Source organism: Cupriavidus sp. 05T313 (assembly GCF_056396665.1).
The window spans coordinates 1-48,277 of the sequence record NZ_JBFTLX010000022.1; the positions used below are offsets into that span (position 1 = coordinate 1).

37 protein-coding genes and 5 pseudogenes are annotated in these 48,277 nt (G+C 61.5%); 18 read left to right on the forward strand and 24 right to left on the reverse strand.

The window, feature by feature from the left end; all coding sequences use genetic code 11:
- Positions 1-245, reverse strand: a 245-nt coding sequence (locus AC1DKD_RS07860) for a hypothetical protein (protein WP_477143166.1), incomplete at its 3' end; no start/stop codon positions are given.
- Here AC1DKD_RS07860 and AC1DKD_RS07865 point away from each other — a divergent pair.
- Positions 244-1,692 carry an ISNCY family transposase gene (locus tag AC1DKD_RS07865; protein ID WP_441635318.1) on the forward strand — a complete coding sequence of 483 codons (1,449 nt, stop codon included), beginning with the start codon at positions 244-246 and terminating at the stop codon, positions 1,690-1,692. The genes AC1DKD_RS07860 and AC1DKD_RS07865 overlap by 2 nt on opposite strands.
- A gap of 521 nt (positions 1,693-2,213) precedes the next feature.
- Here the strand turns inward: AC1DKD_RS07865 and AC1DKD_RS07870 are convergent.
- Positions 2,214-2,816 (reverse strand): annotated as a pseudogene (locus tag AC1DKD_RS07870) (phospholipase D-like domain-containing protein); the annotation flags it as partial.
- 38 nt (positions 2,817-2,854) lie between these two features.
- On the opposite strand from AC1DKD_RS07870, the gene AC1DKD_RS07875 reads away from it, so the two are divergent.
- On the forward strand, positions 2,855-3,580 hold the full coding sequence (locus AC1DKD_RS07875) for an IS6 family transposase (RefSeq protein WP_441632626.1): 726 nt from the start codon (positions 2,855-2,857) through the stop codon (positions 3,578-3,580).
- A 98-nt stretch (positions 3,581-3,678) separates the two neighbouring features.
- On the opposite strand, the gene AC1DKD_RS07880 is transcribed toward AC1DKD_RS07875, so the two are convergent.
- Positions 3,679-5,355 carry a SagB/ThcOx family dehydrogenase gene (locus tag AC1DKD_RS07880; protein ID WP_441632628.1) on the reverse strand — a complete coding sequence of 559 codons (1,677 nt, stop codon included), beginning with the start codon at positions 5,353-5,355 and terminating at the stop codon, positions 3,679-3,681.
- Positions 5,356-9,141: 3,786 nt separating this feature from the next.
- On the opposite strand from AC1DKD_RS07880, the gene AC1DKD_RS07885 reads away from it, so the two are divergent.
- The 3 genes from AC1DKD_RS07885 (at position 9,142) to AC1DKD_RS07895 (ending at position 12,618) form a co-directional block, all read left to right on the forward strand.
- A complete protein-coding gene (locus AC1DKD_RS07885) occupies positions 9,142-10,500 on the forward strand; it encodes a dicarboxylate/amino acid:cation symporter (RefSeq protein ID WP_477143167.1) in 1,359 nt (452 codons plus the stop codon).
- Positions 10,501-10,602: 102 nt separating this feature from the next.
- Positions 10,603-11,037, forward strand: a complete 435-nt coding sequence (locus tag AC1DKD_RS07890; RefSeq protein WP_441632632.1) for a hypothetical protein — start codon at positions 10,603-10,605, stop codon at positions 11,035-11,037.
- 1,137 nt (positions 11,038-12,174) lie between these two features.
- The gene (locus AC1DKD_RS07895) at positions 12,175-12,618 is read left to right on the forward strand and encodes a GNAT family N-acetyltransferase (RefSeq protein WP_441632634.1); all 444 of its coding nucleotides are present in this window, start codon (positions 12,175-12,177) and stop codon (positions 12,616-12,618) included.
- Between the two features lie 174 nt (positions 12,619-12,792).
- On the opposite strand, the gene AC1DKD_RS07900 is transcribed toward AC1DKD_RS07895, so the two are convergent.
- From AC1DKD_RS07900 to AC1DKD_RS07925, 6 genes are all read right to left on the reverse strand, one after another.
- Positions 12,793-13,017, reverse strand: a complete 225-nt coding sequence (locus AC1DKD_RS07900; RefSeq protein ID WP_441632636.1) for an H-NS histone family protein — start codon at positions 13,015-13,017, stop codon at positions 12,793-12,795.
- Between the two features lie 256 nt (positions 13,018-13,273).
- Positions 13,274-13,573: a hypothetical protein gene (locus AC1DKD_RS07905; RefSeq protein ID WP_441632638.1), complete on the reverse strand. Its 300-nt coding sequence runs from the start codon at positions 13,571-13,573 to the stop codon at positions 13,274-13,276.
- 105 nt (positions 13,574-13,678) lie between these two features.
- Positions 13,679-14,362 (reverse strand): hypothetical protein, encoded by a 684-nt coding sequence (locus tag AC1DKD_RS07910; RefSeq protein ID WP_441632640.1) that lies wholly within the window; start codon positions 14,360-14,362, stop codon positions 13,679-13,681.
- 564 nt (positions 14,363-14,926) lie between these two features.
- Entirely contained in the window at positions 14,927-15,178 is a 252-nt protein-coding gene (locus AC1DKD_RS07915) for a DUF1016 N-terminal domain-containing protein (protein WP_477143168.1), read from the reverse strand.
- Between the two features lie 232 nt (positions 15,179-15,410).
- On the reverse strand, positions 15,411-15,971 hold the full coding sequence (locus AC1DKD_RS07920) for a DNA-binding protein (RefSeq protein ID WP_441632643.1): 561 nt from the start codon (positions 15,969-15,971) through the stop codon (positions 15,411-15,413).
- A 564-nt stretch (positions 15,972-16,535) separates the two neighbouring features.
- Positions 16,536-16,868, reverse strand: a complete 333-nt coding sequence (locus AC1DKD_RS07925) for a hypothetical protein (protein WP_441632645.1) — start codon at positions 16,866-16,868, stop codon at positions 16,536-16,538.
- A gap of 2,249 nt (positions 16,869-19,117) precedes the next feature.
- Here AC1DKD_RS07925 and pgaA point away from each other — a divergent pair.
- From pgaA to AC1DKD_RS07960, 7 genes are all read left to right on the forward strand, one after another.
- Positions 19,118-21,163 carry a poly-beta-1,6 N-acetyl-D-glucosamine export porin PgaA gene (gene pgaA / locus AC1DKD_RS07930; RefSeq protein WP_441632647.1) on the forward strand — a complete coding sequence of 682 codons (2,046 nt, stop codon included), beginning with the start codon at positions 19,118-19,120 and terminating at the stop codon, positions 21,161-21,163.
- Positions 21,164-21,169: 6 nt separating this feature from the next.
- The gene (gene pgaB, locus AC1DKD_RS07935) at positions 21,170-23,215 is read left to right on the forward strand and encodes a poly-beta-1,6-N-acetyl-D-glucosamine N-deacetylase PgaB (RefSeq protein ID WP_441632649.1); all 2,046 of its coding nucleotides are present in this window, start codon (positions 21,170-21,172) and stop codon (positions 23,213-23,215) included.
- A 35-nt stretch (positions 23,216-23,250) separates the two neighbouring features.
- Positions 23,251-24,564, forward strand: a complete 1,314-nt coding sequence (pgaC, locus tag AC1DKD_RS07940) for a poly-beta-1,6-N-acetyl-D-glucosamine synthase (RefSeq protein ID WP_441632651.1) — start codon at positions 23,251-23,253, stop codon at positions 24,562-24,564.
- Positions 24,565-24,577: 13 nt separating this feature from the next.
- Complete coding sequence (locus AC1DKD_RS07945; RefSeq protein ID WP_441632653.1) at positions 24,578-25,018, forward strand: hypothetical protein; 441 nt, start codon at positions 24,578-24,580, stop codon at positions 25,016-25,018.
- Positions 25,019-25,110: 92 nt separating this feature from the next.
- Positions 25,111-26,940 carry a glutamine--fructose-6-phosphate transaminase (isomerizing) gene (gene glmS, locus AC1DKD_RS07950; RefSeq protein WP_441632655.1) on the forward strand — a complete coding sequence of 610 codons (1,830 nt, stop codon included), beginning with the start codon at positions 25,111-25,113 and terminating at the stop codon, positions 26,938-26,940.
- 2 nt (positions 26,941-26,942) lie between these two features.
- Positions 26,943-28,187 (forward strand): hypothetical protein, encoded by a 1,245-nt coding sequence (locus tag AC1DKD_RS07955; protein WP_477143169.1) that lies wholly within the window; start codon positions 26,943-26,945, stop codon positions 28,185-28,187.
- A 526-nt stretch (positions 28,188-28,713) separates the two neighbouring features.
- Positions 28,714-29,430, forward strand: a complete 717-nt coding sequence (locus tag AC1DKD_RS07960) for a hypothetical protein (RefSeq protein ID WP_441632659.1) — start codon at positions 28,714-28,716, stop codon at positions 29,428-29,430.
- A gap of 173 nt (positions 29,431-29,603) precedes the next feature.
- Here AC1DKD_RS07960 and AC1DKD_RS07965 read toward each other — a convergent pair whose 3' ends face one another.
- On the reverse strand, positions 29,604-29,819 hold the full coding sequence (locus AC1DKD_RS07965; RefSeq protein WP_441632661.1) for a hypothetical protein: 216 nt from the start codon (positions 29,817-29,819) through the stop codon (positions 29,604-29,606).
- On the opposite strand from AC1DKD_RS07965, the gene AC1DKD_RS07970 reads away from it, so the two are divergent.
- Positions 29,818-30,141, forward strand: coding sequence for a plasmid pRiA4b ORF-3 family protein (locus tag AC1DKD_RS07970; protein ID WP_441632663.1), 324 nt, complete (start codon positions 29,818-29,820; stop codon positions 30,139-30,141). The two genes, AC1DKD_RS07965 and AC1DKD_RS07970, sit on opposite strands and share 2 nt — an antisense overlap.
- Positions 30,142-30,166: 25 nt before the next feature.
- On the opposite strand, the gene AC1DKD_RS07975 is transcribed toward AC1DKD_RS07970, so the two are convergent.
- The 5 genes from AC1DKD_RS07975 to AC1DKD_RS07995 all read right to left on the reverse strand — a co-directional run bounded on the left by AC1DKD_RS07975 (position 30,167) and on the right by AC1DKD_RS07995 (position 35,424).
- The gene (locus AC1DKD_RS07975; RefSeq protein WP_441632693.1) at positions 30,167-31,123 is read right to left on the reverse strand and encodes a Bug family tripartite tricarboxylate transporter substrate binding protein; all 957 of its coding nucleotides are present in this window, start codon (positions 31,121-31,123) and stop codon (positions 30,167-30,169) included.
- Between the two features lie 71 nt (positions 31,124-31,194).
- The gene (locus AC1DKD_RS07980; RefSeq protein WP_441632665.1) at positions 31,195-32,385 is read right to left on the reverse strand and encodes an acyl-CoA dehydrogenase family protein; all 1,191 of its coding nucleotides are present in this window, start codon (positions 32,383-32,385) and stop codon (positions 31,195-31,197) included.
- Positions 32,385-33,590, reverse strand: a complete 1,206-nt coding sequence (locus AC1DKD_RS07985; protein ID WP_441632667.1) for a CaiB/BaiF CoA transferase family protein — start codon at positions 33,588-33,590, stop codon at positions 32,385-32,387. The genes AC1DKD_RS07980 and AC1DKD_RS07985 overlap by 1 nt, the downstream gene beginning before the upstream one ends.
- Complete coding sequence (locus tag AC1DKD_RS07990; RefSeq protein WP_441632669.1) at positions 33,587-34,426, reverse strand: phosphate/phosphite/phosphonate ABC transporter substrate-binding protein; 840 nt, start codon at positions 34,424-34,426, stop codon at positions 33,587-33,589. Before AC1DKD_RS07990 ends, AC1DKD_RS07985 begins: the two co-directional genes overlap by 4 nt.
- The gene (locus AC1DKD_RS07995) at positions 34,423-35,424 is read right to left on the reverse strand and encodes an ornithine cyclodeaminase family protein (RefSeq protein WP_441632671.1); all 1,002 of its coding nucleotides are present in this window, start codon (positions 35,422-35,424) and stop codon (positions 34,423-34,425) included. The genes AC1DKD_RS07990 and AC1DKD_RS07995 overlap by 4 nt, the downstream gene beginning before the upstream one ends.
- 264 nt (positions 35,425-35,688) lie before the next feature.
- On the opposite strand from AC1DKD_RS07995, the gene AC1DKD_RS08000 reads away from it, so the two are divergent.
- Complete coding sequence (locus AC1DKD_RS08000; protein WP_477111975.1) at positions 35,689-36,576, forward strand: LysR family transcriptional regulator; 888 nt, start codon at positions 35,689-35,691, stop codon at positions 36,574-36,576.
- Positions 36,577-36,987: 411 nt separating this feature from the next.
- Here AC1DKD_RS08000 and AC1DKD_RS08005 read toward each other — a convergent pair whose 3' ends face one another.
- Positions 36,988-37,623, reverse strand: coding sequence for a hypothetical protein (locus AC1DKD_RS08005; RefSeq protein WP_441632675.1), 636 nt, complete (start codon positions 37,621-37,623; stop codon positions 36,988-36,990).
- Positions 37,624-38,667: 1,044 nt separating this feature from the next.
- Between AC1DKD_RS08005 and AC1DKD_RS08010 the strand changes: the two genes are divergently transcribed.
- Both AC1DKD_RS08010 and AC1DKD_RS08015 read left to right on the forward strand, forming a co-directional pair.
- A complete protein-coding gene (locus tag AC1DKD_RS08010; protein WP_441632677.1) occupies positions 38,668-38,925 on the forward strand; it encodes an SOS response-associated peptidase family protein in 258 nt (85 codons plus the stop codon).
- 704 nt (positions 38,926-39,629) lie between these two features.
- Positions 39,630-39,875: a hypothetical protein gene (locus AC1DKD_RS08015; protein WP_441632679.1), complete on the forward strand. Its 246-nt coding sequence runs from the start codon at positions 39,630-39,632 to the stop codon at positions 39,873-39,875.
- A gap of 1,112 nt (positions 39,876-40,987) precedes the next feature.
- Here the strand turns inward: AC1DKD_RS08015 and AC1DKD_RS08020 are convergent.
- A pseudogene (locus tag AC1DKD_RS08020) lies at positions 40,988-41,676 on the reverse strand (RNA-guided endonuclease InsQ/TnpB family protein); the annotation flags it as partial.
- A 681-nt stretch (positions 41,677-42,357) separates the two neighbouring features.
- Here AC1DKD_RS08020 and AC1DKD_RS08025 point away from each other — a divergent pair.
- On the forward strand, positions 42,358-42,831 hold the full coding sequence (locus AC1DKD_RS08025) for a hypothetical protein (protein ID WP_441632681.1): 474 nt from the start codon (positions 42,358-42,360) through the stop codon (positions 42,829-42,831).
- Between the two features lie 317 nt (positions 42,832-43,148).
- Here AC1DKD_RS08025 and AC1DKD_RS08030 read toward each other — a convergent pair whose 3' ends face one another.
- The 5 genes and pseudogenes from AC1DKD_RS08030 to AC1DKD_RS08050 all read right to left on the reverse strand — a co-directional run bounded on the left by AC1DKD_RS08030 (position 43,149) and on the right by AC1DKD_RS08050 (position 46,702).
- A complete protein-coding gene (locus tag AC1DKD_RS08030; protein WP_441632683.1) occupies positions 43,149-43,502 on the reverse strand; it encodes a helix-turn-helix domain-containing protein in 354 nt (117 codons plus the stop codon).
- Between the two features lie 538 nt (positions 43,503-44,040).
- Positions 44,041-44,835 carry a type IV pili methyl-accepting chemotaxis transducer N-terminal domain-containing protein gene (locus AC1DKD_RS08035; RefSeq protein WP_441632685.1) on the reverse strand — a complete coding sequence of 265 codons (795 nt, stop codon included), beginning with the start codon at positions 44,833-44,835 and terminating at the stop codon, positions 44,041-44,043.
- 13 nt (positions 44,836-44,848) lie between these two features.
- On the reverse strand, positions 44,849-45,529 hold the full coding sequence (locus AC1DKD_RS08040; protein ID WP_477111974.1) for a methyl-accepting chemotaxis protein: 681 nt from the start codon (positions 45,527-45,529) through the stop codon (positions 44,849-44,851).
- Positions 45,530-45,867: 338 nt separating this feature from the next.
- A pseudogene (locus AC1DKD_RS08045) lies at positions 45,868-45,981 on the reverse strand (IS110 family transposase); the annotation flags it as partial.
- Between the two features lie 472 nt (positions 45,982-46,453).
- Complete coding sequence (locus AC1DKD_RS08050) at positions 46,454-46,702, reverse strand: hypothetical protein (RefSeq protein WP_441632689.1); 249 nt, start codon at positions 46,700-46,702, stop codon at positions 46,454-46,456.
- 40 nt (positions 46,703-46,742) lie between these two features.
- Here AC1DKD_RS08050 and AC1DKD_RS08055 point away from each other — a divergent pair.
- Positions 46,743-47,060 (forward strand): annotated as a pseudogene (locus AC1DKD_RS08055) (sterol desaturase family protein); the annotation flags it as partial.
- Here the strand turns inward: AC1DKD_RS08055 and AC1DKD_RS08060 are convergent.
- Positions 47,057-47,877: pseudogene (locus tag AC1DKD_RS08060) on the reverse strand (ISKra4-like element ISBte1 family transposase); the annotation flags it as partial. The pseudogenes AC1DKD_RS08055 and AC1DKD_RS08060 sit on opposite strands and share 4 nt — an antisense overlap.
- Before the next feature lie 36 nt (positions 47,878-47,913).
- On the reverse strand, positions 47,914-48,277 hold a 364-nt coding region (locus AC1DKD_RS08065; protein WP_441632691.1), incomplete at its 5' end, for an IS1096 element passenger TnpR family protein.

A 48,277-nucleotide genomic window follows, 5' to 3' on the forward strand; every position in this document is an offset into this window, starting at 1 on the left:
GGGTGCCACGGGCACGCAACACGTGCTAGCCAAAAAAGTGGGGCCCTGTGGAAAATCCGTCCGTCTTCCGGCTGAAATACAACAAAACCTGAAAACCAAAACCAACGCAACACTAGGCCATAGGTGCCAAGAATGTTACCAAACGATGTCAGGGCTAAGTTGTAATGTCCGTTTATAGCCAAGTTCAAATGTCCGAGTTTGCCAAGCGTAACCTGAGCGGTTTCCAGTCTACTGGAGGCTGCCATGGCACCGGACACCATCCCCCTGACCATGCGGCAAATCGATCGATTGAAGATCATTCAGGCGCTGGCGGACGGCTTTCTCAAGACCGGTATCGCGGCAGCGAGGCTGGGACTCACGGCACGCCAGACGCTGCGTCTGCTGCGGCACTATCAGACCGTCGGTGCGCCTGGTTTGCTAAATAGCCATCAAGGGTTGCCGGGCAACAATCAATTGCCGCCCGGGCTCGAATCGCGCGTCCGCAGGCTGATCCGCGACACCTATGCCGACTTCGGCCCGACCCTGGCCTGCGAGAAGCTGCGCGAGCGCCATGGCATCACGCTGGCCAAGGAGACCGTGCGCCGGATCATGATCGACGCTGGCTTCTGGGTGCCGAGGAAGCTGCGCCCGCCCAAGGTCCACCAGCCGCGCAGGCGCCGCGCCTGTCTGGGCGAGCTGGTGCAGATCGATGGCAGCGACCATGCGTGGTTCGAGGAGCGGGCGCCGGCCTGCACGCTGCTGGTCTATGTCGACGATGCCACCAGCCGGCTGATGCAGCTGCTGTTCGTGCCGACCGAATCGACGCAGGCGTACTTCGAGGCAACGCGGGCCTATGTCGAGCACCATGGCAAGCCGATGGCGTTCTACAGCGACAAGGCGAGCATCTTCCGGGTCAATCGCCAGGAAGCAGCCGAAGGGCGCGGCTACACGCAGTTTGGGCGGGCCCTGTACGAGCTGAACATCGACATCCTGTGCGCCAACACCAGCCCCGCCAAAGGCCGTGTGGAGCGGATGAACGGCACGCTGCAGGACCGGCTGGTCAAGGAGCTGCGGCTGCGCGGCATTAGCACCATGCCAATCGCCAATGCCTTTGCGCCGGCCTTTATCGCCGACTTCAATGCCCGCTTTGGCAAGCCGCCGCGCAGCGACTTCGATGCCCACCGGCCGCTGCGCGTTGACGAGGATTTGACGCGGATCTTCACCTGGCGCGAATGGCGCAAGGTGTCGCAGAGCCTGACGCTGCAGTACGACAAGGTGATGTACCTGCTGGAGGATCGGCCCGAGCTCAGACGGCTAATCCACCGCTATCTCGAGGTGGCGGAATATCCGGACGGGCGGATCGAACTGTGGGCCGATGGCATCGCTCTGCCCTACACCACCTATGACCGGCTGGCCGAGATCGACCAGGGCGCGATCGTGGAGCACAAGCGGCTGGGGCATGTGCTGGCCATTGCGGCCAAGGTCCAGGCGTTGCGTGACAGCCGGCAAACCGCAGGGCCTTCGCGCACGCTGTCGGGCGAGCCCCCGCGGCCACACCAGCCTGCGCTSCACACCAAGCGCCAGCGGCTGATCAATCGGCTGGATCTGGAGCGCGCCATCGCCGGCACCACCGCCCCACCCTGTGCTGGCTTCTCCCCTTCCGGCCAGCTTGACCGCGTTACGGCTAAACCACAAAAAGCACGACCGCACTGACATTTCAAATTAGCCAGCCGACTGACATCTAAAAACAGCCTAGACAACGAGGCACATTGATAGGCGTGCCCCGATTCGTCCAAGAAGTYCWCCATGGGTAATGCGTTGACGGCCATTGACCCGGAGGCTTCCTAAATCGAATGTCCTGCTGTAGGAAACCGGAATTCGCTGGACTAGCCGTGCGCCGCAGGGGTTCAATGCGCCCACGTAGGACCGTTGACGGCCAGTTCCGGCCGTCGGCCCGGTGGTCCATTCGGACGCTCGAGCGTCGCTTCAACACTAAACAACGGCCACTCGCGCGTCGGCGGCGCTTGTCGGTTCATCGGCCGTTGCGCACGGTCATGTTGCTTGCCCGATGATCGTGAAGGACCGCCAGAGTCAGCCAACTGCGGCCGTTGTCCGGCCCCATCCAATAGACATTCGAAACGTCCGCAGACAACGGATCTTCGCGCGCCGGGTACTCCAGATCGAGGACAAGGCCGGAATGATGCTTGGCGCGTGACGTCAATCCGGCTTCGCTGTCATAGTTGTGATTTCATGATCGACGCGAGGCGATCAGAGAGCTTTTCACGCCAGGGTCGACTCGACCAGGCAGCGAACGACGTCGGCTTGGACAGGGCAAGGTCTTCTTCGAATGTCCTTGTTTGCTCGGCGGCAAATTCACGATCCAGGATATTCAGCGTGGCCTCGTCGTTGAGATGGAACGAGCGATTGTCGAAATTCGTCGATCCGACCGAGACAAGCAAGCCATCGACGATCATCACTTTGCAGTGATACATCGTGGGACGGTACTCGACAATGATGGCGCCGGCCTCCAAAGGTTGGCCCCAGCGGGAGCGAGAAGCCGACCGCGCGGTCTCGGAGTCCATGTGTTCACCCGGCACGATAATGCGAACCCTGACCCGGCGTTTCAGCGCGGCAAGCAGTGCTTTCAGTGTCAGGTCGTCAGGCACAAAATAGGCGGATGATAGATCGATGGATCGGCTGGCGGCGGTGATAGCAAGCAGGTACATCAACGCCATGCTTTCACTGCCCCCGGTGGGCGAACTGCTGAAGATCTGCGCTCGCCCCTGGCCAACACGCGGCAGCACGGGGAAATAGGGTTCCGTCGCAGTAACGGTGCCGAAGTAGAATTTGCGGTCGCGAAACCCGAAGCCAGAAGATGAGCCATCACACGAAGCGCCCACGAAAGAGCCTGCCGGCAGGGATTGCCAAGGTGCTCAAGCGCCTGCACTACCCGCTGGACGTGATTCTGCTATGCGTGCGCTGGTACGTGGCGTACTCACTAAGTCTGCGGGATCTGGAGGAAATGATGGCCGAACGCGGTATCTCGGTGGACCATTCCACCGTGCATCGCTGGGTGATCAAGCTGCTACCGGTGTTCGAGCAGGCATTTCGCAGGCATCAGCGTCCGGTGGGCACCAGTTGGCGCATGGACGAAACCTACCTCCTGGTAAAGGGGCAATGGAAGTATCTCTACCGGGCTGTGGACAAGGCCGGCAAGACCATTGATTTCCTGTTGTGTGCACGCCGTGACACGGCCGCTGCCCGGCGCTTCTTCGAGAAGGCCATCGCCCAGAACGGGGCTCCGCAGACTGTCACGGTGGGCAAGAGCCGCGCCAATCTGGCAGCCCTGCAGGCCATCAACGCTAAAAGGGAAACTCCCATCAAGATCCGGCAAAACAAATACCTGAACAACCTCGTCGAGCAGGACCACCGGTCCATCAAACGCCGGGTCAGGCCGATGCTGGGATTCCAGAATTTTCGCTTCGCCCGCATTATCCTGGGTGGCATCGAGACCATGCGCATGATCTGCAAAAGGCAGATGGTCGCCCCAAAGGGGAGTAGTCCGTCCGCTGCTGAGCAATTTTACTCGCTGGCCGCATAAGCGCAGCACCCCGGCTACTCCTCGCTGGTACCACCTCCTTATCGCGACAAAACCCGGGGAAGTCAACAATGGCTGGACTATCCTGACATCGGCGCTTGCTACCGAGCGGATGATGATGGGTAGCTTCGTGGCCAATGCCCGCGCGGAATTCGAGCGCCTGGTTCGCTGCGTTCGCGGCGCGGCTGAACCTCATACGGTGCAAATGTAGACAAGCGCTGATCGACCATGGCGCCACCGACGGTAAAGTGATACAGGCTTTGCCAAGCGTGATCTTTGATTCCCAGCATGGCGTGCATTTCATCGTCGAAAAAACAGCCAATTCCCGTAGCGCGCTCTCCGGAGGCTTCTGCTTCAAGATAGAGCGCCTGGCCGAGAATTCCGCATTCCCAGAAAAGATGGCGATAACGCCATGGTTGCTTCAGGGCGATTTCGAAATTTGCGATCATTCCCAGCGCAAAGCAGGAATCAGCGGCGATGTCCTGGTGACAACAGATCAACTTTGCCACTGCGCGTAAATCGTAAGGTAGCAGAAAATAGAGCGGCAGATGGTCCGGTCCAGTCTTTTGCCACAGCCATTCCGGGCGCATAGCCTGCTTGAGGCTAGGCAGCGCCCCGGAATGTCTCACTAGCACATACAGGCCCGGCTCCAGATCGTCCACGCGGTGCACCAACAGCGCCGGATGCACCGCGACTGGAGACATCAGCGTATTCCACGGTGGCGTGTCGCTACGTACCAACAGACATGCCAGCATGGCGAAAAAAGCCGCGGCGGTGATGCGCGTCGTACCATCGAAACTCACAGCGCTGCGGCGCTGCCGAGCGATTCGGGCAAAGCTCAGATCAAGGGCGGGCGTCGCGGACCACCGGTGCGGCTCCGGATTTGGCGAGCTCGGTTCGCGAGTACGAGACTTGTGCGTGGCGCGATGGATCGAATCGATGTCGGGCCAACTCTCATGTCCCGCGCTTAGTTGATTCGCGTATCCGTACCAGTGCGCCTTATCCAAAGCAGCCTGCAGGCACCTAGGGTCCGGCTGTGCTTCAGGATTGCCGATCCAAAGCAGGGCATCTGGCACCTCTGGTTCGGCCGGTCCAAAATCCTCGCGGCGGTTCAATCCAAGCAATGCGGCCAACGCGTCATCCGCAGCCGCCTCCACCAGCCGCGTCTGCCAGCCGAGAGCTGCCGCGGCGTAACTCACTGCCGCGATAGCATGGCCGCAGTCATGCTGGCAGTAGCGCCATGCGCGCATTCCGTATTTCCACGCCTCGCGCCAGTGGATCGAGCTGATGCCGACCAGGATACCGCCGCCTGCAAACGCCTCGGTCCATCGAGGATCATCCAATTCAGCGCGATGTTCAAGTACATGGTTGCGGCTCAGGTAATGGTAGACCCCGCCAGCCAAGCCGGGCAGAGCCGGACACAGAAGATAGCCCTCGGTCGGATGCAGATTCCCGCTCGAAGGATTGCAGCGCAGTGACCACCGCTGAGCACCGTAGGATTTGCACGCTGACAGGCCGAGTGAAAGTTCAAACAGGATTGCCAGGGTACGAAGACTGAATCTTTGCGCGGGAGGCAGAGTGCCGCAGCGCAGCTCGTTGTAGCGTGCGGCCAAGGTGTCCGCGACCAATGGAAGAGCAATCCGCGGTGTGCCTTGAAACACCCGGAACGGGTCTGGCTGGGTTGCCCAGTCGAGCCCTTCGGGACCGGGAGCGTAGCTGTCGACACGGTGCTTGCTGCGTTCGTGATATTCAAGCAACACCTGCGTTAATCGGCTCATATGCCTTCAGCTCAGGAATGCTGATTTCGTATTATGGATCCTTTTCGGCCACCTGACGTCGCGGCGATAAGTGAACGCATCGAAGTACAGGGAGGGCCATTTTCTCGCCAGTGGGCGCAACTGGCAAGGGAGTTGGTCGGGCGCCCACCAGTTGAGTAACCCTTGTTGGGAATCTAGTCGCAAGAGCGTATTCTTAAGAAGTGACATGACAGCAGACCATAAGCAACGACAAGGCACTCATGAAGTACGCCCCCGTACCTCCGGCCCCGACAAAGCGCTCGACAACATCGAGAAAGCGCCAGAGTGAACAACCAGATGAAGGTCGCAAGACTGCGCAACCCGGTCAATTCGATCCGCAAAACAAGCAGATTGCAGATTTGAGCTAGTTCGCGTCGAAGCAGCAGTCCAATGCTGCATCAACATCACTTTTGGTGCTATCGCGCCTACAAACGGATTTCTGACGCTGCCATCGCGGATTTCCTGTCCGGCTGTACCAACCAACGTTGACACCATGGGTCTCAATCCTCCGAGCGCAGTTGTGCCCGGATAACCGAGGTGCTGCTATGCGTACCCTTCTCTATTTTCGTTTCGCAGATGCTGCTTCGGCCAGAAATGGCTGGACTCAGGTGCTTGCCCTATCAAGGGCGCCAACTTACGTAACGGGTCCGTGGTTCATGGGCAGAGGCCTCAAGCCTATCGAGGGCTTTCCGGCTGCCGATAGCAGCCATACCACATTCCGACCCGAAGTTTCGATGGCTGGATATGTTATCTGCGCGGTACTGGGTATAGCTCTCGCCGGATACTACGGCGACCATTCTGACCCGCTGAGTAGTCTCACCACCTATGGCCTTGGCTTTATGATCGGGGGCCTCGATTAGCCCGACATGCGGCCTTATTGTCGCAAGGCGAGCTTCTCATGATTGTGGGCTGCAAATCATCCGAGAAGGATAAGGTTATGACCTTGCTATATGGCAGAGGCGGAGTCGGCATAGAGGAGCACGGCGATTTTCTGCCGCATCTCCGCTGGATATAAAAATGGAATCTATTCCATTGCCACCGGACTAGGCTTACGTCTCGTCCGCGACTGCCGGTTCCTGAAAAGACGGCTTCCGCTGCTGGTAATGGCTTGCGAGGCGTGCCCAGACGCACCCGCAACGACGGTGGCGGATTCTTAGGAATCTCTGCCTTGAGCAACGGTCCGACAACGCGCCGGCAGAATCGGACTGCCCCAGTTGCCTGTCGCTATTGACGTCAGCCAACTCTCATATATCCGACCTATTATGATAGTTCGCCCCTGTGCATTCCAATGYAAGAGCGATTGAGTCACTAACCGGAGTCACATATGACCGTCAGGTTCAAATGTTGGTCCGAAGACGGCGAGGAAGTCATCAACGTACCAAAATCTCAGCTAATCTCGGAGTTCGCACCCCACACGACATTGCCCACAGTCCAGAAACAGGCAAAAGACGTCGAAGAAAAGGCCGTCAAATGGACGATGCCGGACGACCCAGATAGGTTTGGCGATTACGCGTAGCACTTACGCCGAGGTGCCCAGAGCAAACAGCCCGCGCAGCGAACTGCGCGGGCCCCGCAGTCTCCGGGCGACGCGTCCGCATTGACTACATCCCAGAAAATCCCTCATCCGACGTTCGCGGAATCGCCCTGCGCATTGCCGCCACTCAGCCAGCCAGCCAGCAAATAATGGTTCCCTGCCAAAGATCCGTGAAAGCCCTTTTGAGAGCCTTCCCGCAGCAGCCACAGCGGCAGGACTCCACAATGTTCAATTGCGCGACCTGGCCGTGGCCTAGCGACCTCGAGCAGCGGCCCCAGCTTGCCAATAGGATCACGTCAACCTTGCGGCAGGATACCTGCGAACGCCTCATTGGAAGCGCGAAGACATCTGCTGGGATAGCCGGCGAGGTCTATCGCATTTTGATGGCGGGGAGCGTGCTGCCGCAGTGAAACTCCGAGCTTTCGCCGCGGCGCCGAACGGTTCCACCGTATTCAGTCTGCTTGTGCCTCAATCTTTCATGGCGTGTGTCCCTAAAGGGAAGTATCGCGTGCGGGCGGCCACCTTAGTGCTTCGCCATGAGGGAGCGCGTTAACTATACTCACCTAAAGAACTTGCGGACGATGAAGATAGTAGCAAGTCCCCCTGTGGCGCCACTAAGGCGGCAATGACGTTCTTCAGTACGAAAAAACAGGCGTCACCGAACCCGCAGGCCCAAAGACAGTAAATCAGAGCGCTCATCCGCAACAGCGGCAAGCCAATCCATGACTGCAAAAGAAACCTTTCAGTCCCTTCGGTCGCACATCCTGTCCCTTGAAGAGGAATTCACTAAGTGCCGTATCGTTGCCGTAGCCATCGCCAACGAGAACAACTGCTTCGCTCTGCGTCGCGTTGTCCTTGACAAGCACGGCACCATTTGGCTCGTCGGTTCGCCTACTTCGAGCAGTCACACGATCTCTGCTGCATGGAGTCATACCACCTACCAATTTTGCGTCCAGCCATCCACCGATGAAGTCCAGAAGGTCCAGTTTCTTGATCAGTCTGGCGCTCCCAAAAGTATCCTATAGGCATAAGGATTCGCGGGTTACGGTCTGGCCCCTGGCTGTATAAGGATGTGGTATCCGGTCCCGAAATGGGAAAGGCTGGGGAGCCGGGTCGGGCGGGATTTCCATTAGCATCCCGAACACCTCGCTGCGAGATTCGCTGCCTGGCACGAACTCACCGACGTGGCCAAAAATCCGTCAACTGCTTTGTGAGCGGCGGTCCCGCGTGCCACTGCATTGGCTCGCTATCGGCAAGTTAACAGTGCCTTGTCGACTGTCCATTTTTGGTTATGTTGAAAAAGCCATAAGTGCTAGTTACACCGCTTCCCAAGGTCGTGGAAAGAACCGCGGAAGTCCGTTCTCCAACCGTTCTCGGCGCTTTACTCAACCGCCTGCGCAGCGTCGACACATGGCTAGACGATTCCGGCATCGCCACCGGGCGCATCGGCCGACAGCGGCTTCGTGGCCTGGGCATGCTGGCCGCGCTGACGTACAGATCCAGATGTCAGGCAGAGCGTCAGTGCCGCTGCCATCGGTACGCAGCTGTCACCGACACCTGGGAAGTCCGTCCGCTTCGGCATGGTGGGACCACGCGTTTCGTGACCCTGCGCCAGCGTATTCCATTTGAGACCTGTGCAGGCCGGATTGCAATGTCCTTCCTTTGACGACAACGCGGCACGCTCCTTTGACTTTCGAAACCCCCTATCCAATACTGGAACGGCGGTTTTCCCAACATTGTTGCTGGGGACAGGACGGCTGACGCCGTTTCCTCTCGAGGCGGCGCCACTTCATTCGTCCTCGCCATGCGAATCGATGGGGGAATTCGATCGACTGACTGAAGCTATATCAGGGGCGGCCTTTTGCGCGACAGTACCCGGTTTGCGCACTTGACGGATCCCATGAACGCGGGATGGACCATCACCAGGAGACAGCCATGGCGACGCACGCCCATCTCCACGCGGTGCGGCACGGCGATGGATAGGCCAGTCAGTACTGGCCATGACACGCAATCGCGGCGCGCATGCGAAACCTGCGGCCCGATCCGGGCGACCTGCCCGCGCGCCGCCAGTGTCGCCCCAGCCGCGTTCGAGGCGGCGAAGCAGGCCAGGCAGAAGGGGGCTGCGCATGYGGCCCCGGCTTTCCAGTGCGCTCAAGCTGACCCGCAGGCCATCAAGCGTACGCGGCAAGCATCTAGACGCTGATAGTGATCGCGAAGCAATGACGGAGACACTCATGGATAAGAACAATCACCCGAAGCCGTTCTACAGATCGCTCTACTTCCAGGTCATCACCGCGATCGTCGTCGGCGTCCTCCTGGGCCACTTCTATCCGCACACCGGCGAGGCGATGAAGCCACTGGGCGATGGCTTTATTAAGCTGATCAAGATGATCATCGCCCCGATCATCTTCTGCACGGTCGTGGTGGGCATCGCTGGCATGGAGGACATGAAGAAGGTCGGCAAGACCGGCGGGCTGGCGCTGCTGTACTTCGAAGTCGTGAGCGGCATTGCGCTGGTGGTGGGCTTGATCATCATCAACATCGTCAAGCCCGGCGCCGGCATGAATGTCGACGTAACCACCCTCGACACGAAGGGCATCGCCGCCTACACCGGGCCCGGAAAGATGCAGGGTACGGTGGATTTCCTGCTGAACGTGATCCCGAGTACCGTGGTGGATGCCTTCGCCAAGGGCGAGATTCTCCAGGTGCTGCTGTTTGCGGTGATGTTCGGCTTCGCGCTGCACAAGTTCGGCGGCCGCGGCACGCTGGTGTTCGATTTCATCGAGAAGTTCTCGCATGTGCTGTTTACCATCGTCGGCTACATCATGAAGGTCGCTCCCATCGGCGCGTTCGGCGCCATGGCGTTCACCATTGGGAAGTACGGCGTGGGTTCGCTGCTGCAGCTTGGCCAGCTGATGGCGACGTTTTATGCGACTTGCCTGCTGTTCATCTTTATCGTGCTTGGTACCATCGCACGCCTGCACGGCTTCTCGATCTGGAAGTTCATCAAGTACATCAAAGAGGAACTGCTGATCGTGCTGGGCACGTCGTCCTCCGAATCCGTGCTGCCGCGGATGATGGCCAAGCTGGAGAACCTCGGCGCCCGCAAGTCTGTCGTCGGCCTGGTAATCCCCACGGGATACTCGTTCAACCYGGATGGGACGTCCATCTACCTGACCATGGCGGCGGTATTCATCGCTCAGGCGACCAACACGGACATGACCCTGACGCAGCAGATCACGCTGCTGGCCGTGCTGCTGCTCACTTCGAAGGGCGCCGCCGGCGTCACCGGCAGTGGCTTTATCGTGCTCGCGGCCACGCTGTCGGCGGTGGGGCATGTGCCGGTCGCCGGTTTGGCCCTGATCCTCGGCATCGACCGCTTCATGTCCGAGGCCCGCGCGCTGACCAACCTGATCGGCAACGGCGTGGCCACGGTGGTGGTCGCGAAATGGACCGGCGACCTCGATGTCGAACGGATGCGTCGCAGGCTGGACAACGAATCGGACACCGAAGCCGACGAACCCGAGGTGGTGCTCGATCAGGTTGCGGCCCACATGCCGGTTGCTGTCCCCCGCACCGATATGCCTCGCTGACCTTCACGTTGCCGATGCACGCGCGCCCGAGCAAGCCTCCATGCCAATCAGACAATGTGGTAACTAATTCGATTACCCCTCGCCGCGCTGACTCGAAAGAGCTTGGCTTTGATGATCGGATCCAGGTCCAGATGGGCTTGCCGTTCCAAGGTATCACCCAACGTCGGGATCAATGTCTTCAGGCGCTTGCCGCAGACCCTGTCGGCCGCTTCCCACAACACCGTCAACACCTGGCGTACTGCCTCGTCGTACAGCCGATTGCATTCGCGTGTCGCCTTCGTCGCCGCGGAGGCCCCCCTGCTGCCGCAGCAGCTGGATGGCGTGCTTGCGGTGATTCCCAGTCAGGGCCGCGAACTCATCGAGAATCGTGATCTGTTCACCGAACGCCGCGCTGCGATACCCCACTCGCAGCGCTTCGAGCAACTCCTTGCGTATCGTCATGCTGATTTGCCTCGTCACGTTGCGCTGCTCCCGCCGGACAATCCGACTGGTAGCAAACTACGTGAGGCAACAGGTCAGCACGGGTTGCAGTTCTGATGAGTCAATGCGCCGGCCAAGATGTTTGTCGGTAAACCGGACATCCTGCTTGACGCTATCCATGCGCGGCCCGTTCGATGCGGACCGGCGCGCCGCACTGCTGTCCTGCCGAGCGCTGCCCGGCTTACCGGACGCAGCACTCGGAAGTGGTGGTCGAGACTTACAGCGTGCAAGAAAGCTGACAGGCGCCGGCTGCGTGTCGGCGCCGATGGCAACGCTGGTGGCGCTCAGGCACCGTCGAGGAAAGGATTGGCGCGTTCCGAGCGCATCGGGAGCCAGGCTCATGCTGGCGGGGTCCATTGACGGGTTGGGGCTGCGGGCCAGCGTGGGGTCGACTGGAGCGGGAGCCATGCCCGGTTGAGCCGACTGTCCGGCACCTTGCGCATCGGGATCGCGTACAGCTGACAGCGCCCCCTGGGCCGACGGCGCTGCCGCCGGCATTGCTTGCATAGGCTGGGCGGATGGCACCGCCTGGCTGGATTGCATCGGCTGAGTCGCTGGCATCGGCTGGGTCGGCTGAATGGGCTGGGCCTGCTGCGCGAACAGCGGGTRGGACGCGATCATCGCACCAGCCATCAACAGGGATTCGCCAGATGCTGCTTCATTCGTGTACCTCCTAAAACGCCTACCGGCATGGGGACGGCCACTGTAGCGCCGAGGCATCTGACATTCTGTTCGATTTTGCTTGCACCGAGGCCGGCTAACTGCGCGCGCGAAAGTATCCCGCGCCGCACTTTGTGGCTTTGTTAGTTCAGCGCCACCCTCAAGGGGTGCTACGACGCCACCCAGCGCCGTCAAACCCGATGACTCTGCCGGCTCACTCCGGAAAGCAGTGCAAGGACCTTGTATGCAGCCTGGATTCGGGACGCTCGGAAGGCGCGCGTGAATCTCAGCGGTCGGCTCCCCATTCCCCTGCACTGCGGAGTGCCTTCCTTGTTCTTGGGCCGCTGGCTGCGGTCTCACAATCGCTTACAAGCCGAATGCGTGTTCGGTGATAGGCTCACCACCATGACAGCCGACGGTTGCGCATGACCATCGCGCTGCTAAGTGAAGAAGACAAACATATGCCTTCTGAATAACTAGAGCGTGCAACAGGCTTCTCTTAGCCTAACGAAGCGCAAGTTGGAGTCACTTCCTATGTTGACCGACGTTCAACTACGTTCGGCCTCTCACTCAGATTGGCAGCAAGTCGTTACATTGCTTGAGAGTTGCAGGCTACCTGCCGCGGATGTTGTCGAAATTATCGAAGCCTTCCACATTGCGGTGTGTGATGGCCACATCGTTGGCTGCGCAGCGGCAGAGCACCATGGAGAGTCCATCCTCATCCGCTCGGTAGCAGTTGAGCCCGAATACCGCGACAGAGGCATTGCCAGCCGATTGGTTGAGGCGCTCTTGATGCGGGCTCGCGGCACGGAGGCGCGAGACGCCTATCTCCTGTCTACCGTAGCCCCAGCCTATTTCGCGCGCTGGGGATTCTCCCTTATCCCTGCTGAAGAAGCACCGCCAGAAGTCACGGCTTCAAGCGCATTTCAGCGGGCCGCGCAAACGTCTGCACTCTGCATGCGGTGTGAGTTGCGCTAACAGTAGATTCTCCTCTCAACGGGCAGGGTGGTCGCCCGAAGCAACCCAAAAGAAACAAACCCCCGGAAGACCGCAATCTTCCGGGCTTCCGCCGCCATTGCCGGCGAAGACGGAGGGATTCGAACCCCCAATAGCCTATTCCCTTGCCGTATCTACCTGGAAATGTTCCACGGTCTACCCGGCATTGACCGCCCGCTGCAGCCAGTCTGGCATGGCGCCGCGGTCGTCCCAGCCCTGCCCGTGCGCGTTGCGGTAGCGCACTGTCCCCGGCAATGGCGCCGGCGGCGACTCGGCAAAGCAGCCTGCGGCCTGCAAGTCCGCCAAGGTCAGGCCGTGCCTGGCCATCTGGATGCGGATCCAAGTAATCGCTTCGCCGCGCTCGATTTCGATCGACATCATTTTAGGTGCACAGATTCGAGGAGGCTGCGGAACAGGATCCTTGCGTTGTCGTCTTCAGAGACCGTTGGGCCTAACGCTTGTTCCGGCGGATCGCTGGTTTGTGGCAACACACTCCCCCGGAATCGCGTGCCCACCCTCGTCGCTCAAGAATAAATCAAACTCACGGAAACCGCCGGCCATCAGTCCCCGCTCGACTGGTCCACAGGCTTATCCCCTCGCGTGGTGGACAAATTTCACCCCGCCCTCGATCACTTCATCAAGCGGACCCGGAGTTGAACTTGGTGCGCGCCGGCGCCCGGCGCCTGGCTAGCACCAAGCGGCGTGTCGCGGTGGCTTCCGCCTGCGCGCGCTCGACCCGCCGCAGCGCCACCTCGAGTTCGGCCCGCAGGCGCTCGTGCGCCACCTGCCCATCTGCTAGCGCCTGCTGCGCCGCCCCCCACTGCCGGTTGATCGTGTCGCGCTCGGCCTGCAGTCGTGCCCGCTCCTCGGCGCCGGCCACGGCCGCGTCTTGCGTCCGCGCCTGCACCGCTGCCAGCTCAGTGCGCAGGTCCGCCACCGCCTGCTCGCCCTTCTGGCGCAGCGTGCGCTCCTGGTCGATCTCGCGCAGCGCTCGGTGGCGCTGGCGCGCTCCTGCGCGACGGCCACCTGCTCGCGGGTGTGTTCACTCGCGTCTCGCGCGCGGGTCGGCCTTGGCGTGTTCGATCGCCTTTAGTGTTTCTGAGTCGAGCACTGCCTGGGCGTCTGACGGAATGGCAAACAGTTTGCCGTCGATGTCATGGACGTGTAACTGCTCATGGGTGACAGCATCCGTCACCAGCGCGCGGCCAGTCAGGCGCAGGGCGGCTTGGAGATGTGATTGTCCCGAGACGATCCGGTAATTACGTCCTTCTGATCGTCTCACCACCGCGTCAGTGGGGATCTCGCCGAGCTCGATAGCGCCGAATCCGGGGAGCGACATTTCCTCGATGCGATTCTTGATGCAGGCGACCATCACGGCGGCGCTGGGGCGCTCGGTTGCCGCAAGCCGTTCATATTGACCGAGGAGGATATTGGCCTTCTCGATTGAGGGCGTCGTATAGACAAAGGACTGGATGGCGGTCGGCGGGCAAGTCAACCGGGTCGCCATGATTGCGAATGCCCAGTCCCTCTTGTAGTTGCAGTGTGGGCAAACCCAGCCGTACTTGGTGGCAATCAGGATGCCAGGGGCGCCACCTTCGACTCCGTGGCGATGATCGGCGCTGTTCCTGCAGGTGAAGGCGCGCAGAACCGGGCCGCCGAGGCCAACCTGGTTCTCGTTGAGCTTCTGGACCTGATCGTCGGTGAACGGTGCGCGGATGTAACTCATGGCATTTGAGAAAGCAGCTTCGGCGTGACGTGGCTATCGCCGCGCAGCCGGCACCCGCGACGCTCGGGAGTCTGCCCGGCGGCTAACAGAAACTCTGGGCGCCAGGACACACTGCGGCCGCCGCCTCCTTCCAGTTTATGCCCGGGCGAAGGGCTACGTTGCTTTGGCCGGGCCCGGACCTTTTGTGTGCTGCCCGACCTAAATCCATTCCGCTTCGTCGAAGCAGACAGGACAAATCTGCTCGTCCTGTTCGTGGCGGCGGGGAGGGGGGAACGGAAGCTGCCGTCCCCTTTACCTTGCCCAGGAATCCGGCCGGCGGACACGCGCCCGCAGACCACGCACCGAAGCAGGTCACCGGTGCACTGGGGCCCAGTGCCGCGTCAGCGGTCGCGACCTTTGGCATTGTCGATGGCCTCCCGGTCCCCGCGTCCAGCGCAGACTTCGAATCGTCGGATACGGCAAACTGCCGACCATCGACTTCGTGCACGTGCAGCATTTTACCGGTGACTACGCGACCACATGCTCGGCGGCCTCCTTGGCATATCATTCGCGCAGTTCGTTGTACTACCGTTTGTCCAGCAGCGTGCAAAGGTGGAACCGGGGCAGTTTTGCAGCAGCCAGCTGCACAAAAGCCCCCCGCGGCCAAGCCTCGGCCAGCGCGCGCATGTACTTGAGGTTGTGCGGCGAAAAGCCTCTCATGTCCGGAAACGTCACCCGCAGATCGCGTGCGAGCCGGTCTATGACCCTGGCTCCCCATCCCTGCTGCTGCTGCTGCTGCTCGAGGATGTCACGTCCGATCTGCCAATAGAGCGCCATGAGTTCCCGGTGACCGAGCGGACCGCACGCTGGCGTGCCTGCTCGACCCAAGTTTTGAACCCAGCGAGCCAAGCGGTGTAATCGGGGGAGGGAGCGTTGCGTGCGGCATTCGGTTGGTTCCGTTTCGGATTGCGGGCCGGCGGCGCCGGTCGCCCCTCATTGTCCGGGTCGGTCAGCTGGCGAGCAATGCAAGGCCCAGGCCGTTCCATGGGACGGCACCGCCGCGAGAATACTACCCAACCTGGAAATGTTCCACGGCCTGCCCGGCGTTGATCGCCCGCTGTAGCCAGTCCGGCATGGCGCCTCGGCCGTCCCGCAACTGCCGCTCGAGCGTCTCGATCTGACGCGTGCCTTCCTCCTGACGCGCCTGAGAGGCCGCGAGGGCTTGGCGCGCGGCGTCCAGTTCCCCCTGTAGCGTCGCGCGCGCTTGCTGCGCAGCGTCGAGCCCGGCCTGCACGGCTGCCGTTTCCTGTTCCGCCACGACCACCGCGGCCCGCGCCAGGTCGCGCTGCGCCTCCGCCTCGCTCGCCGGCAGCCAAGCTTCGGCCCGCAAGGCGGCCAGTTCGCCGGCGGCCGCCTCGTTGGCGGCCGGCCAGATCGACTGCACCGCGTCGGCCGCGATCGACTTGAGCGCGTCCGGCAGCCCGGAGTGGCCAACGGTCGCGCGCATCTTGCTCCGCAGGTCCGCCCGGAACTGCGCCAGCACCTCGGTGGGCGTGCCCATGTTGCCCTTACGCACCTGGCCATATAGCTTGTTGAGGGATGGCCGGGATTCGTCAAAAATCCGCCGCATCTCCTACTAACCAACTGATTTAAAATAAGAATTGCCGCTTTTTTGCCTGGCGGCCGCGGCACGCGCACGCACTGCTACAAATCCGGACTGCCGTGCTCAATGACCAGCTCCGATCGCACGTTGAACGATGGTATCCCYCCATCGCCAGAGCAGAAAACCACCGCATTGCCGCTTAGTCAGCGCCCGCTTTGGTGCGGTCTCCTACTATCACATTTTTCCGGGGGTCAAAAAAAGACGCCATTTTTGGCGCCTCGAACTTGGGTCTCACCCCAAACTACCGGTAATCTAACCCTCGCGGCCGTTTTAGCCCGTTTCCAGCCGCCGTTCAGCAAACTGGCTCGGCCCGCAGCCCGCGGTGCATTCAGATTTCATTGTTCCGGTCTTTGCCGCGCGAAATCCGCGCCGGCTGGCCGGCTGCAGCCATCCTCGCTCTCCTCGTCATGACCCAGTCGGCGCCGCCGCACTGCGTCCGCTCTCGCCCAAGTCGAATCGGTTCGCCCGAACCAGGTCGGACTGCGCAGTCTGGCCCGGTTCGGACTGGCTTGCCACTTCCGTGGAAGCCGATCACGCCGTCCACTCCACAATCTCAGTGAGGCTGAGGATGGCACGCGCCCTATCACCGCGCGCACCGAGACGGTGGATTTTCAGTATAGCCCTCGAACGCCGCCCCACCAAGGCGGCTGGCCCGACTGCCCGCTGCAACCAGTCCGGCATGGCACCGCGGCCGTCCCAGCCCTGCCCGTGCGCGTTGCGGTAGCGCACCACACCAGGCGTTGGGGTCGGCGGCGGCTCGGCAAAGCAGCCGGCGGCCTGCGGGTCGGACAGGCTCAGCCCATGCTGGGCCATCTGGATGCGGATCCAGGTGATGGCTTCCGCGCGCTCGATTTCGATCAACATGATGCAGGTGAATAGATTTGAGCGCGGGATCGAGCGTCGCGCCGTCATTCGGGAACATTGAGGTTGTTCCGGGGATTGCTGCTGTGGAGATCCGCGCCGGCGGAAGGACAAGGTGGCCTATCTGCTTAAATTTTAATCAAATCCACAGATCGCGCGGTGGACACCCTGCCCCACCCACGTCCCTCAGGCTGGCCCGGGCTTGAACTTGGTGCGCGTCACCGGCGCCCGGCGCCTGGCCGCCACCAGCCGGCGGGTCGCGGCGRCTTCCGCATCTGCCCGCTCGGCACGGCGTACGGCCGTTTCCAGTTCCGCCCGCAGCCCTTTTGTGCCGCCTGCCCTCGCTCGAACGCCTGCTCTGCCTCCGCCAGTTGCCGGTGGAGCGTGTCGCGCGGCGTCCAGTTCCCCCTGCAGCCCCGAGTGGAGAAAGAGCCACCGTGCGTGACATCGTTGGCACGATGGCGATGATGATTGAAAACGCGGAGCATCATCGCGGGGCCAGAGAGCAATACCGCGCCGACGCCATCGATCGGCGGATACGGATATGGGTCACATCCAGCCGAATGGCTCACCCTCAGTAACTACAGCATTCTGGTGTTCGCGGCGTGCGTACCTGTCGCCTTGCATCATGACCTTCTGGCTTTCCTGCAGCGATTTGAAGCCTTCCCCACACACATCCAATATGTACCGTAACGCCCACATTTGCAATTTGCACCGGCACTGCCAGCCACTAACTACAGCAAATTCATTATGTTACGGCCTCCGGAGTCGAAATGAATTACAGAAGCCATTAAAATAATGGGAATCGATAACAAATAAATTGTGATAACAATTATTCATTAGTGTCAGTCATCCTGCTGGAATTGAGCTTGAATCATGATCACTTAATATTTAAGTCGTTTCACGTACGCATAAAGAATCGCAATTAATGATTTCGATCTAGACAATGACAGAAATGCCCCCAAATTTCCAGACAGACTTCTTCTTGGTCTAACCATTCGGTCACTCAGGTTTCACTCAATACCAGATTGATAAATGGCGCGGCATGGATGTGTTCGCACCGTCTTATACGTATATCGTGTCCGATTTGGCCCGCATTTCATGCTTATTTTCAATCTCAAAATTACATTTCGGCACTTAATGAAATGTTAATAACTATACATCCAAATAGACGTATTAAACGGCACACATATATTGATATACGGATCTTTCAATACGATATTCTTACGTAATAATGGCATCGAAAAGATCACGATGTTTCACGTCCACATTGAATCTCTTTGGTTGTATTTAATAAACTCTAATTATCAATCGAAAGAGTCAATTTTTTGGAAAAAAGTATCTTTTTACTTATTAAATTTAAATCACTCGCATCGCTTAGCAGAGAGTCAGATTACCTTCAGCAAGGATTCCATAAGCTCGCGTCCGACCGGATCGCGCCAAGCCTCGACCGCCTCGTCGTAAGCCTCATCGACATGCCGCCCATTTGCCTTGTTGAYGCTTATCCTGGATTGATCTCAGCCCCCGCTTTGGCGTGCGCTCCCATTCGTCCCGCCGCCATCCAGAGTCGGTCGCTGCTCTCACCCCGCCCGCGGCACCGATCAACGTCGCACGTCTCGGCTGCGCCATAAGAGATAACTCCCACCTTGCCCCAGCCCAGACACTCAACCTAGCCGCCCTCTTCAGGGTGCTTATCCCTGCGCCCCCTTCGGCATGCAATCGTGTCCTCTCTGTGACAGAGGGCAGGACAATGGGATTAGATCGGCCTCCCACTTTCGGCTGGGCCCCCTAGTGCTTCTGGCGACTGTCTCGTTAGTGCTTGATCGCCGAATAATGCACTGCGCAAAGACGACGACACGGCACGCGATAACGCGTGAAGAAGCGAGCTCTGACATGGCCGGGAAGGACTGGGCGCCTCGGCGACGGTCGCGAGACAGAACGAATAAACGAGAAATATATGCATGAAGGCGGTTCGCGCCGCCGCAGCGCAAAGCGTTGCAGCGGCGCCGGCCTTGGACGGGAAGCACAGGGTGTAGCTGGTGACGATCCGGCGGCGCCTTGATATCTGGTTGATTTCAGTGCGGACAAGTTCCGGTGGACTGGATGAGCGCGTTGCGCTGCGACGAAGCCATCCGGCTCGCCGGATGACGGCCATCCCCTCGTTTCATCGCATCGACGCCGGCAAGGATATGCCGCCGCCAAGGGGGACGTTTCGTTTGTAGCAGCATCGCAATCCGGGGGAGACACAAAACGTGAATGCACCTCAGCAGAGCCGCAAGCGATTGCGGACCACGCTTAAGACCACAGCAGTCCTGTTCGCACTGTTCGCTCGCGAACATTGCGCCGCAGAGGCCACCAGGCCGACGGCGCCGCACGCCCACCCGGCACCCAGGGCGGAACAGCTAACGCTCGCAAACGAGAAGGACCGCCTTAGGGAGCGCATATTCGCCCTGGCCGAAGGCGGCTCGCCCAAGTTGGCCCTGGAACAGGCCGCCACACGCCCGGACGTATTTGCGCCTCGCGACCTCCTGCTACTGGAGCATCTTGTGGTTGCCCAGCAAATCAGGTGGGCCCGGCAGCAAGCCAGTGCTTCCAATGACCCCGATCGGCTGGCTCCGGCCGACAGCGCGCTGGCCGCGGCCGATGCGCTGCTAGCCCGGATTCCCGCAGACGACGAATACAGCGGGGTGAGGCGCGCGGTCCAGGCCGACCGCCTCACCGCGCTATCGGTACGTGGGCGCATGAAGGAAGCAACGGCACTCTACGAGCAGATTTCGCGGGCACCTGAGCCGATGCCGGCTTCCGTCTATGTCGCCGCAGGCGATGCCTACGCCTATCTCGACAAGCCCGACCTCGCAGCCGCCGCCTATGAACAGGCCTTGCAGACGGGGGTCGAGCCGCTAAGGGAGACCACCGAGCCCTATGCGCTATCGCTGCCGGACGTGCAGGAAAGCTTGTTCTTTGCCTACCTGGACCAGGGGCACTACGAAGCGGCGCGCGAGCTGGTCACCATGATGGCACGCAACACGCCGGCGCATAACGAGCTGTCAGAAGACGCCGACAAGACCAATCCGGAGTACGGCCGCGTCAAGAAGCTGCAGGCTCAATACCTGCTCTACACCAATCACGTGGAAGAGGGCCTGCAGGCGCTCGAGACCCTGCGCAAGGCGGCCCCGTTCGATCCTTCCTTCCTGACCGCCCGCGCGGACGGCTCCCTGGTACTGGAGCGCCCCTACGCCTCGCAGAGCATCTACCGTCAGGCGCAAGCCGACCACCCCGGCGACATCGAGAGCCTCGTGGGCATCGGCAAGACCGCACTGCAACTGCATCAGTACGACCAGGCCAAGGCGGTCGCGACAGTCTTCGACGGCAATTTTCCCGACAACAACAGCGTCAAGAATTTCCAGCGCGAGTACCGCGTCTACGAGCGTCCACAACTGATCATCGACGCCATTGGCGAGCGCGGCAACGCGGCGCTGGCGGATCATGCCTGGGGCGTTGACACACGCCTCTACTCGTCACCGATGGCCGATTACTGGCGTGTCTTCGCGCACCAATACTCGGGACGCGCCGACACCGGCGATGGCCAGAGCGTCAGCCGCATACGCAATGGCCTGGGCGGCGATTTCCGGCGCGACGGATGGGAAGCCGCTGCCGAGGTGCATCAGTCCACCGGTGGCCACGGCAAGACCGGCGGCACCGGCACGCTTGCCTTCCAGCCCAACGATCACTGGCGTTTTGGCGCCGGCGTCGATTCCGACGACAACGCGCTGCCGTGGAAAGCCTACCAGGCTGGCATCACCGGCCGCGCCGCCACGGCATCGGCCCGCTATTCGCAGGACGATGCCCGTTACTTCAACGTGATGTATGGCGCATCGCGCTACAGCGACACCAATTTTCACCAGCAGTGGCAGGGCACCTGGTACGAACGGCTGATGAACCAGCCACGCCACCAGGTCTCGATCTGGCTCGACGTGGGCTCCAGCAGCAACACCCTTGATGGCACTGCTTACTTCAATCCGCGGCGCGACTACGTCGCGCAACTGCGCTCGATGTATCAGTGGACGCCGTGGCGCTATGCGGAGAAGTTGTTCGCCCAGCGCGTATATGTCACTGCGGGCGGCTACAAGCAGGACGGCTTTGGCGACAGCATGCTGTGGGAGGCTCGCCTCGAACAGTTCTGGCAGCTTGGCCGCAAGGCTTCCCTCACCTACGGCATTGGCGTCGGCAGCAGGCGCTACGACTCGAATCGCGAAACGACCAAGCTGATCTACCTCAATCTCAACGTTCCCCTATAGGTCATCATGAACAAGCTTAATCGTCGAAAATTCATCGGGCTCGCCGGCGCGCTGTCGGTGAGCCACAGCGCGCACGCCGGCTACGGCCTGTCCTTGCTGCCGCCACCAGATCGCGACGATGGGCTGACTTTCCGCGTACTTGCGTTCCACGATATCCGCGACGACCTGCGTGCCGATGTGGGAACGGTGGCGGACACGTGCGCCATCAGCACCGCAACGCTCAACAATATCTTCGCCTGGCTCAAGGGCAATGACTTCCACCCGGTCAGCGTCGACCAGATCATCGCATCGCGCAACGGCGGACCGCGGCTGCCGCCGCGCGCCGTGCTGCTGACCTTCGACGACGCCTACAGGAGCCAGTACACCAAGGCTTTTCCCCTGCTGCGGCAGTACAACTATCCCGGCCTGGTGGCCGTGGTGTCGCGCTGGACCAGTACACCGCAAGATGAGCCGGTTCGCATCAGCCATAAGTCGGTGATGGCGCCTGGTTACTTCATGAGCTGGGACAACCTGCGCGAAATGGCCGAGTCCGGGCTCGTGGAAATCGCTTCGCACACGCACGATATGCACCATGGCGCGGTCGCAAATCCCCAGGGCAATGAACTTCCTGCGGCGAGCGCGCACATGTATTTTGCCGCCCTGAAGCGCTACGAAACCGAGCAGGAATACGAAAGCCGGGTCGGTGGAGACCTGAAGACGTGCTCCGAACTGATCCAGGCCAACACCGGCGTCAAGGTGCGCTCGATGGTCTGGCCCTATGGCATGTACAACGCGGCGCTGATCGGCGCATCGCACAAGCTTGGCATGAACGTCCACTTCACCCTCGACGACGGACCTAATACTCCCGAGGTGCCCCTGACCAAGGTCAGGCGCCTGCTGGTTTCCTACGACTGGGATGCCGGCGTCATGATGGGCCAGTTCCGCCAGCAATCGGCCTATCGCGGCGACAACCGGCCGGTCGAACGCGTGGTCAATGTCTCGCTCGACGACGTGTATGATCCCAATCCCGATCGCCAGGAAGCCAGGCTGTCGCGCCTCATCGACCGGATCAAGGATCTCGAGCCAAAATCGGTCTATCTGCAAGCCTATTACGATCCCGACGGCAGCGGCACCGCCCAGGCGCTGTACTTTCCCAATCGGCATATGCCCGTGCGTGCCGACCTGTTCTCGCGCACGGCGTGGCAACTGATTACCCGCGCCGGGGTACAGGTCTATGCGGCGCTACCTGTGCTTGCCTACAATCTGCCCACGGGCCATCCGGCCTCTGCGCGGCTGGTAACGGTGCTGCCGGGCGCACCGCTTACCCCCTTTGATCCGCGACAGCGGCAACGGCTCAGCCCCTTCGACCCGCTCGCTCGAGGCGTGATCCGCGATATCTACTACGACCTGGCCAGGTACACCAGCCTGAACGGCATCGTGTTCGGCGAGGACGCCAGCCTGAGCGATGTCGAGGATGCCAGCGAAGCCGCGCTTTCCGCCTATGCCGACTGGGGTCTGCCTCGCGATCTCGCAACAATCCGCGCCAACCCCGATCTGCTGCAGCGATGGTCGGGCGCCAAACTCCAGTACCTGATCGACTTCACACGTCAACTCGCGGACGTAGTCAAGGACTACCAGGGCGGCGGCAATGTGCTGACCGTGCGCAGCCTGCCCGCCAACGCGGTGTTGCACCCTGACGCGAGCATGCGACTGGCCCAGGACATTGATGCCTTCTCCGTGCAGTACGACTTCATCAACCTGATGGCTTACGCCGATGCCGACGGCGGTCCGCCATCCACGCCCTGGCTGGAGAGCCTGGCACGTGCCGTGGCCGCGCATCCAGGCGCGCTGCCGAAGACCATCTTCGCCCTGAAGACACTCGACGGCCGTACCCAGGCCCCGATCGCCAGCACCGCGCTACGCGAGCAGATGCAGCGCTTGCGCATGGCTGGCGTCAAACATCTCGGCTACCGCCCTGACCAGTTCATGGTGAACCAGCCTGACCTGGCGGTGCTGCGGGATGTCATGTCCATGCAGAACCTGGTTCGGCCGCGCAACGGCATGAAAGTCTAGACCAAGAGCAAATATAAATTAGGTGGGAGGACATCATGAAGAACGCGGCAAGCGTGATCTCGAATTTCGTCTTTTACTATCCATTGTTCATGTCGTACTTGTGGATGACCGGTGGCCTCCTTCACTACTTCCTCATCGAGAGAAAGGAACGCCATAAGAAGCGGGCTGACGTGGTGCTCGATTGCCCCAAGGTCTCGGTGATCGTGCCCTGCTTCAACGAGGAAGATAATGTGCGCGAGGTGATCGCGAACCTGGCTAACCTGCGCTATCCAAACTACAACATCATCGCTGTCAATGACGGTAGCCGCGATGCCACCGGAGACATCCTGAACGAACTGATCGATCAGTACCCGCAATTGCTGGTGATCCACCAGAACAACAACGAGGGCAAGGCCATTGGGCTGACCACCGCGGCCATGCTGACCGATGCCGAGTACCTGCTGTGTATCGACGGTGACTCGCTGCTGGACCCGGAGGCCATCGGCTGGATGCTGCGCCACTTCCTGCGCGACGCGGGAGTAGGCGCCGTCACCGGCAACCCGCGCATTCGCACCCGGACCTCGCTGCTGGGCCGCATGCAAGTCGGCGAATTCTCGTCCATCGTGGGCCTGATCAAACGGACCCAGGAAATGTACGGCCGCTTGCTTACCGTTTCGGGTGTGATCTGCATGTTCCGCAAAAGTGCGCTGCGTAACGTGGGCTACTGGAGCCCAGACATGCTGACCGAAGACATCGATATCAGCTGGAAGCTGCAGGTCAATGGCTGGCGCCTGCATTTCGAGCCGCGCGCCCTCAGCTGGATCCTGATGCCCGAGACGATCAGGGGCCTGTTCAAGCAGCGCCTGCGCTGGGCCCGGGGTGGTATCCAGGTGTTGCAGAAGTATGCGGCACCCATCATCACCAAGAGTAAGCCGATGATGTGGCCGATCTTCCTCGAGTATTCGATCAGTGTGATCTGGGCCTACTGCATGCTTTTCACCCTGGTGATGACGGCCGCGACCGCCTTGTTCGAGCTACCCGAGGCATGGCGCTTCGCGGGCATGCCTCGCGGCGCGGGTGTCTTTCTCTTTCTGACCTGCTGCGTGCAGATCCTGGTTGGCTGCGTCATAGATCGCCCCTACGACACCAAGCTGCTGCGCTACTTTCTAGACACGATCTGGTACCCGGTCGCGTTCTGGACCATCAGCATGGTCGCTTCGGTGATCGCCCTGCCCGGCGTGCTGTTTCATCAGCGCCGCACCCGGGCAAGGTGGACCAGCCCCGACCGAGGCATCCGCGAGGAGCCCACGCCGCCAAGGTCACCCGCGCCGGCATCCCACTATGTCGGGCAATTTGAAGAGCATTCTTGAGGAGGAGTGAGAAATGAAAGACCCAATCATCGACGCGTCCAGCGCCACCTTGCAACAATATCTGCAGCATCATGCACGGGGCAAGGCGGTTCGCCGCTATCTCTGGTACCGCGTGGTGCGCCCCTTGCTCGTCGCAGCGATCTGGGCAGCGGCGGCGTTCTACATCTACTGGTGTGTGGCTTCTGCTGGCAGCACTGAGTTCTCGCTAAGGGAAGTCATGCCCGATGTGTTGATCATCTTCGCCATGAGCATGACGCTGACGTTTTGGACACTGGCGCGCCGCCTCGACGAGCGAGTGTCGGGTTCCAAGCGGCCTGCCCGCGCAGCGCCGATATCATCCCTCGACCTGGCCCGGGATGTGGTGCTCTCGGTGGGCACCGGTCGCAGCCTGATGGCCTTTCACGATGAAGATGGGCTGATTTCGCACGTTGCACCATTGCACGAGCTGGCTTGACCAGCAGCGGAGCATCGGCCTCGCGCGGGCGGCTCACCGGCCGTCGCGCGAGGCCTTTTTAAAACAGCTTTATTCTTTTTCGGGGCATTTTCATGTGTGGCATTGTCGGCGCTGTTGCTCAACGTAATGTGACACCGGTCCTGCTGGAAGGATTGCGGCGTCTGGAATATCGCGGCTACGATTCCTGCGGCCTTGCCGTGCTGCAGGATGGTGAGCCACGACGGGTGCGCAGCGTGGCGCGCGTGGCGAACCTTGCTGAGCAGGTGGATCAAACGCTGCTGGAAGGTACCGTCGGCATCGCTCACACGAGGTGGGCGACGCACGGCGCGCCGCTCACACGAAATGCCCATCCGATCTTCTCCAGTGGCGAGATCGCTCTGGTGCACAACGGCATCATCGAAAATCACGAAGCCCTGCGCGAGCAACTGAGGGAATGTGGCTACGATTTCGAATCGCAGACCGACACAGAGGTGATCGCGCATTTGGTGCACCACTGTTTTCACCACGACGGCGGTGGGGACCTGTGCAAGGCGGTGCAGCTAGCGCTCCAGCAGTTGCACGGTGCCTATGCCATTGCCGTGTTCACGCGCGAGCAGCCGGACCTCGTGATCGGCGCCCGCTCCGGATCGCCGCTCGTGGTAGGCCTGGGAAGCGATGGTACTTACCTCGCTTCAGACACCATGGCACTGGCTGGAAGCGCAGGGCGCTTTATCTACCTCGAAGAGGGTGACCTGGTATCGCTGGCGCGCGGTGGGGTCTCGATCATCGACCGTAATGGCAATCCTGCCTTCCGCGAGATACGCGAGTTGGAGGCGAACGCAGCCGCGGCCGACCTCGGCCCGTACCAGCACTACATGCAAAAGGAGATCTTTGAGCAGCCAGCCGTCATCGCTGATGCGACTGAATACATCGAGGAGTTCTCACCGGCGCTGTTCGGTGCACAGGCGGCTGACGCATTCGCCGACATTGATTCGGTGCTGATCCTGGCCTGCGGCACCAGCTACCATGCCGGCCTGACCGCCAAATACTGGCTGGAGTCGATCGCGCGGATGCAAACCAGCGTGGAGATCGCCAGCGAATACCGCTATCGCGATTCCGTGCCGAATCCCCATACGCTCGTGCTAGTGATATCGCAGTCGGGCGAGACCGCAGACACACTGGCTGCCCTTAAGCACGCGCAAGCCCTTGGTCATCGCCATACACTGGCGATATGCAATGTGTCCGGCAGCGCCATCATGCGCCAGGCCAACCTGCACTTTCTGACCCGGGCCGGCGCCGAGATCGGTGTTGCCTCCACCAAGGCCTTCACCACCCAGTTGGTGGCGTTGTTCGTGTTGACGGCGACGCTGGCCAGGCAGCGCGGCCTGCTGCCTGCTCTGCAGGAGGCCCTGATACTCGAACAGTTGCGCCAACTGCCGGCAGCGCTGAACCGCGTGCTGGCGCTCGAGCCACAGATCGTTGCCTGGGCAGAATCGCTGTCGCGCAAGGAGAACGCGCTTTTTCTCGGGCGTGGAATACATTACCCAATCGCGCTCGAAGGCGCGCTGAAGCTGAAGGAAATCTCATATATCCACGCCGAAGCCTATGCTGCGGGCGAACTCAAGCACGGGCCGCTCGCGTTGGTGACCGACCAAATGCCGGTGGTAACAGTCGCGCCCAACGACACCCTGCTGGAGAAGCTTAAGTCCAACTTGCAGGAAGTACGGGCGCGCGGCGGGGAGCTCTACGTCTTTTCCGATGCCGGTAGTATGATCAGCAGCGCGCGTGGGCTGCACGTCATCCGCATGCCCGAGCACTACGGGATGCTGTCGCCGATCCTGCATGTGGTGCCTCTGCAGTTGCTGGCTTATCACACCGCGTGCGCGCGCGACACCGATGTGGACAAGCCCCGCAATCTCGCCAAGTCAGTCACGGTGGAGTGACGATGCGACCGTTCTCCATGATGCGCGGCGCCACGCTGCTGCTTGCCGGTGTACTGCTGTGGGCGCCGGCGGGCGCGCGCAACGACAGCCGCAGCAGTGGTGGCCGCACTGACGGGCAGGGAGCGCCTCCCAAGGCCCGCCCAGATGTCGATCAGCGCGCCTATATGCACGGCATTGGCGCAGCGACCGGCCCGGGGGATATCACCTACGTGTTCTTCAGCAGCTCCGGCCTGCCACCGCGCGGGCCGGACCGCAATCGCAACTGGTCGCATGACATCTACGTTGCCGAATGGAAGCCGGAACAGGCCAATCTCGGCAAGCCCCGGTTGCTTATAGCGCAGAAGGAAGCGCAGGAGCCGGTCTCGGTGGCGCAGAGTGCCGGTGGCCGCATCATGCTGACCTTCGAGGATGGTGCGAATACGGCCAACAGTGTCAGCCAGCGCTATCGCGTGTATGGCGCGGACCTGCAGCCGCAGCAGGCGAAATCGATCGACGTCTGGTCGGGGGGGCACTCCGGCCATGTCGCGGCAGTGGGGGATACGTTTGTGGTGTTCTACTCGGACGACTGGATCGACGGGGGCGGCGTGGATAACCTGGGCACCGGAAACGGTGTCTACCTCAAGACTTATGACGTCAAGGGGCAGTTGCTACGCAGCACCGATGTGGCGCGCGACAAGCGGGAGTGGTGGCCATTGATCGCCGGCTCGAAGGAGATAGCCTTGCTCGCTTGGCAGGAGTTCATTCCCGGCGAGAAGCACGCCAGGCTGAAGACGGCAATCTATCGGCCAGACGACTCGGCATTGACCGGCACTCAGGTGCTGAACGAGAAACTAAAGTACTACACGTATGGCACGGCCTATGTGCCGGCACTGRACAGCTTCCTGGTGGTCGGCACCAGCGATGGTGGCATGGGTTTCGCGCATTTGCTGGATACCGCCGGCAAAGTCACTGCCTCATTGCCTTGCATGCCGGCAAGTGTGCGCGAGGCCGGCATCACGGTCGTCGGCGACATGGCGTACACGCCCGGACAGGATGGCCGCCTGCTTCACCTCAAACTGTCCGCCGAGACGATTGCATTGCGCGGCAGCCAGCCATCCCCGATCCAATGGACCTATCAGGGCAGCCTCGGGCTGGTGCGCTCCCCATCGGTACTGCACTGGGTTTCACTGACGCCAGGGGGCCTGCGGGAGGCAAACTTTGACTTAAGCCAAGCCGTGCCGCCTTCGCCGGCCGACCTATGTCGATGAGGAACCCACGAAGACAGCGCAGACAGTCCCCGAGCCGACGGTGACGATGGCCCTCGCACAGTCGCTTCCGACTCCGGTGGAAGCCGCGTTGGTGGCATCTGACTTCACGGTCGAGGAGGATTCGGTTATGGCAATGGCGCAGATGATGTTGAACGCATTCGGAGCCCTTTATGCTATCGAGAGGCCGCAGCCGCACAATGCGTTGACAGACTGCCGGGCTCTGATTGCGGTATTGATGACACGCAGCGGTTCAGAGAAGCGGAGCAGCGCGCGACGGGGCGCTTGATGTGGAATGCCTGGGTGCCCGCCCCTTGATCGGGTTCGGCCACGGCCGCGAGTTCGAACGCGGCACAGGAAGAACTAGGTCGAGGTCCCTTACTGTCGCCTCACTTGGTCTAGCCCGAGTGCGGCACACATGATAGATGCGGTAATGCTCGCCACGCCACTAACGGATGGGACTTCTGGCGGATAGCTGTGGATGCAGCAACGGTTTAGTCTTATCGCACCAATATAAAGGGGGAGCTCCATGTCAATCTCACATACTGCCCGCCTGCCGGCCGTTGCGCGCCTTGTATTTACCGTCATGTCGGCAGCGCTCGCGTTTGGCACGCAAGCTCAATCGTCGCCCGAGACATCGCCTACGCTGCCGCAGGCCGCTACCTCGTTGCCGGAGGCCGCGACCAAGCCGGTGGAGATGGCACCGACGCAGGCGGTGGCATCGACCCAGCAACCTCACGCCGTGACTATGCTGCCGGAGATAGCAACCCCGGCCATGGCAATGCCACAAGCCGCAGACCCGCAGGCCTCAATTACACAAGCGCAGGCGGCAAAGCCGGAACCGCTGCTTGTCATCGTGCAGCCGGAGGCGGCGGCGTCGCAGGCGCAGCGGGCAGTCATGCGACCGCAGGCCTCGGGACCGCAACTGATGGCGCCGCGAACTGTGGGCAATGTCACCTATATCTGCGGCGGCACAGGCGTCGAGGAGCAGGACCACTTGAGCAATCTCGAACAGCAATACAACCTCGGCGTCATCTTCACAGAGGGTCCTCGAGGCGACTTACTGGCGGGAGTCGATGTCCGGCTGCGGCGGCATGGCAGAGTGCTGGCGGCGTTCCAAGCCACCGGTCCGCGCTGCCTGTTCAAGGTGCCGCCCGCCGATTATCGGGTGGAGGCCACCTACAAGCAACGAACGCAATATGTGATCTTTGAAACCGGATCCCTGGGAACCGGCATGCGCTGGTAGCAATGACCTGCGGCTGGCCCGCCTGGACAAGAAGTCGGGCGATTTCGGTAAGGACCGCGCAAATCCCCTCCGATGGGGTATCCGTACTTTTTACGCAAAATCTGGCGGTGATTGCCCGGAGGGCCGCTTGCAGCAAGGCTCCGCAGGCCCCCCTCTTTCGCGAGGCAGGCAATTTAGCAAGTACCCGCGTGAAGTCCCGGCCACACCCGCGCCAACCCCTCCTTCTCGCCGAGCGGCACGGGTACCTCGCCGATGCCGATACCGATACCGGCCTTGATGGTCGAACGCAGCATCAGGCTGGAATAGAGGCCGGACACGATACGTCCCGCGTGCAGTGGTTCGCCGACGAGCGTCGGTGGCCGGTGGCTTGTCAGATTGGGCTGGTACATGACGAGATGGCGGCGGGTCCTCCTTCCCGAGTACTTAGCGCTCGCGCAATTGCACAATGTCATCCAGGTAGTCATGGGCTGGACGGACGAACATCTGCACCAGTTCACCATTCGTGGCAGGCGTTACGGCGAAGCCCATGAGGACGTTCTGCAATTCTCCACAGTGGCAAACGAACTGACGCTGGCCGCGTTTCGTCTGCGCGAACACGAAGGCTTCGTCTATGTGTACGACTTCAACGCGTGGTGGCGCCCCGATATACGGGTGGAGCGGCGTATACTGCGGCAGCATCCTGGCTGGCCTTTGACGGAGCAGGCAGTCTGACTCGGCGCACGGCGGCGCCTGCTGCTCAGTCCACGGTGATCTGGCGCTGGCGGATCACGCCGGCCCAGCGGGCGCTATCCTGCTGGATCGTGGTGGCCAGCGCCTGCGGCGTGCCGCCGGCGGTTTCCATGCCCAGCGTGGCCAGCTTCTCCTTCACTACCGGATTCGCCAGCACCTCCAGCGTCTGGCGATGAACGCGGCCAATCACGTCCTTGGGCGTGCCCGCGGGAGCCATCAAGGCATACCAGGAAACCGCCTCGAACTTCGGGAAGCCCTGCTCCGCAATGGTGGGCACGTCGGGCATCAGCGGCGAGCGCTTCTGGCTGGCTACGCCGAGCGCATGGAGTTTGCCCGACTTGATATAGGGCAGCGCCGACGAGACCTGCGCGAACATCATGGTCACCTGGCCGCCGACCAGGTCGGTCATCGCCGGGCTCACCCCCTTGTAGGGGATGTGGTTGAGCCTGACCTTGGCGTCAAGCTGAAGCAGTTCTCCGGCCAGGTGCGCCTGGCTGCCGGCCCCGGGCGAGGCGAACGTCAGCTCGCCTGGCTTCTGTGCCGCCAGCTTGAGTAGCTCGGCGAGGGAAGTGGCGGGGACGTTGGCGCCAACCACGAGCACGTTTTCCGCGGTGGCCAGCATGGTGACCGGCACCAGGTCCGTGGGCTTGTACGGCAGGCTGCGGAACAGTGACGGATTGACGGCGATGTTGCCCACCGGCACCAGGGCCAGCGTATAACCGTCCGGCGCGGCCTTGGCCGCCTGGTCAACGCCGATAGTACCGGCCGCGCCCGCCTTGTTCTCCACCAGCACGCTCTGGCCCCAGGCCTTGGACAAGCCCTCGCCCACGACACGTCCCAGCACATCGGCCGGGCCGCCGGCCGGAAACGGCACGATCAGCCGCACGGGCTTGGACGGATAGGCCTGCGCGCTGGCCAGCATCGGCAGGCCGGCCATTAGCAGGGTCATCAGGAATCGCTTCATCATCGAACATTCTCCCCTTCAGTCAGACATTCACAAATTCGGAAACTCGAAGAATCTGTCCCGCGCCGTGGTCAGGCCACGCGAAAACCGTGCTCATTGCCGATCGCCCGCGCAATGACGATCTGCAGGATCTGGCTCGTCCCTTCGTACAGCCGCAGCAGGCGGGCGTCCCGGTACATCCGCTCGATCGGATAGTCCGCCACATAGCCCGCGCCGCCGAACACCTGCATCGCGCGGTCCGCAACGCGGCACAGCATCTCCGACGAGAAGTACTTGGCCGCCGCCGCGTCCTTCACCGCCGTGCCCGTCGCATCGATCCGCCTGGCCGCGGCGAGCGTCATCGCACGCGCGGCCTGGATCTCGGCTTCCGAGTCAGCCAGCATGGCTTGCACCAGCTGGAAGTCGATGATGGCACGCCCGAACTGCCGGCGCGTTCCCGCATAGGCCACCGCCTCGTCGAGCAGCCGCTGCGCCATCCCAACGCCCATGGCGGCGATATTGATGCGGCCATGGTCGAGCGTCTTCATCGCGGTGCGAAAGCCCTTGCCCTCCACTGCGCCGATCAGGCGCGAGGCCGGCACGACCACGTTATCGAAGACCACGTCCGCGATCTGCGAGCCGCGATGTCCCATCTTCTTCTCGGGCTTGCCGACGCTGAGCCCGGCGCTGGCCCGGTCGACGATAAACGCGCTGATGCCGGATGCGCCCGGACTCTGAGGATCCGTGCGCGCCATCACGGTAAAAACGTCGGCGCGCGTGGCATTGGTGATGAAGCGCTTCGCCCCGTTGAGCACGTAGTCGCCGCCCCTGCGCTCCGCGCGCGTGGTCAGGCTGCCGGCATCGGAGCCGGCGTCCGGCTCGGTCAGCGCAAAGGCGCCGACCAGCTCGCCGCTGGCCAGGCGCGGCAGGAACTCCGCCTTTTGCGCATCGGTGCCGTCCAGCGAGATCCCCCGCGAACCGATGCCCAGGTTGGAGCTGTAGACGTAGCGGAACGCCGGCGAACTCAGGCTCAGCGCCATCTGGAAGCGCGCCTGCTGTTCGGCGTTGAGGCCGCTGCCGCCGAATTCGGGCGCGATCGACAAGCCGAAGAAGCCCATCTCCTTCATCGCCCCGACGATCTCTTCGGGTACCTCGTCGCGCTCCTCCACCTGCGGCTCCAGCGGCATCAGGCGCTCGCGCACGAAGCGCGTGGTGGCGGCCAGCATGCCTTCGAAACTGTCGTCATCGACATACTGGTCCGCAGACTTGGCTTGCGCTTCCATCAGATCGCTCCTTGCTCGTGCATTTCCTCGATCGCTTCGGTCCCGAAGCCCAGTTCGCGCAGGATGGCCCGCGAATCGGCGCCCAAAGGCGGCGCCGGATCGGAGTGGCCGCGCGGCAATGCGCCGAACCGCACCGGCTGCTCCACGTGGCATTGCCGGCTGCCGCCGGCGCCTTCACGCGAGACGATCAATCCGCGCTCGCGTACGTGTTCGCTGGCTACGCTGGCGGCCACCGATTGCACCGGGGCAACCGGCACGCCGAACGCGGACAGGCGCCCTACCGCCTGCGCCACCGTCATGTCCCGGGCCCAGGCCTCGATCATCGCGGCCAGCGCGTCTTCGTTCTGCTTGCGCGCCCGGTTGGTGGCAAAGCGCGGATCACTTGCCAGCGCGGGCTGGGCCATCGCCTGCGCCAGCTTGTCGAACAGGCGGTTGTTGGCGACCGTCAGCACAAAGGGTCCGTCCGCGGCATGGAACACACCGAACGGCGCCGAATTGGCATGCCGGTTGCCCACCCGCACGGCGGCTGCGCCGCCGGCCACCACGCGCGATACCAGCGTCGGCATCATGCTGAGCAGGCAGTCGTACATCGCCACGTCGAGATGCCGGCCGCGCCCGGTGCGCGTGCGCTGCCACAGCGCCGCCATCACGCCCCACGAAGCGAACATGCCGGCGGCCACGTCGGCAATGGATTCGCCGATCATGGTGGGCTGGCCTTCCGGCGCGCCAGTGACATCCATCAGGCCACTGAGCGCCTGGATGATGGTGTCGTAGGCTGGCCGGTCCGACCACGGGCCGGCCTGGCCGAAGCCGGAGATGCTGCAATAGACCAGTGCCGGGTTGATCGCCGCCAGGCGCGCATAGCCGATGCCGAGCCGGTCGGCCACGCCCGGCTTGAAGTTTTCAATGGCTACGTCGGCCCAGCCCGCGAGACGTTCGGTCACGGCGTCCGCATGGGCATGCTTGAGGTCCAGCCGCAGGCTGCGCTTGCCCCGGTTGACGAAGGCAAAGTTGGCGCTTTGCCCGTCGACCTGCAGGCCCATGTGCCGATAGTCGTCGCCCTCGAACGGCTCGACCTTGATGACCTCGGCGCCCGCGTCGGCGAGCATCGCGGTGCAGAACGGGCCCGCCAGCACACGCGAGAAATCGAGTACCTTCAGGCCGTGCAGCGGCAGGTCGGCACCGGCCGGGTTCGTCGCCATCATTCGCGGTGCTCCTTGCTCGTGTCGGCCGGAGCGCCGGTCAGCTCGAAGCCAGCCTGGTCGGCCGCGCTGGCGTAGCGTGCCAGCACGGCGTAGTCCGGGGCTTCGACGGGCGCGAAGCGCGACAGCCTGAGTTGCGCCAGCCAGCCCGCGCACGCCGCGTCACGATGCAGGTCCAGCAACACCGGGCGCACCCGCGCCACGGTATCGGCACCGGCCTGCGGCGAGGCCACCAGCGGCGGGATCGGCGCGGCCGGGGTGACCGCAACGCTACGCACCCTGGCCATCAACGCGGGCTCGTGCAGGCGCAGCAGATCAAGCACATAGCTGTCCACCACGCCGACCGCCGCCTCTCCGCCGACCACGGCGTCGATCACCTGGCGCGGCGTTGGCGTGGGCGCCCGGGTCGGCCGGAACAGCGTGCCGGTGCCGGCGGCGGCCTCTGTCATCAGGTAGTGGCGCGGCGCGTTGTAGCCGGAGTTCGACTCCGGCAGCATGCAGGCCAGCCGGCCGCCGAAGGCTTGCTCCAGCGTGGCGAACGCCGCATCGTCGCGCACGATGAACTCGGTGAAGTACACCGGTCTGCCACCATAGCGCGGCAGCGACGGCACCGGCGCGGCCAGCAGCCGATGGCGGCTGCCGGCGCTGACATACGGGAAGCCGCACATGAACACGCAGCCGCAGTCCGGCCGCGCCCACAGCTCGCTGACCGGCGCCGGCGCGGCATGCTCGATATATGTCCATGCCACGCCGGCTCGCTCGCCCACGTACGCGAACAGGTCCCGCCACGCCTGTGCCACGGGCGCGGCTACCGCATACATGCGCGCGTTGGCAATCATGCGTAGACGAGCCGCTGGCCAATGCCCATGCGCTCGGCCTTCTTCATGATGGCGTGCCCCAGCGCAATATCGCTGAGCGACAGGCCGCGATGCCAGAACAGGTTGGTCTCGTCGTCGCTCTGCCGTCCCGGCTTGCGGCCGGCGACGATTTCGCCAAGCTCGGCATGGAGCGTCTGCTCTGACAACTTGCCCGCTTCCACATGCGCGCGCAGCGAGCCGAACATGCCGCCTTTGCATTGGGTCCAGTCATCCACCACCAGCTTGTTCATGATGTCGGTCAGCGACAACTCGACGGCGCTCATGGTCCCGTACGGCACGACGAACGCGCCCGGCTTGATCCATTCGGTCTTTAGCAGTGGCGTGGGCTTCTCCAGCCGCGACGCCTCCACCACGATGTCGGCACCGCGCACGCACGATTCCCAGTCCTGGGTGACGATGATCTTCTTGCCGAGATCCTTCTCCAGCCTGGCGGCGAATGCATCGCGGCTCTCAGGGCGCCGCGAATGCACGCGGATCTCGTCGAARTCGAAGATGCTGTCGAGCAGGCGCACGTTCCAGTACGACGTGCCGCGCGCGCCGATATGGCCAAGCACCTTGCTGTTGCGGCGCGCCAGGTGCCGGGCGCCGAGCGCGGTCACCGCGCCGGTACGCGCGTCCGTGATGAAGGTGGCATCGATCATCGCCACGGGCATGCCGGTGCGCGGATCGAACAGGTTGAGCATCGCCATCTCCGACGGCAGGCCGAGCTTGTAGTTGTCCACGTAGTCGCCCACGATCTTCACACCGGCCAGCCCGAGCGGCGCCACGTAGCCGCGCAGCACATTGAAGTGACCGTTGAATGCCGGGTCCGGGATCAGGTGCACGCGCGGCTCGATCACGGTCTCGTTGTTGCCCTGCGCCAGCAGCCCCTGCTCGACCGCGTCGAGGATTTCCTGGTCGGTCATCGCCAGCTTCGCGATGTCCTTGCCGTTGATGTAAGTCAGATGGATATCGCTCATGTCGTTTCCTTGTCTCCCGCTGTGAAAGTTGGATCGATGCACCGGCATGGAACAGGGCCGCGCGCATCGGGCTGCGCATCCCCATCGCAGTGCCCGCGCCGAGCGCGACTGTCGCTGCATTGGTGCACGATGCACCATGAGCGGTTCCGGGCCGGCCAGCACGCGTTGCAGTGCGCTGTCAGAACCAAGTGTAGGCAGCGGTGCCCTTACTGTCATATGCTTATATGTCCGTAGGACTTAACATCACGTTAATGGTATGAAATCATGAAAATGAACCTCCGGCAGATCGAAGTGTTCCGCGCCGTGATGCTCACCGGATCGATCAGCGCAGCCTCGAAACTCTTGTATGTGTCGCAGCCCGCCATCAGCCGGCTGATGTCGCACACCGAGCAGCGCCTGGGCCTGGAACTGTTCCGCCGCGTGAAGGGGCGCCTGTACCCGACGCCGGAAGCGCGCCGCCTGCTCGGCGAGGTCAATGCCGTGTATGAAGGGATCGAGCGCGTCAATGAAATCGCCGAGGACCTGGCCACCAATCGCACGGGCAGCCTGCGCATCTCGTGCAGCCCCAACCTCGGACAGACGGTACTGCCCCGCGCGATCGCCTCGTTCCGCGCCGTGCATCCGGCAGTGCGCATCGTCGTGCGCACGCAGATTCCGGGTAACATGCTGCGCGCCCTGCTCTCCGGCCAGGCCGAGCTGGCCGTGTCCAACATGCCACTGACGCACCCCAATCTGGAATCCCGCCTGCTGGTGAAGAACCCGATGGTCGCCCTCGTTCCCGCGGGGCACCGGCTGAGCGGGCGCAGCTATGTGCGTCCCGCAGAGCTCGCGGGCGAGCCCTTGATCGGCTATGGGGCGGACATGCCGTTCGGGTTGCTGGTGCGGGAGATGTTCGGCAGCGATAGCGATGACATCGACATGCGGATCGAGGTGGAGCAGGCGCACGTGGCGCGCGCGCTGGCGCAGGCGGGCGCCGGCATCGCGCTGGTTGATGCCATGACCGTGTTCGGGCAGGACTGGCCCAATATCGTGGCGATTCCCATCCGGACCAAGGTCAATGCCTCGGTCCAGATCTTCAACGTGCAGTCCGAACCGCTCTCGCGCCTGTCGCTGGAGTTTGCCGAGGTGTTGGTGGCGATGATGAAGGGCTGACCGGCGCGAGGCGCGGACGCTACTCCGGTGATGGCTCCGGCGCCGGGGTTGCCGTTGCCGCCGGCCACGCTGCGCAAGCCCTCGCGCACGCGATGGGGTAATCGTGCTTGCAAAATCTGGCGGTTTGCACAGAATTACCCTTTTTAATCAATCACTTGAGAGGTGGAAGTTTTCGCGTGCCCCCCCCTTTTGAATTGACCCAGCGGAAAATTCCCTGCAAATTTCCCCCAACTAAATGAGAATTCCATGGGGAGAAGTCCACCATTTCCAGTAACGTCCCGGCAGATGCGAATGTGTCGGCGACGCAAAGATCTAGCGGAATTTTTAGCCTACTGCCCTACTCTGAAGCTAGGTAGACTTACTCATGTCCAGCGGAGGGTGAAAAACTCGGCTTTCGTCGAGTAACATCGATTAGTCGCTGCGCCACCGCTTCGAAACTGTAAGGCAGTCCTTGCAGGAGACCTCGACATGCATCTCCGCCTTTCGCACCTTTAAATTTGTACCGTCCAATCGCCGCGAACGCATGCAAAGAAAATCGCCAGCGCTGCGCATCAGACGCCCATCGCGAAAGCCCTGTTTCAGCAAGATGTGAACATCGTTGGCCAAGCGCTGTTCTTCGTCGCTTTGCGTCCCGTGCAAAAGACTAGATTCAACGTCGATTGCACCTGGCACCCACCTGAAGGGAATCGCAAGGCTATCGTTAAACGCCTGCGCTCGAACGCGAAGGTCCTCTTCGCGCGCCCGTAGGACGGCTTGTTCTGCCGCTTCTCTCGCTGCTTTGGCAGCACGGACCCGGTCTACGTCATCCGCCCGTGCACACATGAACAATCCATTGATATCGCACCAGACTTCGACCAGGGTTCCCGACGCAAGTCCGATCGGTCCCGTTCGAACCCTTCCGCTTGCGGTACGACGACCATAGACCTCGAGCTGTTTCCCATCCAGGTTCACATGGTTGCCTTCGACAGGAACGCGGACTCTGTGTCCCTCAATAAGCCACGGGGGGGCAATGCCCGCGGAAACAAGATGCAGTTGGTAGATGTCCATAGCCAAGACAGCCCCAGCAGCAACGCCGGGTTAAGTGCTACTCATGGTTGGAAAGTGTAGGCCAAACATCGAGAAAATTCTCGCGCGCTATTGACCGAAAAGAAACCCGCGTCGCCGGGAAGCGATACGCGGGTGGCAGCAAGGACTACCCCATCAGTCTACGTGAAGTTAAAAATTCTTTACCTCAGATATAAGAAATTTTTTCGTGCCATTTCTTGGCATTGCGGTCCGCCCCCGATACCGGCTTTCTCACACGTTGAATTGACGTCACACGGCTTCGAGGTTAATCCTTATCTCTGCCGATATCATCCGTTTGGCCTACTAGACTGACACCAAATCGTCATGCGGATTGTGTCCAGCCAAAGGAGACCGAAGTGATCGCCTCGCTCAAATCAGCAGCGGCCCTTCTGTCCGCCTGGCCAGGCGGACAGAAGGACTCGTTCCCGTACTGGTCAACCCGGCAATTTCCTTTCTTAGCTTGCYCGGGAGGGCAGCCATTGCCTTGGCCGTCGCCGTAAGGAAGCACGGCGCAGCCGCTAAGTAAAGCGCCACAGGCGATCAGCAACAAAAGAATGGATTTCATGGCTATTTTTATCTGGGGACTAGCGCGGGAGTATATCGGTCGCAATCCCGCTCATTTGTAAGAAACAGTGAAAAACGGGATGCAAGACATATCAATCATCCTCAGCCATACCCCGAGCGCCCGGCCATTGTCCGTCATTGCCACTATCGCACCCCTGGTCCATGGCATCGCTGAAGCCGCCTATGTCACAGCGCTCCAGCCCGAACGCCCCTTCATAGGGTGACGCGAAGCAGAGCCTGAGAAATGCGCCGCAGGCTAYGGCAATGGCGAGAACAGTGGTCATTGGTCGGCAGTTGGATGCAGGCGCTGGGGGCAAACAGGCTACCAGCACCGACCAACTTTAATTGCAAAGAATAGTCAGAAAAAAACCGAGGTGTTCGCATGATGATTCGCCGCGAATACACCACCTTCGGCATATGCTTGGGCCTAGGCGGCGGCGCCAAGGGCGCGCGTGGCCGGGCGTGGACGGCGCCGAAGTGTTCAGCTTCACGATGCTGACCATCAATTCGGACAAGCATCCACTGATGAACCGCTTCCATGCTCCGGGCAAGGAAAAGAGGATGATCGTCATCCTGCCGCGGGCGGAATGGGACAACTGGCTGACCTGCCGGGATCCGGAGCGGGCGCGCAGCTTCATGCGGCCCCACGCGCACCGAGGGCCAAAGCCGCCGAATAGCCTTGCGCATCCCATCGAGAGAGTTATGTTCTCTCGGACCTAACTCCACTAGAGTGACACGGGGCAAACGCGATTGCCCCGCATTCCCTTCAGCACCCGCTTCCTCCTGGCCGCGGGTGCTTTTTTATAGACGCCGCGCACGCAAGTCGGACGATGCCTATGGCGCCGTCCTGCCGGCACGCCTAAAACGGAAGTACCGCCCAACAGAACCAATCATGCCACCGAGCGCGCCGGCGCCGAAGTGCCCTCCGTCGCGCGCCCATCGCTAGTGGGTTACTAGTTGTTGATGCGACGCATTATCATTAACAGTGGCAGCAGATTGGACCCCCTTGTTGCTATTCCAGGGTCTAGGCGCCATCTCCCTGCGCCTACACCCCTTTATCCCTCTAAGGTGCCTACCACCAGGCATAGAACTCATTTCCCAACACGGCGGAAATTGAGAGTCGCGGCCTGCTAAAGTCATTCCAGCCGCAGTTCATATGCGGCGCGCTTGGCGCGACGACTGGCTGACCTGCCGGGATCCCGAGCGCGCGCGAAGTTTCATGTGGCCCTACCGGCCGAGTTGATGGATGTGGAGGCGGCACCGCGCGCGCCCCGGGCGAAGGTCGCTGAATAGTCCGGCCCCACCTGGAAGCTACCCGTGGAATAGCCATCGGAGATGCTCCGCAGGCTGTAGGACGCACCCTGATAGCGACGCCTTCATTCCTGACCTAAAACCGAGGCATCAGCATCAGCATGGAGTCCATCATGCAACCAGGCGTAGAGGCCACGCGAAACATAGAGGAGGAGTTAGAAGACCTGGACGAAACGGATAGTGCCATCGAACGCGCCGGGAAACGCATTGAGGCACAGGAGCAGCGCATTGCGCAGTTGAAGCGGGAGGGTACAGATAGCGAAAGCGCCGAGAAGCTCCTAGGCGACATGCGCGACAGCCTCAAGCAACTCATCATGCACCGCGCACTTATCGTCAAGACCATTGCGTGCCGGGAGTGAAGAACCCGCCGCTGGTCTGTTGATGTGCCCGCACTATCCACTCGCATCGGATCCGGCGTCTTACTTGTGAGTGCAATGTGCGAAACGTCCTGAACGCGAGTGACTTGCCACGTCGGAGCCGTCGTGGCCAATGCACTCGTGGTGCGATAGGGCCAACCGGAACATCAAGCCTAAAGCATGCAAATTTCAAGGGCAGGAGTTCGCGACCTGCCCTCCTTCAGCGCCCGTGTCTACACGACAGCGAGCGCTTTTTTTGGCGATGGAGCGCAGGATGTCGGACGGTCTAGAACTTCAAAAGCGGACCTGCGGGCCAGCCAGTTGGGATCCTTGTTCGACACGCTCGTACTAAGCACCGTGCGTCGGAGGGCCCAACTGCAGCCAACTGGGAGAGCGGGTATCGAACTCCTGCGGCGAAATATCCCCCAGATGCGAGCATGCCTCGTCCGGAAGTGCAATGCTCAGCTCTGAATGCCATAGGACCACACCGGCGAGCCGAACGACATGGACGCGCTCCTCTCTCGGTACGGGGTAGGTGGAAACGTGTCCGGGAACTGCTACCAAGGAAACACGCCGCCGCACCTCATGGCTGAGCCATCCAGACGCGTCGCGGCGAACCAACGCCATGGCCGCCACGTGCCAATGTAAGTAGACTGCCCGCGAGACGAGCAGAAACAGGATAAACACCGCGACCCAAAGCATGATGACGCTCCGTTATGGCGCCGCTACTATTGTGATGCGTGGCGGCTCGCCAACTCGCAAAGTGTGACAACTAATGAACTTTCCGTATATCCGGCTTTCTACCGGCCCCGCGTGAGGCAATTCACGGCCTAGCCGACACCAGCGCCCCGCAATCGCCAGGTAATACCGCACGCCGTGACCCGGTGGAGCCGCCAGTCGAGGAGCCGAACAGGTTCAACGCAGCGCCGATGGAATCGGCGCGTCCCAACTGTGGGCAGCTCTTGGTATTAGCGAGTCGCATGCGGGGCGGCGTGATTTAATGACTCCGCTGCCTCGCGAATGGATTTTCCACGGGACGCGCCACTAACCAGCGCTTTCCGAGGTTATTGGGTATCCACTCGGTACATACAGTCGCCGACGGCATTGATCGCCGGGTTTTTGCTGAACTTGATCTTGCGGCTCATGGCTTGCTGCGCGCGGTGCAGTGCCGCCTCGTGTCGCCTGAAGCTGTTGAGCGGGGTGAGGAAGGTGCCATCGCTCAAGGTGGCGAAGCGCACGATCCCCATGTCGATGCCGACCGCGCTGCCGGCCTGCGGCACAGGCTGGTCGACCTCGCGCTCGGTCTGGATGCTCACGAACCACTTGCCGGATGACAGGCTGACCGTGGCATTCTTCACCATGCCAAGCACGCTGCGGCTATTGCGGAAACGCGGCCAGCCCAGCTTAGGCAGGAAGATCCGGTTGTTTGCCTGGTCCAGCTTGATCTGCTTGGCATCGGGGTAGCGGAAGCTGTCGCGCTGGTCCTTTCTCTTGAAGCAAGGGAAATCCGCTCGCTTGGCGAAGAAATTGGTATAGGCGCGCTCCAAGTCCTTGAGCGTTTGTTGGAGTGGGTGCACTGGCGCATCCTTCAGCCACGACGTATCGGCGCTGTGTCGCCATCCGCAGTGAGTAGCTGACACAGCCCGGCATAGCCTAGCTTCTTCTCGCCTTGCTCGTAGCACTCCTTCTGCAACGCCAGGGCCTTGTTGAACACGAAGCGACACGAACCGGCGAAGCGGCGCATGTCGCGGTGCTGCTCGCCGTTAGGCATCAGTTCGAATTTGAAGGCTTGGAGTCGTTGCATAAATTGATCGTATCATCGATCAAGCGTTGTCAAGGACGCCTTCGGCATTCGCGCTATCCTTCCCCGGCCTGAAGAGGCTGTCGCAATAGGGTACACGGCCGAGCGCGCCGGCTTTTTTCGCCCTGACAATTCAAGCACTTACAAAGCTAAACTGTCTCGATTTGTACCTTTTGCGACAGCCTCTGAAGACCGGGGCTTGCCGCGCTTCCCGGTCAATTTGAATTGAGAGAGGTGTCTGCAGTTGAGTTGGAGGGCTTGGAGGAAAAGGCAACAAAGCTGGGGGACTACATTCTCGCGGGCGGCTAATGCAGGAGGAAGATGCAACATGGATGGAATAGGCCGTCGCCTCCACCCTCTACCCGTCAGCTTGGGACCGGTATCGCAAGGAAATGCGGGTGGCCTCGACTCAGCCGCAAGTCGCTGGGTAGCGCGCGGATAAAGCTGGTCGACGCCCCCCCCTGAAGCTGCTTGAATCGTTACCTTGTTACGTCGAGGCTAGCGAGGCAGACAGCGAAATGTGCCCATCCAAAGCACGGTCGCCCCAGACGGTCAATGCTGCACTGGCACATTTCCAACGGGGGGACGTCATGATCTGCCCCAAGCAGCGCAGAACTCGCCGCACCACACGTTCCTCAACTACACTTCGCTGTGTGTAGCCAGAAGCCGATGTGAGGAAACGGTATGGATATGACAGAGGCGCTTGTATTGGCTGCGGTCATCGGTGCCGCACTGCTCTCACTTCTTGTGGCCCTGCGAAACCGGTACAAGCTATGCGTCCAGGCCCATCTGCTACTCGACGATCTTGTGCTCACTCCCGTCTCCGGCCGTCAAGTTTCCCTTGTGGGACACCACAACGGCGTCGACGTTAGCGGAGTCGTGCCTGCTGCAGATATCCTATACAAGATTGAATCTCACCCTCTAGAATTGTCAGTCCATTCCCACGCCGACGGCCCTCTCGCTGCCAAGATGACCGACTGGGACGTCCCGCACTTTACGGTGCAACTGTTTCGCGGCGACGAAGAAATCTGGCGCCGAGATGTTCTCCGGAACGAAGCGCTTCGTATTCGCGACAACATCGAAACCTTACGCAAGTGGGCAGGTTCACGCAGGACAGGCGACAAGACGATTCACGACTTGGACCTTCTTCACATCTAGCACCGCCCCCCCGCCCCCCTCGGCTCTGCTTGCTACCGTTGTCGACGCTACCCAGTCAAGAAGGGGCATCAACTGGCCACTTGGGTCGGTGGTGCCGAAGCGGGCGAACTGCGGAGGCAATACGCGACTGGGCCGCATCACAAAACGAAGGCAGCGAGTAATATCTGCGCGCGTTGCTGTTTCAGGACGCGCGCTCTGTAGTCATAGCTACCAGCCAATAGCACGGGAATTGCCGCGCACTGCGAAAGCCGCCACTGCCAACTGATCGGCGAAGAGGTTCCCGCCGCCGGCGATTTTGATTCGCTTAGCGTGACCGCTCAAAAGTACTGGGCATCGGCGTCTTCCATGTGGGTGCCATCCGCCCTCATTGCGAGCTGGGAGGCTTTGGCCGCGTGGGTGGCGGCCTGCTCGAGCAGGGGCACGTGCGCCTTTGGGACAACGAGCATCGTCAAACCCAGTCCTTCCAGCGCGCGTAGTGCGTGCTCCAGATTCACCCCTTTGCCGTTCTCCAGCTTGGACAGCATGCCGACGGAAACGCCGCAATGCCTGGCCGCCTGGTCAATTGGCATCCCCTCGGCAACCCGCGTCGCCCGAATGCGATCACCCAGTTGGTCGATGGTGCGGATGGCAGCCCGCGATGGTGGCGCGGCATCGGCTAGCGGTCGTGGCATTGGGGGAGGTCCGGAGATTTGGGAGACTGGGAGATCCAGCACTGGGGCTGCTCTCCCGATTATTTCACTATCGTGAAAGTATATCAAACGCCGCGCCCTCGCCTGCACCGCCGCCAACTCAGCGCGCAATTTCCGCGAGCGCCTGCTCGGCATTCTGGCTGGTCGATCTCCCGCAGTGCGCGGCGCTCGGTAGCGCTGGCCCGCTCCTGCGCGATGGATACCGATCGCGGGTACACTCCAGCTCCGTCGAGAATTGGGTACGCAACTCCTGCAACTGCCGCTCGAGCACCCCTAGAGCTGGGGGACCCCCCGCGCGACGCGCGTGCGCGGACAAGTTGGCCTGGCCCTCGGCATCCAGTTCACAGCCTCACAGAACGACACGGTATCGGCCGCGTCGTTCTTATCAGTTCTGGCGCCTGGTGGGCGATCTGACCCGCGTGGACCTGCCGTCGCTGCGGAAAGGCTGTGCGCCTGGCAGGCATTGCAAGCGTGGCTGCCTGTAAAGCCGCGTCTGGCATAGCTCGTTCACGCTCCCACGTTACTTGGGCATCCCCTCATACATGCTGGTGACGTCATCCATCACCTGAAGAATACGCTCGCTGGTCGTGGCGATGTTTCTCAACTGTTCCGCGCGACTGACCCCGGTCTGATTGAGTGCCTCTTCAAAGAACAGCCACTGAGAGCCGGCAAGCTGCAGTTCGCGACGGATTGCCTCTGTGTTTTGCGGTGCCGCGGTGAGGAGTTCCTGCGCGGCTGCGAATTCCCTGGTAGCCGTGTCCAGATCCTGCGCCATCTGGGGGGAGTTAATGCCCCAGGCGCGGAACATGCTGATCTTGGCAATTCTCTGCGAGAGCATCCGCTGGCGGCCGGCAACGTTGATCAGCTTACCCATCATGGTGCCGGAATGTTTCTCGAGCAGGAGGGTTCCCTGTTGCGCAAGCTTCAGCATGTCCTCGCTCATTCTTGCGATTGCTTTCGCGCTATCGAGATTCGGATCGCCAGCGGACAGCAACTGCTTATAGGGAATCCATGTCTGCTCGAGCCTGGCGTAGGTGTCCTTGATCTCCGGCGTGGGCGCGGACGCCTTCAGCTCCATGAGCTGCTTGTCAAAGAGCGCCACGGACTGTTCGAGGACCTTCTTCGAACGTTCGACTTCAACACCGAGGCCAGCCTGGCAGTAAGCCTTGGCCATGCGCTGAGACAGCATGCGCTGGCGGCCCGCCTTGTTGATCGCCGCGTTGATCGTTAGCGTTTCGGCCGAAGCGGTCCCGGCCAAGGCCAGCGCCAGGACGCTGCAGGCAACCAAGCAGAAGGAACAGAGGTAACGTTTCAAGGGTGTCTCCGCGTTAAACTTTGATTGGACCTTTGGACGCATCGCTCGGGCCGACGACGTGTCGGATCAGCTGATCCATCTCTTTGATGATGTCCGCAAGCACCAGCGTGATCACCGCGAACTCCCTGCCGTACTCTCCCGCCCGTGCCGCCGAGATGCGCGCATTCATTGCAACGATATTCGCCTGCAAAGAAATACCGCTGAGGCGCTCGACGAGGTCGGTGTGGCGTTTGCGCACAGCGACCTCGCAACGGTGCATCTCCTCCTGGTAGGCCTGCGTGACGGTCTGCAGCAGTTCAAGCATTGGCGTGGCCTGCGCCACCAGCACGTCGAGGGATGGCGCTCGCCGGCTGGTGTCGGCCAGTGGTGCGTCTATCGCTGTTCTGACCTGGGCGATGAATTCACGGATACGCGCGTCAGCGCGTGGACTACCAAAGTACAGTTGCTGCAAAGCGCCGGAGAATGCGCCGGGAAAACGCTCATTGCCCGTTACGAGATCCGAATGCGCCGACTCGAACATTGACAGGCACTTGCGTGCGATATCGAGCGCGGCAGTGTCCCCCCGCGAAGCGAGCAATATCTGGAGGACGATCCGTTGCGACAGCATGCGCTGCCTTCCGGAAAGGTTGATCAATCCGCCGATGGTTTCGGCGGACACTTCGGCCTCGGGTGACTGAGTAGAGAAAGCGTTCATGCCATGCCTTGCAGGTAGTGTCGACGCAGACGCGCACCGCGCTGACCGGCAAAGAAAAAGCGCCCCGAAGCGAGATGCTTGCAAACCGGTTGTCCGATTCGTGAACATTTCGCTCCGGGGCGCCGTTGCCCGGGATGCTCCTTTTCGGAGCGTGTCATCGCGACTTGCCAGATTGTTTCAAGGCCGCCGTTGGCCTATGTGTCGCCCACGCAATATCTATGCCATAGCTCACGGAAGTTGCATCAGGCTGCGGGCGCAGGAAAATGGCACGGCGGGACCGAYCCGCGCACCGATCCCGTGCCAGATGCCTCATCACGACGCGTGCGTAGGGGCATGGCCAACTGATCACGGGTAACTCTCGGCTTGACGAGAAGTGCTTTGCCTGCCGCATCGACCCCATGAACGGCAAACACGTCTTTGGCCAGATCGATACCCACGGTAACAATGGACATGGGGCTTCCCCTCCTGTGGTCGTGATGGCGTTTCGACACGCCATCATGGCACCTCAATGCCGACTTGCGGCTTCCGCCGCAGCCTCGGGACGGGGAAGCCCTTTCCATTCGATTACCCAAAATTCCGATCGGTCTGCCCATCGTGGAGGGGCCATGACCTCTCTCGGTAGCCCGCAGTCTATTGGTTTTCAAACCTATTTCTTGGCGACTACGAGAGCGCCCAAAGCGGGGGCTGACTAAGCGGCAATGCGGTGGCTTTCTGCTCTGGCGATGGAGGGATACCATCGTTCCACGTGCGATCGGAGCTGGTCATTGAGCACGGCAGTCCGGATTTGTAGCAGTGCGTGCGCGTGCCACTGCCTTGTCTCGCTATCGGCAAGTTGACAGCGCCGTCCATATATACCCGGCCCCCGAATTTCGGAGGACCGTAGCACGCAGTGTGGCTGACCAGAATGGTGCTACGGTGCGCGAATCAGTGAGCGCCTGGGTTCGCCCGGCCTTCGTCTATCAGCTTCTCTGCATAGTCGCGCGCATGCTGCCACGCCTCACCTTCGGAAAAGTACTGCCCAGGCACAGGCTCGTGCTCGAAGATCTTGATCGAGCTGCCGTCCGCCGCTTTTGCACAGATCGTCACCTGGCCCTGCCAGGGCCCACCGGTTGGGGACGTTGCGCATGCCTCATACCAGTGATCTTTGTAGTACGTGAAGCCTTGGAGATCCATAGCCTTCTCCAGTTGTTCAAAAGAATCGTAGCACGGCCAAGACTGGGCCGAGTGGGCTGCACACCGCTATATATTGCATCGACCGACGCGCTTGTTCAGCGCGATCTATAAACGGCATTGCGCGGTGCATCATCGCTTCTTCACACATCTGACGCTTGAGTACAAAGGCCAGAAGCGCTGGCGCGCCTTGTTGTTTCCGCCCTTTGCGCCGGTAGCCTTCGTGCTGGCGGCCGTGCCGTTCGCGCTGATGATCGGCGTGGTGTTCTCGAAGAACGCGGGCTATATCGCGCTGATGACGATGGCGGCGTACTACCTGATGTACGAGGGCCTGCATACGCTGTCGCACATCACGGATACCCGCATGGCGATGTGGAACCAATCGAGAACGTACTCACCGCGGTCACCAAAGCCGAGCCGGCCGGCCGGTGCTCAAGCTTGTGCAGGTAGGCAAAACTATGGCCGGCATCCTGATCRCGCATTGACTTCCCGACGATCACTTCAAACCAGCCATCCTGCCGGCACCGGTGGCCGGCCGGCCGAAGGTAGCCGCCGTCAATGCCGACGGCGCGGACCGGACTGGGCTCCGGGGTGTCGGACGAACCGACGCTCGCGRCCACGTCCGCGTGCCGTCGGGCGTCAGTGGCCTGTTCCGCTTCCAGCCGGCGACCGAGCCCGGTGACCTGGCGCCGGATCGAACTGGCTGCCAGCACATGATCGAGCGGCAACACTTCCTGCAGGACGTTGACGGTCAGGCCATAGGACATCAGCGCTGCAAACTTGACCTCGAGATACTGCAGTTCTGGACTGACCCGCTCGGGCAAATAGTTAGCGAACGGACTGAAGGTGGGGGCGTCGCCTTGGCACAGCCGACAGGGATACAGCCTGGGACTGTCAATCGACAGTCGCCCCAACGCGCTCCGGAAGACCAAGTGATGGTGGCCCTTGCAAACCAACTGCGCACCGCACGTGGGACAAACGCTGGTCCGGGCAACTACTTCAACAACCTGTGCCGCGACCATCGTGCGCTGCAGCCGACCCAGYAATGATTTCGCCTCCTCCAGATGCGGGCCCAGCGAGCCCACATCAAGCCCGTCTCTGTCGAACTGGGCTATTTCGGTGACGGTGGCTGGCACGCCTCCATCGTCCTGCACTACAAGTTGCAAGCTGATACGCATGGCCGCCCTCCTCCCTTGGAAGCTGCGGCGACCAGTCTACCCCTCGAGCTCTCGCAACCGATCATTGACGATCTGACGGTCAAAGCGACGATCCAGCCAAGTCAGCCACCCGCCGACCTCAACGCGTAAGTCTTCCAACACGATTGGCTCCTCGCGCAGCGACTCGAGCCAATCGAGGAACTCATACTCACTGCGTTCGCCACTGGCCTCCATATAGCTCCCGATCCCGCCCATGTCCTCTGGCGGGCAACGCCCGCAACCGGCCACGCAACGTGGCAGCCCGCCAGGATGTTGCCGCAGCCTACGCCGCTCCACCCGTATCTCGTGGCGCCACCACGCGTTGAAGTCATACACATAGACGAAGCCTTCGTGTTCGCGGAGACGAAACGCAGTCAGTGGC

What these genes read in the sequence shown, in the direction of transcription:
- AC1DKD_RS07975 (WP_441632693.1), bottom strand. Translation starts at nt 31,123, where the DNA reads ATGAAGCGATTCCTGATGACCCTGCTAATGGCCGGCCTGCCGATGCTG.
- AC1DKD_RS07990 (WP_441632669.1), bottom strand. Translation starts at nt 34,426, where the DNA reads ATGATTGCCAACGCGCGCATGTATGCGGTAGCCGCGCCCGTGGCACAG.
- AC1DKD_RS07960 (WP_441632659.1), top strand. Translation starts at nt 28,714, where the DNA reads ATGTCAATCTCACATACTGCCCGCCTGCCGGCCGTTGCGCGCCTTGTA.
- AC1DKD_RS07970 (WP_441632663.1), top strand. Translation starts at nt 29,818, where the DNA reads ATGACGAGATGGCGGCGGGTCCTCCTTCCCGAGTACTTAGCGCTCGCG.
- AC1DKD_RS07880 (WP_441632628.1), bottom strand. Translation starts at nt 5,355, where the DNA reads ATGAGCCGATTAACGCAGGTGTTGCTTGAATATCACGAACGCAGCAAG.
- AC1DKD_RS07910 (WP_441632640.1), bottom strand. Translation starts at nt 14,362, where the DNA reads ATGAGTTACATCCGCGCACCGTTCACCGACGATCAGGTCCAGAAGCTC.
- AC1DKD_RS08000 (WP_477111975.1), top strand. Translation starts at nt 35,689, where the DNA reads ATGAAAATGAACCTCCGGCAGATCGAAGTGTTCCGCGCCGTGATGCTC.
- AC1DKD_RS07915 (WP_477143168.1), bottom strand. Translation starts at nt 15,178, where the DNA reads ATGGCGCTCTATTGGCAGATCGGACGTGACATCCTCGAGCAGCAGCAG.
- pgaB (WP_441632649.1), top strand. Translation starts at nt 21,170, where the DNA reads ATGAACAAGCTTAATCGTCGAAAATTCATCGGGCTCGCCGGCGCGCTG.
- AC1DKD_RS07900 (WP_441632636.1), bottom strand. Translation starts at nt 13,017, where the DNA reads ATGATGTCGATCGAAATCGAGCGCGGCGAAGCGATTACTTGGATCCGC.
- AC1DKD_RS07965 (WP_441632661.1), bottom strand. Translation starts at nt 29,819, where the DNA reads ATGTACCAGCCCAATCTGACAAGCCACCGGCCACCGACGCTCGTCGGC.
- AC1DKD_RS07895 (WP_441632634.1), top strand. Translation starts at nt 12,175, where the DNA reads ATGTTGACCGACGTTCAACTACGTTCGGCCTCTCACTCAGATTGGCAG.
- AC1DKD_RS07985 (WP_441632667.1), bottom strand. Translation starts at nt 33,590, where the DNA reads ATGATGGCGACGAACCCGGCCGGTGCCGACCTGCCGCTGCACGGCCTG.
- AC1DKD_RS08030 (WP_441632683.1), bottom strand. Translation starts at nt 43,502, where the DNA reads ATGCCACGACCGCTAGCCGATGCCGCGCCACCATCGCGGGCTGCCATC.
- AC1DKD_RS08025 (WP_441632681.1), top strand. Translation starts at nt 42,358, where the DNA reads ATGGATATGACAGAGGCGCTTGTATTGGCTGCGGTCATCGGTGCCGCA.
- AC1DKD_RS08050 (WP_441632689.1), bottom strand. Translation starts at nt 46,702, where the DNA reads ATGGATCTCCAAGGCTTCACGTACTACAAAGATCACTGGTATGAGGCA.
- AC1DKD_RS07945 (WP_441632653.1), top strand. Translation starts at nt 24,578, where the DNA reads ATGAAAGACCCAATCATCGACGCGTCCAGCGCCACCTTGCAACAATAT.
- AC1DKD_RS07925 (WP_441632645.1), bottom strand. Translation starts at nt 16,868, where the DNA reads ATGTTGATCGAAATCGAGCGCGCGGAAGCCATCACCTGGATCCGCATC.
- glmS (WP_441632655.1), top strand. Translation starts at nt 25,111, where the DNA reads ATGTGTGGCATTGTCGGCGCTGTTGCTCAACGTAATGTGACACCGGTC.
- AC1DKD_RS08005 (WP_441632675.1), bottom strand. Translation starts at nt 37,623, where the DNA reads ATGGACATCTACCAACTGCATCTTGTTTCCGCGGGCATTGCCCCCCCG.
- pgaC (WP_441632651.1), top strand. Translation starts at nt 23,251, where the DNA reads ATGAAGAACGCGGCAAGCGTGATCTCGAATTTCGTCTTTTACTATCCA.
- AC1DKD_RS07920 (WP_441632643.1), bottom strand. Translation starts at nt 15,971, where the DNA reads ATGCGGCGGATTTTTGACGAATCCCGGCCATCCCTCAACAAGCTATAT.
- AC1DKD_RS08015 (WP_441632679.1), top strand. Translation starts at nt 39,630, where the DNA reads ATGCAACCAGGCGTAGAGGCCACGCGAAACATAGAGGAGGAGTTAGAA.
- AC1DKD_RS07980 (WP_441632665.1), bottom strand. Translation starts at nt 32,385, where the DNA reads ATGGAAGCGCAAGCCAAGTCTGCGGACCAGTATGTCGATGACGACAGT.
- AC1DKD_RS07875 (WP_441632626.1), top strand. Translation starts at nt 2,855, where the DNA reads ATGAGCCATCACACGAAGCGCCCACGAAAGAGCCTGCCGGCAGGGATT.
- AC1DKD_RS08040 (WP_477111974.1), bottom strand. Translation starts at nt 45,529, where the DNA reads ATGAACGCTTTCTCTACTCAGTCACCCGAGGCCGAAGTGTCCGCCGAA.